General features: G+C 65.0%; 45 protein-coding genes (1 of these 45 cut by a window edge). 25 read left to right on the forward strand and 20 right to left on the reverse strand.

Translation table 11 applies throughout. From position 1 onward, the window contains the following. Window positions 1–280, forward strand: the 3' portion of a protein-coding gene (cyoD, locus tag AC13FW_RS14980; RefSeq protein WP_282271076.1) for a cytochrome o ubiquinol oxidase subunit IV. The gene continues 59 nt to the left of window position 1, outside the view; the window shows 280 of its 339 coding nt (coding positions 60–339); its start codon lies beyond the left edge, outside the window; its stop codon occupies window positions 278–280. 541 nt (window positions 281–821) lie between these two features. Here the strand turns inward: cyoD and AC13FW_RS14985 are convergent. Then, a complete protein-coding gene (locus AC13FW_RS14985; protein ID WP_482989604.1) occupies window positions 822–2,882 on the reverse strand; it encodes a putative bifunctional diguanylate cyclase/phosphodiesterase in 2,061 nt (686 codons plus the stop codon). Window positions 2,883–3,016: 134 nt separating this feature from the next. On the opposite strand from AC13FW_RS14985, the gene radA reads away from it, so the two are divergent. Continuing rightward, window positions 3,017–4,399, forward strand: coding sequence for a DNA repair protein RadA (gene radA / locus AC13FW_RS14990; RefSeq protein ID WP_482989605.1), 1,383 nt, complete (start codon window positions 3,017–3,019; stop codon window positions 4,397–4,399). 343 nt (window positions 4,400–4,742) lie between these two features. Here the strand turns inward: radA and AC13FW_RS14995 are convergent, their stop codons facing one another. Further along, window positions 4,743–5,534, reverse strand: coding sequence for a cytochrome C assembly family protein (locus AC13FW_RS14995; RefSeq protein ID WP_282266645.1), 792 nt, complete (start codon window positions 5,532–5,534; stop codon window positions 4,743–4,745). A 110-nt stretch (window positions 5,535–5,644) separates the two neighbouring features. On the opposite strand from AC13FW_RS14995, the gene ffh reads away from it, so the two are divergent. The 5 genes from ffh (at window position 5,645) to cls (ending at window position 11,018) form a co-directional block, all read left to right on the forward strand. Continuing rightward, on the forward strand, window positions 5,645–7,024 hold the full coding sequence (gene ffh / locus AC13FW_RS15000) for a signal recognition particle protein (RefSeq protein WP_282266648.1): 1,380 nt from the start codon (window positions 5,645–5,647) through the stop codon (window positions 7,022–7,024). 38 nt (window positions 7,025–7,062) lie between these two features. Further along, the gene (locus AC13FW_RS15005; protein ID WP_282266650.1) at window positions 7,063–7,497 is read left to right on the forward strand and encodes a hypothetical protein; all 435 of its coding nucleotides are present in this window, start codon (window positions 7,063–7,065) and stop codon (window positions 7,495–7,497) included. A 32-nt stretch (window positions 7,498–7,529) separates the two neighbouring features. Continuing rightward, on the forward strand, window positions 7,530–8,603 hold the full coding sequence (locus tag AC13FW_RS15010; protein WP_482989606.1) for an NAD(P)H-dependent flavin oxidoreductase: 1,074 nt from the start codon (window positions 7,530–7,532) through the stop codon (window positions 8,601–8,603). Next, window positions 8,600–9,394, forward strand: coding sequence for an aminotransferase class IV (locus tag AC13FW_RS15015; protein WP_482989607.1), 795 nt, complete (start codon window positions 8,600–8,602; stop codon window positions 9,392–9,394). The genes AC13FW_RS15010 and AC13FW_RS15015 overlap by 4 nt, the downstream gene beginning before the upstream one ends. Before the next feature lie 124 nt (window positions 9,395–9,518). Beyond that, window positions 9,519–11,018, forward strand: coding sequence for a cardiolipin synthase (gene cls / locus AC13FW_RS15020; RefSeq protein WP_482989608.1), 1,500 nt, complete (start codon window positions 9,519–9,521; stop codon window positions 11,016–11,018). A gap of 9 nt (window positions 11,019–11,027) precedes the next feature. On the opposite strand, the gene AC13FW_RS15025 is transcribed toward cls, so the two are convergent. From AC13FW_RS15025 to AC13FW_RS15040, 4 genes are all read right to left on the reverse strand, one after another. After that, window positions 11,028–11,648 (reverse strand): HD-GYP domain-containing protein, encoded by a 621-nt coding sequence (locus AC13FW_RS15025; protein WP_482989609.1) that lies wholly within the window; start codon window positions 11,646–11,648, stop codon window positions 11,028–11,030. Between the two features lie 97 nt (window positions 11,649–11,745). Beyond that, window positions 11,746–15,330, reverse strand: coding sequence for a transcription-repair coupling factor (gene mfd, locus AC13FW_RS15030; protein WP_482989610.1), 3,585 nt, complete (start codon window positions 15,328–15,330; stop codon window positions 11,746–11,748). Window positions 15,331–15,466: 136 nt separating this feature from the next. Next, on the reverse strand, window positions 15,467–16,012 hold the full coding sequence (locus AC13FW_RS15035; RefSeq protein ID WP_282266665.1) for a GNAT family N-acetyltransferase: 546 nt from the start codon (window positions 16,010–16,012) through the stop codon (window positions 15,467–15,469). Between the two features lie 96 nt (window positions 16,013–16,108). Beyond that, window positions 16,109–16,966 carry a 23S rRNA (adenine(2030)-N(6))-methyltransferase RlmJ gene (locus AC13FW_RS15040; RefSeq protein WP_296252797.1) on the reverse strand — a complete coding sequence of 286 codons (858 nt, stop codon included), beginning with the start codon at window positions 16,964–16,966 and terminating at the stop codon, window positions 16,109–16,111. A gap of 164 nt (window positions 16,967–17,130) precedes the next feature. Here AC13FW_RS15040 and creB point away from each other — a divergent pair, with 164 nt between their 5' ends. The 7 genes from creB (at window position 17,131) to AC13FW_RS15075 (ending at window position 25,879) form a co-directional block, all read left to right on the forward strand. Continuing rightward, window positions 17,131–17,832, forward strand: a complete 702-nt coding sequence (gene creB / locus AC13FW_RS15045) for a two-component system response regulator CreB (protein WP_482989611.1) — start codon at window positions 17,131–17,133, stop codon at window positions 17,830–17,832. 3 nt (window positions 17,833–17,835) lie between these two features. Next, window positions 17,836–19,272: a two-component system sensor histidine kinase CreC gene (gene creC, locus AC13FW_RS15050; RefSeq protein WP_482989612.1), complete on the forward strand. Its 1,437-nt coding sequence runs from the start codon at window positions 17,836–17,838 to the stop codon at window positions 19,270–19,272. 82 nt (window positions 19,273–19,354) lie between these two features. Further along, complete coding sequence (gene creD, locus AC13FW_RS15055; RefSeq protein ID WP_482989613.1) at window positions 19,355–20,701, forward strand: cell envelope integrity protein CreD; 1,347 nt, start codon at window positions 19,355–19,357, stop codon at window positions 20,699–20,701. Between the two features lie 67 nt (window positions 20,702–20,768). Continuing rightward, the gene (locus AC13FW_RS15060; protein ID WP_482989614.1) at window positions 20,769–21,152 is read left to right on the forward strand and encodes a hypothetical protein; all 384 of its coding nucleotides are present in this window, start codon (window positions 20,769–20,771) and stop codon (window positions 21,150–21,152) included. A gap of 600 nt (window positions 21,153–21,752) precedes the next feature. Next, entirely contained in the window at window positions 21,753–23,345 is a 1,593-nt protein-coding gene (locus tag AC13FW_RS15065; protein ID WP_482989615.1) for a M20/M25/M40 family metallo-hydrolase, read from the forward strand. A 634-nt stretch (window positions 23,346–23,979) separates the two neighbouring features. Next, complete coding sequence (gene gltX / locus AC13FW_RS15070) at window positions 23,980–25,380, forward strand: glutamate--tRNA ligase (RefSeq protein WP_303747007.1); 1,401 nt, start codon at window positions 23,980–23,982, stop codon at window positions 25,378–25,380. Between the two features lie 13 nt (window positions 25,381–25,393). After that, window positions 25,394–25,879 carry a Fur family transcriptional regulator gene (locus tag AC13FW_RS15075; RefSeq protein ID WP_282266682.1) on the forward strand — a complete coding sequence of 162 codons (486 nt, stop codon included), beginning with the start codon at window positions 25,394–25,396 and terminating at the stop codon, window positions 25,877–25,879. Window positions 25,880–26,159: 280 nt separating this feature from the next. Here the strand turns inward: AC13FW_RS15075 and AC13FW_RS15080 are convergent, their stop codons facing one another. The 7 genes from AC13FW_RS15080 to AC13FW_RS15110 all read right to left on the reverse strand — a co-directional run bounded on the left by AC13FW_RS15080 (window position 26,160) and on the right by AC13FW_RS15110 (window position 36,218). Continuing rightward, entirely contained in the window at window positions 26,160–27,854 is a 1,695-nt protein-coding gene (locus AC13FW_RS15080) for an amidohydrolase (RefSeq protein WP_482989616.1), read from the reverse strand. Window positions 27,855–28,329: 475 nt separating this feature from the next. Next, the gene (locus AC13FW_RS15085) at window positions 28,330–29,487 is read right to left on the reverse strand and encodes an HlyD family secretion protein (protein ID WP_482989617.1); all 1,158 of its coding nucleotides are present in this window, start codon (window positions 29,485–29,487) and stop codon (window positions 28,330–28,332) included. Further along, window positions 29,484–31,148 (reverse strand): MFS transporter, encoded by a 1,665-nt coding sequence (locus tag AC13FW_RS15090; RefSeq protein WP_482989618.1) that lies wholly within the window; start codon window positions 31,146–31,148, stop codon window positions 29,484–29,486. Before AC13FW_RS15090 ends, AC13FW_RS15085 begins: the two co-directional genes overlap by 4 nt. Continuing rightward, window positions 31,145–31,714 (reverse strand): TetR/AcrR family transcriptional regulator, encoded by a 570-nt coding sequence (locus tag AC13FW_RS15095; protein WP_482989619.1) that lies wholly within the window; start codon window positions 31,712–31,714, stop codon window positions 31,145–31,147. Before AC13FW_RS15095 ends, AC13FW_RS15090 begins: the two co-directional genes overlap by 4 nt. A 76-nt stretch (window positions 31,715–31,790) precedes the next feature. Beyond that, on the reverse strand, window positions 31,791–33,002 hold the full coding sequence (locus AC13FW_RS15100) for an MFS transporter (protein WP_482989620.1): 1,212 nt from the start codon (window positions 33,000–33,002) through the stop codon (window positions 31,791–31,793). After that, on the reverse strand, window positions 32,999–33,427 hold the full coding sequence (locus tag AC13FW_RS15105; RefSeq protein ID WP_482989621.1) for a MarR family winged helix-turn-helix transcriptional regulator: 429 nt from the start codon (window positions 33,425–33,427) through the stop codon (window positions 32,999–33,001). The genes AC13FW_RS15100 and AC13FW_RS15105 overlap by 4 nt, the downstream gene beginning before the upstream one ends. Before the next feature lie 592 nt (window positions 33,428–34,019). Beyond that, window positions 34,020–36,218, reverse strand: a complete 2,199-nt coding sequence (locus AC13FW_RS15110) for a TonB-dependent receptor (RefSeq protein WP_482989622.1) — start codon at window positions 36,216–36,218, stop codon at window positions 34,020–34,022. Window positions 36,219–36,355: 137 nt separating this feature from the next. Here AC13FW_RS15110 and AC13FW_RS15115 point away from each other — a divergent pair, with 137 nt between their 5' ends. Both AC13FW_RS15115 and AC13FW_RS15120 read left to right on the forward strand, forming a co-directional pair. Then, window positions 36,356–36,772: a MerC domain-containing protein gene (locus AC13FW_RS15115; RefSeq protein ID WP_282266698.1), complete on the forward strand. Its 417-nt coding sequence runs from the start codon at window positions 36,356–36,358 to the stop codon at window positions 36,770–36,772. Window positions 36,773–36,878: 106 nt separating this feature from the next. Then, entirely contained in the window at window positions 36,879–37,058 is a 180-nt protein-coding gene (locus AC13FW_RS15120; protein ID WP_296251805.1) for a 30S ribosomal protein THX, read from the forward strand. Between the two features lie 95 nt (window positions 37,059–37,153). Here AC13FW_RS15120 and AC13FW_RS15125 read toward each other — a convergent pair whose 3' ends face one another. The 3 genes from AC13FW_RS15125 to AC13FW_RS15135 all read right to left on the reverse strand — a co-directional run bounded on the left by AC13FW_RS15125 (window position 37,154) and on the right by AC13FW_RS15135 (window position 40,510). Next, the gene (locus AC13FW_RS15125; RefSeq protein ID WP_482989623.1) at window positions 37,154–38,404 is read right to left on the reverse strand and encodes an alkaline phosphatase family protein; all 1,251 of its coding nucleotides are present in this window, start codon (window positions 38,402–38,404) and stop codon (window positions 37,154–37,156) included. Window positions 38,405–38,510: 106 nt separating this feature from the next. Further along, window positions 38,511–39,023 (reverse strand): methylated-DNA--[protein]-cysteine S-methyltransferase, encoded by a 513-nt coding sequence (locus AC13FW_RS15130; RefSeq protein WP_482989624.1) that lies wholly within the window; start codon window positions 39,021–39,023, stop codon window positions 38,511–38,513. Further along, window positions 39,020–40,510, reverse strand: coding sequence for a DNA-3-methyladenine glycosylase 2 family protein (locus tag AC13FW_RS15135; protein ID WP_482989625.1), 1,491 nt, complete (start codon window positions 40,508–40,510; stop codon window positions 39,020–39,022). Before AC13FW_RS15135 ends, AC13FW_RS15130 begins: the two co-directional genes overlap by 4 nt. A 165-nt stretch (window positions 40,511–40,675) precedes the next feature. Here AC13FW_RS15135 and AC13FW_RS15140 point away from each other — a divergent pair, with 165 nt between their 5' ends. The 3 genes from AC13FW_RS15140 to ubiM all read left to right on the forward strand — a co-directional run bounded on the left by AC13FW_RS15140 (window position 40,676) and on the right by ubiM (window position 43,797). Beyond that, window positions 40,676–41,833 carry a COG3904 family protein gene (locus AC13FW_RS15140; RefSeq protein WP_296251791.1) on the forward strand — a complete coding sequence of 386 codons (1,158 nt, stop codon included), beginning with the start codon at window positions 40,676–40,678 and terminating at the stop codon, window positions 41,831–41,833. A 79-nt stretch (window positions 41,834–41,912) separates the two neighbouring features. Continuing rightward, complete coding sequence (locus AC13FW_RS15145; RefSeq protein ID WP_482989626.1) at window positions 41,913–42,473, forward strand: DUF4019 domain-containing protein; 561 nt, start codon at window positions 41,913–41,915, stop codon at window positions 42,471–42,473. A gap of 145 nt (window positions 42,474–42,618) precedes the next feature. After that, window positions 42,619–43,797 carry a 5-demethoxyubiquinol-8 5-hydroxylase UbiM gene (gene ubiM / locus AC13FW_RS15150; protein WP_482989646.1) on the forward strand — a complete coding sequence of 393 codons (1,179 nt, stop codon included), beginning with the start codon at window positions 42,619–42,621 and terminating at the stop codon, window positions 43,795–43,797. Between the two features lie 236 nt (window positions 43,798–44,033). On the opposite strand, the gene AC13FW_RS15155 is transcribed toward ubiM, so the two are convergent. Continuing rightward, a complete protein-coding gene (locus AC13FW_RS15155; RefSeq protein WP_296251787.1) occupies window positions 44,034–44,291 on the reverse strand; it encodes an RNA-binding S4 domain-containing protein in 258 nt (85 codons plus the stop codon). A gap of 195 nt (window positions 44,292–44,486) precedes the next feature. Between AC13FW_RS15155 and AC13FW_RS15160 the strand changes: the two genes are divergently transcribed. The 4 genes from AC13FW_RS15160 to AC13FW_RS15175 all read left to right on the forward strand — a co-directional run bounded on the left by AC13FW_RS15160 (window position 44,487) and on the right by AC13FW_RS15175 (window position 50,235). Continuing rightward, window positions 44,487–46,448 carry a DEAD/DEAH box helicase gene (locus tag AC13FW_RS15160; protein ID WP_482989627.1) on the forward strand — a complete coding sequence of 654 codons (1,962 nt, stop codon included), beginning with the start codon at window positions 44,487–44,489 and terminating at the stop codon, window positions 46,446–46,448. Between the two features lie 239 nt (window positions 46,449–46,687). Beyond that, entirely contained in the window at window positions 46,688–48,313 is a 1,626-nt protein-coding gene (locus AC13FW_RS15165; protein WP_343229786.1) for a sensor domain-containing diguanylate cyclase, read from the forward strand. Between the two features lie 54 nt (window positions 48,314–48,367). Beyond that, on the forward strand, window positions 48,368–49,090 hold the full coding sequence (locus AC13FW_RS15170; protein ID WP_282266718.1) for a pseudouridine synthase: 723 nt from the start codon (window positions 48,368–48,370) through the stop codon (window positions 49,088–49,090). A gap of 80 nt (window positions 49,091–49,170) precedes the next feature. Further along, window positions 49,171–50,235, forward strand: a complete 1,065-nt coding sequence (locus AC13FW_RS15175; RefSeq protein WP_482989628.1) for a GGDEF domain-containing protein — start codon at window positions 49,171–49,173, stop codon at window positions 50,233–50,235. A 163-nt stretch (window positions 50,236–50,398) separates the two neighbouring features. Here the strand turns inward: AC13FW_RS15175 and AC13FW_RS15180 are convergent, their stop codons facing one another. The 3 genes from AC13FW_RS15180 to AC13FW_RS15190 form a co-directional block, all read right to left on the reverse strand. Continuing rightward, complete coding sequence (locus AC13FW_RS15180) at window positions 50,399–51,319, reverse strand: DMT family transporter (RefSeq protein WP_482989629.1); 921 nt, start codon at window positions 51,317–51,319, stop codon at window positions 50,399–50,401. Window positions 51,320–51,365: 46 nt separating this feature from the next. Then, entirely contained in the window at window positions 51,366–52,193 is an 828-nt protein-coding gene (locus AC13FW_RS15185) for a DUF72 domain-containing protein (RefSeq protein WP_482989630.1), read from the reverse strand. 223 nt (window positions 52,194–52,416) lie between these two features. After that, entirely contained in the window at window positions 52,417–52,845 is a 429-nt protein-coding gene (locus AC13FW_RS15190; protein WP_482989631.1) for a VOC family protein, read from the reverse strand. Between the two features lie 139 nt (window positions 52,846–52,984). Between AC13FW_RS15190 and AC13FW_RS15195 the strand changes: the two genes are divergently transcribed. Together AC13FW_RS15195 and AC13FW_RS15200 are read left to right on the forward strand one after the other, a co-directional pair. Beyond that, on the forward strand, window positions 52,985–54,526 hold the full coding sequence (locus tag AC13FW_RS15195; RefSeq protein WP_482989647.1) for a serine hydrolase: 1,542 nt from the start codon (window positions 52,985–52,987) through the stop codon (window positions 54,524–54,526). Between the two features lie 208 nt (window positions 54,527–54,734). After that, window positions 54,735–56,567, forward strand: a complete 1,833-nt coding sequence (locus AC13FW_RS15200) for an ABC transporter ATP-binding protein (protein ID WP_482989632.1) — start codon at window positions 54,735–54,737, stop codon at window positions 56,565–56,567. Window positions 56,568–56,685: the final 118 nt, after the last annotated feature.

A 56,685-nucleotide genomic window follows, 5' to 3' on the forward strand; every position in this document is an offset into this window, starting at 1 on the left:
GTCTTACCTGATCGGCTTCGTGCTGGCAGCCGTGCTCACCATCATCCCGTTCTGGGTGGTGATGAGCGGTGGCATGTCGAGCTTCGCCACCGGCGCGGTGATCGTGGTTGCAGGCATCCTGCAGCTGCTGGTGCACCTGGTGTTCTTCCTGCACCTTGATCGTTCCTCGGCTGCCCGCTGGAACGTCAATGCCGGCATGTTCACCCTGGTGGTGATCGGCATCATCGTGCTGGGCACGCTGTGGGTCATGTGGAACATGAATCACCACATGATGCACTGAGCGGCTTGATCGCTTGATGTTGAGCAAAGGCCGCCGCAAGGCGGCCTTTGTTTTTGCTTTTTGTAGTGCCGAGCCATGCTCGGCAGAAGCCTTCCAGGCAACGCATCAGCCGCAGTTGTAGGAGCGGCGTAAGCCGCGAAGCAGATGGTCCTTCAGATCGCCGACAGCAGGCTGGTTTCGCCCAGCCCAGCTTCGCGGCTTACGCCGCTCCTACAAGCCGGATGGCATTGCCGGTGAAGCCCTGCCGAGCATGGCTCGGCACTACGCCGTTGCGCCCTCCCTTTGGCGCAGCCAAGGGGAGGGTTGGGGAGGGGTTGGCTTTTGGGGCCTTTCAGGCATTGCCAGCTTCGCGGCTTACGCCGCTCCTACAAGCTGGATGGCATTGCCGGTGAAGCCCCTGCCGAGCATGGCTCGGCACTACGCCGTTGCTCCCTCCCTTTGGCGAAGCCAAGGGGAGGGCTGGGGGAGGGGTTGGCCTTTGGGCTTTTCAGGCGTTGCCAGCTTCGCGGCTTGCGCCGCTCCTATAAACGGCGGGCTGGCTTCAGCTGTTGCGGCTTACGAAATCGGCGGCCGCCATGGGCCGGCCCAGGTGGTAGCCCTGCAATACGTCACAACCCAGTTCACGGAGGAAGTTGCGCTGCGCCTCGGTTTCCACGCCTTCGGCGACCACCTGCAGCTGCAGTGTGCGGCCCAGTGCGATGATCGAGGAGACGATGGCTGCATCCTCGCTGTTGTGTTCCAGGTCGCGGACGAAGGCACGGTCGATCTTGAGCTCCGTGGCCGGCATGCGCTTGAGGTAGAGCAGGCTGGAATAACCGGTACCGAAATCGTCGATGGCGATACGCACGCCCATCGCGGTCAGTGCCTCCAGCATCTGCAGGCTGGCTTCCACGTCCTTCATCGCGGTGCTTTCGGTCACCTCCAGGGTCAGTTGGCGCGGGTCTAGCGCATGGCGCTCAAGCGCGCCACGCACGGTTTCCACCAGCGTCGGCGAGGCGAACTGCAGCGGTGACAGGTTCACCGCCATCGACCAATCGGTGTTGCCTGCGTCATGCCAGGCACGCAGCTGGGCGCAGGCTGCATCCAGCACCCATTCGCCGATCTGGATGATCAAGCCGCTGCGCTCGGCAACGGGAATGAACACGTCGGGCGACAGCAGGCCTAGCTCCGGGTGATTCCAGCGCAGCAGCGCCTCAGCACCGTTGGCGCGGCTGCCGCCGGCCGGGAACTTGGGCTGGTAATGCAGCACCAGCTCATTGCGCGCGGTTGCGTGGCGCAGGTCCTGCAGCAGGCGCAGGCGCTGGCGGGTGCCGGCCTGCATGGTCGAGGTGAAGAACGCGTGGCCGTTCCGGCCGCTGTGCTTGACGTGATACATCGCTGCATCGGCATGCATCATCAACTCGCGCTCGTTGCTGGCGTCTTCCGGGTACAGCGCGATGCCGATGCTGGCGCTGACCAGTAGCTCGGCGTTGTCGATCAGGAAGGGCGCGCTGATGGCGGCGCTGATCTGCTCGGCCATCAGGGCTGCGTCATCGGGTGAATCAATGGCCATCACGATGACGAATTCATCCCCGCCGAGGCGGGCAAAGGTGTCCTGGCTGCGCAGCAGTGCGCTGACCTTCTTGCTGAATTGCACCAGCAGGCGGTCGCCAAGCTGGTGGCCGTAGGCATCGTTGACGTTCTTGAAGCCGTCGAGGTCGCAGAACATCAGGGCCAGGCCAAACTCGCGCCGGTTGGCTTTCTCGATGGCGCGCTCGATGCGGTCCTGCAGGAGTACCCGGTTGGGCAGTTGGGTCAGGGGGTCGTGCAATGCGGCCTGTACCAGTTTTTCATTGGCATTGGCCAGGGAATGGGCGAGCACGCCGGTGCGCAACCGCATCTGCCCGTCGAACACCGAGGCCAGCAGTGCGACCGACAAGGTAGCAATCGTGGTGACGATGACCAGCCCTGCGAGCAGGTGTATATCCAGCCCACCGTCGCTGATGGCGCCGCAGATGGCATCGACGGGGAAGCGGGCGGCGGCCATGCCGGTGTAATGCATGCCGACGATGGCGACGCCCATCACCAAGGATGCCAGTAGGCGCATCGGCATCAGGCGGGGCTGTTCATGACGCAGGCGTTGCGCGATCCACAATGCCGCCGCCGACGCGCCAATGGCGATAAGGATCGAGGCGGTGAACCAGATCGGGTCATAGTCGATGCCCGGTTGCATCTGCATCGCGGCCATGCCGATGTAGTGCATGGCTGCGATGCCCAGCCCCATCAGTACCGCGCCGGACAGCAGGCGGCCGATTGGTAGACGCTGGCGTGACACCAGCCACAGCGCGTACATCGATGCGCCAACGGACGCCGCCAGTGAGCAGGTGGTGAGGAAGAGGTCATAGCCGACCGGGATCGGCAGCTTGAAGGCCAGCATGCCGATGAAGTGCATCGACCAGATACCCAGGCCCATGGCCACAGCGCCGCCCACCAGCCAGATGCGCGCGGCTCTGCGACTTTGGCTGCTGGCGACACGCGCTGACATGTCCAGCGCGGTGTAGGAGGCGAGTATCGCCACCAGTAACGAGACGACAACGAGGCTCTGGTTGTAACTGCCAATCATTGGGGGGTTCCTGAAGCACTGATGCGGGGCGCAGCCCTGCTTACATAGCGGCGGTGGCGGCGCGGACTTTAGCTGTCGCAGCCCTTGCGACCTTGGTGGGCTATCCTGCGGCGCTGACGCAAATAGGAATTTCCATGGCCAAGACCCGCAGTGCATACGTCTGCAGCGAATGTGGCGCCGAGTACAGCAAATGGCAGGGCCAGTGCACCGAATGCGGTGTATGGAACGTGCTGAGCGAGATCGTGCTCGAGACCGCCGCGGCGGCAAAGGCGCCGGCGGCACGCCGCAGCGGTTGGGCCGGCAAGGTAGAGGCGCCCAAGATCACCGCCTTGAAGGATGTGCAGCAGACCGAGCATCTGCGGGTTTCCACCGGCATCAGCGAGTTCGACCGGGTGCTGGGTGGCGGCCTGGTGGAGGGTGCCGTGGTGCTGGTCGGCGGCGACCCCGGTATTGGCAAGTCCACCTTGCTGCTGCAGGCGGTGGCGAAGATGGCCGGTACCTTGCCGGTGCTGTACGTCACCGGTGAAGAGTCGCTGTCGCAGGTGGCCGGCCGGGCGGTGCGCCTGGACCTGCCGCTGGAGGGCATCAACGCACTCTCCGAAACAGGTGTCGAGAACATCCTGCAGCACGCAGTGAAGGCGCGGCCCAAGCTGATCGTCGCCGACTCGGTGCAGACGCTGTGGACCGAGGCGCTGACGGCCGCGCCGGGTTCGGTCAGCCAGGTGCGCGAGAGTGCGGCGCGGCTGGTCCGCTTTGCCAAGGAAACCGGTACGGCAGTGTTTCTGGTTGGCCATGTCACCAAGGAGGGCGGCATTGCCGGCCCGCGTGTGCTGGAGCACATGGTGGATGCGGTACTGTATTTCGAAGGTGAAAGCGGCAGCCGCTTCCGCATCCTGCGCGCGTTCAAGAACCGCTTCGGCGCGGTCAATGAGCTGGGCGTGTTCGCGATGGGCGAAAAGGGATTGAAGGAGGTACCCAATCCATCGGCGATCTTCCTGTCCGGCGGCAGCACCCGCCAGCCTGGCAGTTGCGTGATGGTGACCCGCGAAGGCACGCGCCCATTGCTGGTGGAAGTGCAGGCGTTGGTGGACTCTTCACCGCTGTCCAACCCGCGCCGGGTGGCGGTGGGTCTGGAGCAGAACCGCTTGGCGATGTTGCTGGCAGTGCTGCACCGTCATGGCGGCGTGCTGGTCGGCGACCAGGACGTATTCGTGAATGTGGTCGGTGGCATCCGCGTGCAGGAAACCGCCGTCGATCTGCCGGTGCTGTTGGCGGTGCTGTCCTCGCTGCAGGACCGGCCGCTGGCGGAGAAGACCATCGCCTTCGGCGAAGTGGGTTTGTCCGGCGAGATCCGCCCGGTGCCGAACGGTGAGGATCGCCTGCGCGAAGCGGCCACGCATGGCTTCAAGCGCGCGATCGTGCCCAAGGCCAACGCACCCAAGGCCGGCACGGTGAAGGGCATGGAAGTCATTGCGGTGGAGCGGCTGTCGCAGGCACTCGAAGCAGCGATGGAATAAGCGACGACTGTAGTGCCGAGCCATGCTCGGCAGAGGCTTTCCCGGCAATGCCCAGCGTAGTGCCGAGCCATGCTCGGCAGATGCCTTACCAACGATCCAGCGTGTGGGAGCGGCGTAAGCCGCGAAGCTGATGACCGACCCGATCCAAAGATGCCTGCAATTTCATTGCCGCCAGCTTCGCGGCTTACGCCGCTCCTACAAGATGGCGGTGGGCTGATGTATTGCGGGGCAGGCCCTTGCCGAGCATGGCTCGGCACTACAGTTTGGGTTTGCCAGTAATGCCCCTGCCGAGCATGGCTCGGCACTACGGGGCGCAACGCAGTGCCCATTGCCAGGAAATGGCTCAACCGCGGCCCAGCACCAGCTCGATCACGAAGCGGCTGCCGAAGAACGCCAGCAGCAGCAGCGCCATCGCGGTCAGGGTCCAGTGCACGGCCTTGCTGCCGCGCCAGCCGTAGCGGCGGCGGCCGATCAGCAAGGTGCCGAAGACGATCCACGACAGCACGCTGAGCACGGTCTTGTGCACCAGCTTCTGCTCCAGCAGGTTGTCGACGAACAGCACGCCGGTCAGCAGGGTCAGGGTCAGCAGGCAGAAGCCGACCGTGATCGTGCGGAACAGCAGGGTTTCCAGGTCGGCCAGCGGCGGCAGGGCGCGCAACCACGGGCGGAAGTCGCGGCGGCGCAGGGCCCGCTCCTGCAGCCACAGCATGATCGCCAACAGCGCGGCCACGCTCAGCGTGGCGTAGGCCAGCAGCGCGAGCCAGGCATGGGTGGCCAGGCGCCAGCCCAGCAACTTGCTCGGTTCATGGCCGTAGCCGTGGTAGGCCAGCAGCAGGATCGCTGCCATCGGGAACACCACCACGCCCAGCGCCGACATGCGTCCGCGCGCGCCAACCACGGCGGTCAATGCCGCCATGCCCAGGCCCACCAGCGACAGCGCCGCGAAGAAGTGCATGTCCGGCCCGCCAGCGGTCTTCATCGCCACCATCAGGTGGTAACCGGCGTGCAGCAGCACGGCGGCGATCGTCGGCAGCAGCCAGCTGCGTGGGGGCGGACTGCGTTCGCCGGCCAGCCCGCGTACCAGCAGGGCGGTGGACACCAGATAGAGTGCGGCGGCGATGAGAACGATTGTCATCGCTGCAGTTTCGCATACAGGCCCGTCGCTGGCGATCTGAACCGGCGGTGGCGGCGGCTGGCCGTTATACTGACTGCCTCTGTTTCCACGATTTCCGCAGGTTCCGTCGCATGTTCGAGTCACTGACCCAGCGCCTTTCCGGCACCATCGAGCGCCTGCGTGGGCGCGGCCGCCTGACTGAAGAAAACATCCGCGAGGCCACCCGCGAGGTGCGCATCGCCCTGCTGGAGGCCGATGTGGCCCTGCCGGTGGTGCAGGCCCTGATCGAGAAGATCAAGGTTCGCGCGGTTGGCCAGGAGGTTCTCAAGTCGCTTACCCCGGGCCAGGCCCTGATCAAGGTCGTGCGCGACGAGTTGACCGCCGTCATGGGCGCCCAGGCCACCGACCTGAACCTCAACGTGCCTGCGCCAGCCATCATCCTGATGGCGGGCCTGCAGGGTGCCGGCAAGACCACCACGGTGGGCAAGCTGGCCAAGCACCTGAAGGAAAAGCGCAAGAAGAAGGTGATGGTGGTGTCTGCCGACGTTTACCGTCCGGCCGCCATCGAGCAGTTGAAGACCCTGGCCGAACAGGTCGGCGTGCTGTTCTTCCCGTCCGCGCCCGACCAGAAGCCGGTGGACATCGTCCGCGCCGCCATCGATGACGCGCGCAAGTCGTTCGCCGACGTGCTGCTGGTCGATACCGCCGGCCGCCTGGCCATCGACGAAGCGATGATGGCCGAGATCAAGGCCCTGCACGCCGCGGTCAACCCGGCCGAAACCCTGTTCGTGGTCGATGCCATGACCGGCCAGGACGCCGCCAACACTGCCAAGGCCTTCGGCGAAGCGCTGCCGTTGACCGGCGTGGTGCTGACCAAGACTGACGGTGACGCCCGTGGCGGTGCCGCGCTGAGCGTGCGTTACATCACCGGCAAGCCGATCAAGTTCACCGGTACCGGTGAAAAGGTCGACGGCCTGGATGTGTTCCACCCGGAACGTGTGGCCAGCCGCATCCTCGACATGGGCGACGTGCTGTCGCTGGTGGAGCAGGTCGAGCAGCAGGTCGACAAGGACAAGGCCCAGAAGCTGGCCGAGAAGGTCGCCAAGGGCAAGAAGTTCGATCTGAACGACATGCGCGACCAGCTGGAGCAGATGCAGAACATGGGCGGCATCGGCGGCCTGATGGACAAGTTGCCGGGCCTGGGCCAGATCCCCGAGCACCTCAAGGCGCAGGTCAGCCAGAGCAAGGAAGTGCCGCGCATGATCGCCATCATCGGCTCGATGACCAAGAAGGAGCGCCGCAACCCGGGCCTGCTCAATGGCTCGCGCCGTGCCCGCATCGCGCGTGGCTCCGGCACCCAGCCGGCCGACGTCAACAAGCTGATGAAGCAGTACATGCAGATGGAAAAGATGATGGGCAAGCTGGCCGGTGGCGGCATGAAGGGCATGATGCGCAACATGAAGGGCATGCTCGGCGCCATGGGTGGCAAGGGCGGCCTGCCGTTCCGTTGATAACATTTGATTCCAACCGGTTGAACAGGGAGTGGTGCATGAAAAACAGGATGTATCTGGTTTTGGCGGTGCTGGCGCTGGGCGCATGTGGCGAGGACCGCTCGCTGTCGCAGAAGGCGGGCAGCGCGATCAGCGGCACCGCCACCGATTTCGTTGCCGGCCTGGGTGAGGGCGTCGACAAGCGCATGTCGCTCAAGCTCGACGTCGCGCCGGAAGTGGTCAGCAACGGCATGACCGTGACCTTGGGCAAGAGCCGCGGCATGGGCTCCAAGGATGCGTCTGTGTATGTGGTGGCAACCAAGCCGTACAAGGGTGCATTCCTTGCGCGCGCACTGGACGAGTCCGGCGCTGAAATCGGCCGCTCGCGGGTGGACGTGGATTTCGCTGCCGATGATGCGCAGTATGTGAACTTCACTTTCAACGAAGAGATGGACAGCCAGCTGGTGCGTTCCTACGCACTTTCGCTGCGCTGAGCAGCGCGGGCATCGGCGGTATGATCACCGCCATGCACAACGCCCTCATCTCAGCCCGGACCGAAGCGTTCTGCCAGCGCTTCGGTCTTGAACTTCCGATCCTGCTGGCGCCGATGGCCGGCGCCTGCCCGGTGCCGCTGTCTGCAGCGCTTGCCAATGCCGGCAGCATGGGCGCGATGGGCGCAGTGTTGTCCACGCCGGAACAGATCACACAATGGATGCACGTGTTCGGCCAGCAGTCGCAGGGGTCGGCGCAGGTCAATCTATGGGTGCCGGACGCTGCTCCGCAGCGCGATCCTTCCGCCGAAGCGGCTATACGCGAGTTTCTGGCGCAATGGGGGCCGCAGGTCGCGGCGGAAGCCGGTGATGCAGGTCCTGCCGATTTTGACGCCCAGTTCGATGCGCTGATTGCCGCCCGGCCGGCGGTGGCATCAACCATCATGGGGGTATTTTCCGCCGCACAGGTGGCACGACTGCAGGCTGCCGGCATTGCCTGGTTTGCCTGCGCGACCACCTTGAGTGAAGCACTGCAGGCGCAGGCTGCTGGTGCCGATGCGGTGGTTGCGCAGGGCATGGAGGCGGGCGGCCATCGTGGTGCGTTTGACCCAGCACTCGCCGAACGGCAGATGGTCGGTCTGTTCGCCTTGCTGCCGCGTCTGGTCGATCACCTGAGCGTGCCGGTGATCGCCGCTGGTGGCATTGCCGATGGTCGTGGTGTCGCGGCGGCCCTGATGTTGGGTGCCAGCGCGGTGCAGGTGGGCACGGCATTCCTGGCTGCCGATGAATCCGATATTCCCGCGGCGTGGAAGCAGGCGTTGGCCGTTGCCGAGCCCGAAGCCACGCGTGCGACGCGGGTCTTCAGTGGCCGACTTGGACGCGCCCTCGATACCGCCTATGTGCGAGCTGCCGAGGCGGCCGACGCGCCAGTACCTCGTCCCTATCCGGTGCAGCGCGGACTGACCGCCGGCATGCGCAAGCAGGCCAGTGCCACCAACCAGCTCGATGCGATGCAGGCGTGGGCAGGGCAGTCGGCATGGATGGCCAGGCGCGCACCGGCGGTGCAGATCCTGCGTGCGATGTGGGCACAGGCGCAGGCGCTGCCGTGACGGTGCTGTTCTGCAACGGGCATCTGGCCGATGCCGGTGCGTTGAGCGCGGCGCTGGTCAATTACGGACACTTCACCTCGTTGCAGGTGCGCGCTGGCGCGGTGCAGGGCTGGGCGCTGCACCTGCAGCGGCTGCAGGTGGGCACGCGTGAGCTGTTCGGTGTTGAGCTGGATGGCACGCAGCTGGTGGCATGGCTGCGGCAGGCATTGCAGCAGCTCGACGCGGCGGATGCATCGGTAAGGATCACGGTGTTCTCGCGTCAGTTCGATTTCCGCCAGCCGCTGCGTACGGTGCCGGTGGATGTATTGATCGCCATCGCCGCGCCGGCATCGATTCCAGCGCTCGCACGTTCAGTGCTGCCGCTGCCGTATCAACGCGAGTTGGCGCATATCAAGCACGTGGGGACGTTCCCGCTGTTCCACCTGCGCAGGCAAGCCTTGCAGCGCGGATTCGATGACGCCCTGTTTGTCGATGCGCAAGGCCGCATCAGCGAAGGCACCACCTGGAACCTGGCGTTCTGGGACGGCGCGCAGGTGTGCTGGCCACAGGCATCGGCGCTGCGTGGTTGCACCGAGCGTCTGCTGATGGAAGGTTTGACCCAGCTTGGTCAGGCGCAGACCCACGTCGAGGTGCACTTGCCGTCGTTGTCCCGGTTCAGTGGCGCGGCGGCATTCAATGCCTCCGGCATCTGGCCCTTGGCAGCCATTGGTGAGCAGCACCTGGAGCAGTCCGACGTGTTGCTGGCCCACCTGCAGGCCGCATTGGCGCAGGCACCTTGGCTGGCGTTGTAACACGGGCAGTAGCTGTGCGTTTGGGCCACGGGTGGGCCTGGCTTGATCAGCTGTGCACCGCGCGCATGTCATGTCGTTCGCGTTGCGTCGGCTGCACTCGATCGGGCTGCTGTCAGGAGATCGCATGATGCTGGACCTGAGTGACCCGCATGCGACGCTGCATTGGCTGATGAGCATGTTGCTGTTCGTGCTGCATCTGGTGATCGCAGCGCGGGCGCTTACCCGCGCCAACCGGACACCTGCATCCCGCGCAGCCTGGGTACTGGTGATCATGCTGGCACCGGTCATCGGCATGCTGGCCTATCTACTGCTCGGTGAAACCAATGTTGGCCGGGCGCGCCTGCGTCGGCTGCAGCAGACAGCGCGGATGCTCGCGGACTTGAATGAGGCGGCCCACAGTGACGTCGCGCTGGCATCGCTGCCTGCGCCAGCGTCATCATTGTTTGCCTTGGCGACATCGATCAACGGCGCCCAGCCTCAACGCGGCAACCGCATTGTTCTGCTCGGCGCCACCGGCAGCCATCCGACAGCGCCCATGGACGATTGCAGGGCTGCCATCGATGCCCTGGTGCGCGATATCGCGCAGGCCCAGCAGAGTGTGCACATCGCCTTCTACATCTGGCTGGATGACGATGCTGGCGGTCGCGTTGCTGACGCGGTTGCCGGCGCGGCAGGTCGTGGCGTGGCGTGCAGGGTGATGGTGGATGCGCTGGGTTCGCGCGGCTTCATCGGCGGCCCGCGTTGGGCGCAGCTGACGCAAGCCGGGGTCAAGCTGCTACGGACCCTGGACGATCTCAATCGTCTGCAGCACATGGCCTTCAGTCGCATGGACCTGCGTGATCACCGCAAGATCGTGGTCATCGACAACCGCATTGCCTACTGCGGTAGCCAGAATTGCGCGGATCCGGAATTCCGCGTCAAGCCGCGTTTTGCACCGTGGATTGACCTGCTGCTGCGCTGCGAAGGTCCGGTGGTGGCGCAGACGCAGCGCTTGTTCCTGAGCGGTTGGATTCCGGAAAGCGGTGAGCAGGGTCTGGACGGATACGCGGCCGACGTGGCGCAGCCCTTTGCCGATGGGTGCATGGCGCTGGCGTTTGAAACCGGTCCGGTTACCCGTCACAACGTGATGGCCGATATGTTTGCCGCCTGTGTCTATGCGGCGCAGCGCGAACTGGTGATCAGTACGCCATATTTCGTGCCGGACGAAGCGCTGCTGCGTGCGATCTGCGCGGCGCCGCGCCGCGGCGTACGCACGCGGCTGATCCTGCCCAGGCACAATGACTCCTGGCTGGTTGGGCAAAGCAGCCGTAGCACCTATGCCGATCTGCTGCAGTGTGGCGTGGAGGTCTATGAATACCCGCTGGGCCTGCTGCATGCAAAGTCGCTGACCATCGACGGCGAGATTGCCCTGGTCGGCTCGGCCAACATGGACCGCCGCAGTCTTGAATTGAACTTCGAGAACAACCTGCTGATCGCCGACAGTGCGGTCACCGCCAGCATCGTGCGGCGACAGGAGGGCTATCTGTCGGTATCCGAGCCGGTGCGGTTGTCACAGGTGATGGCGTGGCCGCTGCCCATCCGCCTGCTGCAGAACGCCGTGGCGATGATGTCGCCGGTGTTGTGAAGCGATGGCTCAGGCGGCGGGTGCACCATCACCGCGCAGCAGGCCCATGAACTCGCCGAACAGGCGCCGGTCGATCAAACGCCCGCGGTCGTTGGCCAGGATCTCGATGGCCCGCTGTATCGGCATCGGGCCACGGTAGGGGCGCTGCGAGGTTAGTGCGTCGAAGCCATCGACGATGGTCAGGATGCGTGATTCCAACGGAATGTCTTCGCCCTGCAGGCCGTGCGGGTAGCCGCTGCCATCCCAGGCTTCGTGGTGATGGCGAATCAGCGTGGCAACGGCTTTGGCGTCACTGCGGCCGGTGCTGGCGAACAGACGCGCGCCGCGCTCCGGATGGGTGCGCATCACCGAAATCTTGTCCTCGTCGAGCTTGCCGGGGTGCAACAGGACGTCATCACGGATGCCGATCTTGCCGACATCATGGAAGCGCGCGGCCAGCACGAGATGGCCGATACGCTCTTCGGACAGATCGCAGCGGCGGCCCATGGCCTGGGCAAGTTGCGAGACGCGATCGCAGTGGTGGTCGGTATAGCTGTCGCGCTGGTCCAGCGCGGCAGCCAGTACATCGATGGCGCAGGAGCTGTCATCCGGTGGATGCGACAGGCCCACGGGCGTGGTGATGGTCAACATGATGACGGAGCCGCGTGGGGGGCGGCTGCGAGGGTAAGAGAGGGGGCGTCATTTTCGACGCCCTTTCATCTTCACGCAATGTTGACAGCTGGCTTTTTCAGGCGCGGCCGGGATGCAACGTGGTCAACAACGCGCGTGCGGCGTTGAAGCGGTCGGCGCTTTCCGGCAGAGGATGCTTGATGCGCAGCTTGTCCGGGCCGTCCATCTGGTAGAGCTTGGGTTGCTTCTGGATCAGCTGGATCACCACCATCGGATCGATGTTGGGCTTGCTGTCGAAGACGATGCGGCCACCGTTTTCGCCCAGCTCCAGTTTGCGGATGCCCAGTTCGTTGGCCTGCAGCTTGAGTTCGGCGATGGCGAACAGATGCTTGACCGGATCCGGCAGCAGGCCGAAGCGATCGATCATTTCCACCTGCAGTTCGCGCAGACGCTCGTTGTCGCGCGCCGAGCTGATGCGCTTGTACAAGGTCAGGCGGGTATGCACATCTGGCAGGTAGTCTTCCGGAATCAAGGCCGGTACATGCAGCTCGACCTCGGCGCCGCGTGCTTCTTCACCGGCATCCAGGTCAGGCAGCTTGCCGGACTTGATCGAGCGGACCGCGCGTTCCAGCAGTTCGGTGTACAGGCTGAAGCCGATCTCGGCCATCTGCCCGCTCTGGTCTTCGCCGAGCAATTCACCGGCACCACGGATTTCAAGATCGTGGGTGGCCAGGGTGAAGCCGGCGCCCAGCTCGTCCATCGAGGCGATGGCATCCAGGCGTTTCTGCGCGTCTGGCGTGATCGAACGCTTGTCCGGCACCAGCAGGTAGGCATACGCACGGTGATGCGAGCGGCCAACGCGGCCACGCAGCTGATGCAACTGTGCAAGACCAAAGCGGTCGGCTCGGTTGATGATGATGGTGTTGGCGTTGGGGATGTCGATGCCCGACTCGATGATGGTACTGGCCAGCAGCACATTGAAGCGCTGCTTCTGGAAATCCAGCATCACCCGTTCCAGCTCGCGCTCGGGCATCTGCCCGTGGGCCATGCCGATGCGTGCTTCGGGCACCAGTTCGGACAGCTCGCGCTGCATCCGTCCCATGCTTTCCACATCGTTGTGCAGGAAGTACAGCTGGCCGCCACGCGACAATTCGCGCTGGAAGGCTTCGCGCAGCTGTGCGTTGTCCCATGCGGTGACAAAGGTCTTCACCGCCAGGCGGTTCGGCGGCGGGGTGGCGATGATCGACAGGTCGCGCAGGCCGGCCATGGCCATGTTCAAGGTACGCGGGATAGGCGTCGCGGTCAGGGTCAGCAGGTGCACGTTGGCGCGCATCGCCTTCAGCGCTTCCTTCTGGCGCACGCCAAAGCGCTGTTCTTCGTCGACGATGACCAGGCCCAGGTCCTTGAACTTCACGTCCGGCTGCAGCAGGCGGTGCGTTCCGATGATCACATCGATGGTGCCTTCGGCGACCTTGTCGAGCTCGGCCTTGATCTCCTTGCTGGTCTTGAAGCGCGACAGCACTTCCACCCGCAGCGGGTAATCGGCGAAGCGGTCGCGGAAGTTGCGGTAGTGCTGTTCGGCCAGCAGCGTGGTCGGCACCAGTACCGCAACCTGCTTGCCGCCGCTTGCCGCGGCGAACGCAGCACGTACGGCGACCTCGGTCTTGCCGAAGCCGACGTCACCGCAGACCACGCGGTCCATCGGCTGGCTGGATTGCAGGTCACGCAGGGTGGCCTCGATGGCCGCCTGCTGATCGGGGGTTTCCTCGAACGGGAAGCCTGCCGCGAACGGCTCGTACATCGAACGGTCGACATCCAGTGCCAAGCCGGCGCGGGCGCGACGACGGGCCTGGATTTCCAGCAGCTCGGCGGCAACGTCGCGGACTTTCTCCGCAGCCTTGCGCTTGGCCTTGGCCCACTGTTCGCCACCGAGCGAATGCAGCGGCGCGGTTTCCGGCGACGCGCCGGAGTAGCGGCTGATCAGGTGCAACTGTGCGACCGGCACGTACAGGCGGTCGCCCTTGGCGTATTCGATCTCGAGGAATTCGCCGGGCATGCCGCCGACATCCATAGCGATCAGACCGCGGTAGCGGCCGACACCATGATCTTCATGGACGATGGGCGCGCCTTCGGTCAGCTCGCCAAGGTCACGGATGATGGATTCGGGCTCACGCCCGGCACGCCGCGTACGCCGCGCCTGGCCGGCGCGCTCGGGGAACAGCTGGCGCTCGGTAAGCACCGCCAAGGCCGGTTCGCTGAGCGCAAAGCCGTCATCCAGCGGCGCCACGGTAATGGCGAACTTGAGCCCCGCTTTGCTCTCAAGCCCCTCTCCCGCCAGCGGGAGAGGGGTTGGGGTGAGGGCGCTCTTGTTCTTGCTTTGTTTCTCGCCATCCGACCCTTCGAGCCACCTTCCCCCGATGGGGGAAGGAAGAAAGTCGTTGAAGCTCGCAACAACCTCAGGCCGCAATTCAGCAGCCTGCAACACCTCCAACAAAGCCTCACGCCGTCCCGGCGAATCCGCCGCGATCAGCACCCGGCCCGGGTAGTGCTCGATGAAAGACTTCAGTGCCTGTCCCGCCGGCGCATCCTTGGCTGCGACCGGCAACGGCGGCAGCGGCTGGTCACCCAGCGGCTGCGCCTCGGCGGCGCGTGGATGATCGGCCGCGCAGACTTCCACGCGCGGCAGTTTGTTGAACTGCTCGCGTAGCTTGTCCGGTGACTGGTAGATCTCGTCCGGCGGCAGCAGCGGCCGTTCGATATCGTGGCGACGCTGCTCGTAACGGCTGTTGGTCTGCAGCCAGAACGCGTCGGAGGCTTCGCTGACGCCGCTGCCGAGCACGGTCATGAAACCGTCCGGCAGGTAGTCGAACAGGGTCGCGGTCTGGTTGAAGAACAGCGGCAGCATGTATTCGATGCCCGAAGGTGCCAGACCTGCCTTCAGGTCCTGGTACAGCGGACTGCGTCGGGTATCCACGTCGAAGCGTTCGCGCAGCGATGCCAGCACCTTGTTGAGGCTGGCCTCATCCATCGGCACTTCGCGGCCGGGCAGCATCTTCACTGCCGTCACCTTGTCCAGCGAACGCTGCGATTCCGGGTCGAACTCGCGGATGGAATCGATGTCCTCGTCCAGCAGCTCGATGCGCAGCGGCGCGTCGGCGCCCATTGGATAGACATCGAGCAGACCGCCGCGCACGGCGAAATCACCCGGGTCCATCACCTGCACGACATTGCGGTAACCGGCGCTTTCCAGCCGGCGCTTCTCCGCGTCCATGTCCAGGCGCTGGCCGACCTTCAGGTCGAAGCTGCCGCCAACGATGTAGCTCAGCGGCGCCAGCCGCTGCAGCAGGGTCTGCACCGGCACCACGACGATGCCTTGCTTCAGCGTCGGCAGGCGGTGCAATGCGGCCAGACGCTGCGAAATGATGTCCGGGTGCGGGCTGAACTGGTCGTAGGGCAGGGTTTCCCAATCCGGGAACGGCACCACCGGCAACGGGCTGTTCGCACCCAACAGGGTCTGCAGGTCAGCGACCAGCTGATGCGCGCTGTGGTTGTCGCGGGTGATCAGCAGCAGCGGTTTGGCGTGCGCCTGCGCGGCGCAGGCGACATGCCAGGCCAGCGCACTGCAGGAAGCCGGAGCGCGCCACCAGGCGCGGAGCTGGCCCGAACGGGGCAGCGGCGGAATGGGGTAGGTAATAGGCGACATGAGCCGCGAATTTTACCAGATGCGTCCCGGTCGCCCGTTTGGGCCTGATCCGGGTTGCAGGTGCGGGCGTTGCAGGGCCGATAACGTGACAGGCGCCTTGCCGGCGCCTGTCGTGGGCTGAATGGAGAACCGGCGCTTAGTTGGCCAGTTCCAGCACCATCCGCACCAGCCCGGGCGCGGCGGAAGGGTGCGGCACCTGCTTGAAGCCCAGCGAAGCGGCCAGCTGCAGCATTGGCTCGTTGTCCTGGGCGATATCGCCGTACAGGCGATCCAGGTATTTGCCGCGCGCCCATTTGACCAGTTTGCGCATCAACTGCCGGCCCAGACCCTGACCGGCAAGGAAGCCGCTGACCAGGATGGCGTACTCGGCATCGCGGGTACCCGGGATGATGGAGGCACGCGCGACCGCGCCGACAACCGCTTCGCCGGGTGGCAGCGGCTCGGCTGCGACCAGTGCGATCTCGGTTTTCGGGTTCGGGTGGGTCAGGCGCTGGGCGGTCTCATCCGACAGTGATTCAACCGACTGCAGGAACTTGTCGCGCACTTCTTCCGGCCCGAACAGGGCAAATGCGCCCTGCAGCGGGGCACCGTCTTCAGGGCGGATGGGTCGTATCAGCAGCTCACGGCCGCTGGGAGCCTTGAAATTTTCATGCCACGGGGGCATGCGGTTGCGTGTGGCCATGACTACGTTTCCTCCAAAGTCGCCTGATTCTGTCACCGCGGCTGCTACGTTCTGTGAACGCGGTCCAAAGCGGCTGCAGATTGCCGGCGCCGCCCGTCATTCGGGCGTCTTCAGCCACTCCAGCCGGGTCGAGGTGCCGGTTTCACCCAGATACTGCTTCAGGACCGGCAAGGCCGGAGCCAATACCTGCTCGAACTGCCATGGCGGGTTCAGCAACAGCATGCCGCTACCATTCAGACGCAGCGGAGAGTCGTCGGCCCTCACCATGAATTCGGCAACCAGGATGGACTTGGCCGGCAGCGCGGCCGCCTTGCGGAAGAACGGCTGCAGGGTGCGTCGCTGCTTGATCGGGTACCAGACCGCGCATTGCGCCTGCGGCATCCGGGTAAGAATCTCGCGCAGGGTTGAGATGATCAGCGGGTATTCGGCGTCCTGCACTTCATACGGCGGATCGATCAGCACCAGCGCCCGCCCGATCTTGATCGCGCCGCTCTTGGGCGGCAGGAAGGCGCGGATGGCTTCATAGCCGTTGCCGGCGTGCACCTGTACCCGGCGGTCGTGGGCAAACAGCTCCTTGAGCGCGGTGACCTCGTCCTTCTGCAGCTCGCAGGCGGCCATGCGGTCCTGTTCGCGCAGGGCGCGTGCGGCCAGCAGCGGCGAGCCGGGGTAGGAGATCAAGGCACCGACCGGGTTGTCGGCCTGCACCGCGCGCAGGTACTGCTCGACCACTTCGGGCAGCGACGGGGTGGTCATCAGCCGCAGCACGCCTTCGTCGATCTCGGCGGTTTTGCGGCTTTCCTCGGCGGACAGCAGGTAACGGCCGCGGCCGGCATGCGTGTCCAGCACGAAGAAGGGCGAGTCTTTGCGCTTGAGCGCGTCGATCATCGCCAGCATGACGATGTGCTTGAGGACGTCGGCGTGGTTACCGGCGTGGAAGGCGTGGCGATAATTCATCGGCGAAGTTTACGGCTTGCGGCGTAGTGTGGGCGTTTTCATTGGAGGGAGCCGGCTGGGTGCCTGTGTACGCGGCGGTGCTGGGGGCCGATCCGAAGGGGTCCAATACGTCCCGATTGCTGCCGGCCGCTGGCGTCTGCAGCAAGGCCAGCTATCCTGATGCAATGTCCAGCCAACCTGCCCGGGTACTCGTCGTCGAAGACGAGGCCGCCATCGCCGACACCCTTCTTTATGCGCTGCGCAGCGAAGGCTATGCCGCCAGTCACTGCACGCTGGGCCGCGAAGCGCTGGCCTTGCTGCGCCAGCATGGCGCCGACGTGGTGGTGCTGGACGTCGGCCTGCCCGACCTGGGCGGCTTCGAGGTCTGCCGTGAACTGCGCACCTTCAGCCAGGTGCCGGTGATCTTCCTGACCGCCCGCAACGACGAGTTCGACCGAGTGTTGGGGCTGGAGCTGGGCGCCGACGACTATGTGACCAAGCCGTTCTCGCCGCGCGAGATGGTGGCCCGGGTGCGCGCGCGCCTGCGCCGGACCGCGCCTGCTGCACCAGTTGCGGCGGAGGAGGGGGGCTGGAAGCAGCTGGGGCGGTTCGCAATTGACCACGACGGCCGCCGCATCCGTTACGACGAGGCGCTGCTGGACCTGACCCGCTACGAATACGCCTTGCTGGCGGCACTGCTGCAGCGGCCCGGGGCGATCCTGAGCCGGGCGCAGTTGATGGAGCGTGGCTGGGACCACGCCAGCGACAGCACCGACCGTACCGTCGATACCCACGTCAAAACCCTGCGTGCAAAGCTGCGTGCGGCCGGCGCGCAGGGCGAACCGATCCGTACCCACCGTGGCGTCGGCTACGCCCTGGATATCTGACCGATGCGGATCGGGCTGAAGCTGTTCCTGGGGTTCTTCCTGATTGTCGGCATCGCCGCCTTCTTCGTGATGCGTGTGTTCGTCAACGAAGTGAAGCCCGGCGTGCGCCAGGCGATGGAGTCGACCCTGGTGGACGCGGCCAATGTGCTGGCGGTGATGGCTGCGCCGGATCTGAAGGCCGGCCACATCGGCGACGGTGACTTCGCCGCGCGCCTGGCCACCGCCCAGCGCCGCGATCCCAAGGCGATGGTGTGGCGTTTCCCCAAGCGCAGCATCGATTACCGGGTGACGGTGACCAATGCGCAGGGCATCGTGGTCTACGACTCACGCGGACAGGACGTGGGCCGCGACAACTCGCGCTGGAATGATGTCTACAGGACGCTGCGCGGTGAGTACGGCGCGCGTTCCAGTCCGGAGATTCCGGGCGACGAAACCAACACCGTGATGCACGTGGCCGCGCCGATGTACGACCCGGCTGACGGACGCACCCTGATCGGCGTGCTGACCCTTTCGCAGCCCAACGACACCATCGATCCCTTCATCGTTGCCAGCCAGCGCGCCATCATCGCGCGCGGTGCCTGGTTGATCGGGCTGTCGGCGTTGATTGGCCTGCTGATGACGTGGTGGCTGTCGCGCGGCATCAGCGGGCTGAGTCGTTATGCCAAGGCCGTCAGCGCCGGTGAGCCGGTGCCGCCGCCGAAGCGGCGCCGCGACGAGATCGGCGACCTCGGCCAGGCGCTGGAAACCATGCGCCGCAAGCTCGAAGGCAAGGCCTATGTCGAACAGTACGTGCAGTCGCTGACCCACGAGATGAAGAGCCCGCTGGCGGCGATACGCGGCGCTGCCGAACTCCTGCAGGAGCCCTTGCCGGAAGCTGACCGGCAGCGTTTCGCCGCCAACATCGTGCAGCAGGAGCGGCGCCTGACCGAAACCATCGACCAGTTGCTGCGGCTTGCCGAGGTTGAACAGCACGGTTGGCTGCAGCGGCGCACCGAGGTGGATCTGGTCGCGGTCTGCCGCGCGCTGGCCGAGGATGCGGCGCCACGCCTGCAGGCCGGGCAGATCCAACTGGATGTGGAACTGCTGGAGCGCGCAGCGGTGCAGGGCGATGCCTTCCTGCTGCGGCAGGCGCTTTCGAACCTGCTGGACAACGCGATCGCGTTTTCCGCGCCGGGCGGTCGCATCGTGCTGAGCGTGCAACGCCAGCAGCAGAACTGGCGCATCGCTGTGCGCGACAACGGCCCTGGTGTGCCGGAGTACGCGCAGGAGCGGGTGTTCGAGCGCTTCTACTCGCTGGCGCGGCCGGGCACGGGACAGCGCAGTTCCGGCCTGGGCCTGCCATTCGTGGCCGAAGTGGCGCGCCTGCATGGTGGCGTCGCGGAACTGGGCAATCATCCTGAAGGTGGCGCCGAAGCACGCCTGCTGCTGCCGGTCGGCTGACTTCACATTCGCTTCAAACTCGGCACAAACCCTGCTCACCGGTCGCGTTCAACCTGTCCCTGTTTCCACACGAGGACGGGACATGACTTCCCTGAAACTGCTGTTGCGCTTCGCCATTGTCGGCGGGCTGGTGTTGTTGCTGCTGATTCCCCTGCTGCTGATCCGCAGCACCATCAATGAGCGTGAGCGTTACCGCGACGAGGCGGTCGAACGGGTATCGCAGAGCTGGGCCGGCGAGCAGTCGCTGATCGGCCCGGTGCGGGTGCTGCCGTGGACCCAGCAGCGCGAAGTCGAGATTCCGGCCGAAGGCAACAATCCGCGCAAGACCGAAATGCGCGTTGAAAGCGGCTACGACCTGCAGATGCCGACGCGCTTGAATGTGCAGGGCAATATGCGCACCGACGAGCGCACAGTGGGCCTGTTCAAGGTGCCGGTCTACAACTGGCAGGCCAAACTGCAGGCCGAATTCGCCGAGAGCAGCTATGTGGCGGTGCCGGGGCGCACCTACGGCCGTCCCTATCTGGCGATGGGCGTGTCCGATGTGCGCGGTCTGGTAGGCACGCCGAACCTGCGCGTCGACGGCCGTGCGATCCAGCTGCAACCGGGCTCCGGCGCTCTGGAGGGGACCTCCAAGGGCTTGCATGCGCCGCTGTCGGTATTGCCGGATTCGGTGCAGGGCGTGCTGCGCGAGGGGGGCAAGGTCGAGCTGGAGTTCGTGCTGGGCGGCACCCGTTCGCTGGCGGTTGCGCCGGTGGGTGACGACACCCGCGTCTCGCTCTCATCAACCTGGCAGCATCCGCTGTTCGGCGGCAGCTTCCTGCCCAACGAGCGCAGCATCGATGCCAGCGGCTTCAAGGCGGAGTGGGCGGTGTCATCGCTGGCCTCGGCGGCACAGGCGCAGCTGGTCAGGGCCATCCGCAGCGACGGTGGCAGTGTGGAGGCATTGAACGTGGCCTTGGTGGACCCGGTGGACACCTATACGCAGGTGGACCGTGCCAGCAAGTACGGCATCCTGTTCGTGCTGCTGACCTTCGTTGGCTTTGCATTGTTCGAGCTGATCAAGCAGCTGAAGATCCACCCGCTGCAGTACCTGCTGGTTGGCCTGGCATTGGCGATCTTCTTCCTGCTGTTGCTGAGCCTGTCCGAGCAGATTGCCTTCTGGAAGGCGTATCTGATCGCGGCGGCGGCGTGTATCGGCTTGCAGGGTTTCTATCTGAGCGGGGTACTGCACAGCTGGAAGCGCGGTGTCGGTTTCGCAACGATGCTGACCATGTTGTACGGCGTGCTGTATGTGCTGCTGGTCTCGGAGAACAACGCGTTGCTGATGGGTTCGCTGCTGCTGTTCGGCATCCTTGCCGCGATCATGTGGATCACCCGCAAGGTCGATTGGTACGAGCTGAGCAGTCGCGCGGTGAGCAAGCAGGCTTGATCTGGCAGTTGCGATGACGGGGCGGGGTGGCAGTGGCCATCCCGCCTCTTTCGTAAGGAGGAATGACATGAATCGTGCATTGATCCATCGCCGTGCGCAGCGCTTGTTGCCGGCGGGTATCGAGACCTGCGGCTTGTTGCACTTCGGCTTGGCGCCGGGGCAGGTGGAGCGGGCGTTACTTGGCAGTGTGTTTGCTGGTGGGCAGGCGCAAGGGGTTGTGGCGCTGCGCTTGTCGTTGTCGACGGCGTTGGCGATCCGGCGCAAGGGACTGCGGTACTTCGAGTCAGGGGATTGGGTGTATTCGGCGTTTGCGGCTGCGAGTGCTTCATTCGTTGCTGAGGTGTTGCCGCCTGGGCATGGCGCGGGGTATTCGGCGGTGGCATTGGATGGGCACGCGTGGTTTGTGGTGCTGCCGGTGGAGCGTTTGGTGATTTACGGGTGGTGGGAGTGAGTTGGCCGTTGGCGGCAGACGAGCGTCATGCGGCGTAGCACTCCCTTCTCCCGCTTGCGGGGGAAGGTGCCCGGAGGGCGGATGGGGGGAGCTTTGGGTTTGGCTGTTGCTCTGTTTTTGTGAAAGGCCAATGCGGCAGCAACAACCAAAAACAGAGCTTTCACTCCCCTGCGGGGAGCGAGTTACTTCTCTTTGCTTGTGCAAAGAGAAGATAACCAAGAGAAACACACCCTGCCTCCGCGCCCACGCCGCTGCGCGACGCGGGTTCACTCCGCTGGCAGGATTTTTCGACGATACATCCTTGTATCGTCGAAAAACGACGTGCGTCCTGCACGTCGCCCCGTGCGGGGTCTTGTCTGCCAGCTCCGTCGCTGCGGAAGGGGCCCGGTAAGTCAAACGCTTGAGCAACAGCAACAGCAACAGCATCGGCAAGAGCAACGACAGCAAGGGCAATGGCCGTGATCGGCAAATTCAGCTGCAGCCCGCGCGGGCTGAATCACCCCGTCGTTGCCAAACCATGACCATTGGCCGACTCGGCAGCTGCTGTTCACTGGCTAGACTCGGTGGTTTGTCGTCATTGGGCCTTGGGCCGGGGAAAGCATGATCAAGCGGGGTTTGTTGGCGTTGTGCATGGGCTTGGCGGTGAGCGCTACGGCGCAGGCGGCCGAGCAGGTGGATCTGGACATGGTCAGCAAGATCCGCCAGGAGGCGTTCCACCGTTCGCAGGTGATGGATACCTTCAGCCATCTGACCGAAACCATCGGCCCGCGCCTGACCAATTCGCCGGCGATGACCCAGGCCAATGCCTGGAGCCGCAGCAAGTTCAACGAGTGGGGCCTGGTCAATGTGCACGACGAGGCCTTCGAGGACTTCGGCCGTGGCTGGGAGTTCAGCTCGGCCAGTGTCGAGATGCTGGGCCAGCGCGTACAGCCGCTGCACGCCCTGCCCAAGGCCTGGACGCCGGGCACCAATGGCGCGGTGGAAGGCGAGCTGATCCAGGTCGATATCAAGAAGCTGGCCGACCTTGAGAAGTACAAGGGCAAGCTGCGCGGCAAGATCCTGCTGCTGGGTGACGCGCGCGAGTACAAGCGCGGCACCGAGTCCGATTCACACCGCCACGACGCGACCTCGCTGGAAGGCCTGCAGGCCTTCACCATCCCCAAGACCGCGGAAGAAGACCGCGCAAAGCGGGTGAAGGAATACAACGAGCGCCAGGAGCTGGGCAAGGCGGTCAATGCTTTCTTCGTCGAGGAAGGCGCGCTGGCCGCGATCAGCATCAGCGGCTGGGACAACGGCATCATCCGTGTCGCCGGTGGTGGTTCGCGCAAGGCCGGTGAGTCGGTGGGCATCCCCGAGCTGGCGATGATTGCCGAGCACTTCAATCCGCTGGTGCGCGCGCTCAAGGACAAGCAGACGGTGACGCTGCGGGTCAATGTGGATGCGCGCTTCACCGATGAGACCAACCAGCCGGGCCACAACACGCTGGCCGAGATCCGTGGCAGCAGCAAGGCTGACGAGATCGTAATGCTGGGTGCGCACATGGACTCCTGGCACACCGGCACTGGTGCGGCCGACAACGCCGCCGGCGTGGCGGTGATGATGGAGGCGATGCGCATCCTCAAGGCGGTGGGCGCCAAGCCCAAGCGCACCATCCGCGTGGGTCTGTGGAGTGGTGAGGAGCAGGGCCTGATCGGTTCGCAGGCCTATGTGGCGCAGCACTTCGCGCGTTATCCGGAGCCGACCGATGCGGCGCAGAAGGCGTTGCCGGCGTCGTTGCGTGAGCCGACCGGTCCGCTGCAGAAGCTGCGTGATTACGACAAGTTCCAAGTCTACTTCAACATGGACAACGGTTCGGGTCGGTTCCGTGGCATCTATGCGCAGGAGAACATGGCTGCGATGCCGATCTTCGAGGCGTGGTTGAAGCCGTTCAACGATGTGGGTGCGACCACGGTGGCCACGCGCAATACCGGCAGCACCGATCACATCAGCTATGACCGGGTGGGCCTGCCGGGCTTCCAGTTCATCCAGGACCGTCTGGATTACTTTAGCAATGTGCATCACAGCCATCTGGATACCTGGGATCACGCTGAGGCTGAGGATTTGAAGCAGGCGGCGGCGATTGTGGCGTCGTTTGTCTATAACGCTGCCATGCGTGAGGAGCGCTTCCCGCGCAAGCCGTTGTTGGAGAAGTGAGCTAGCCGCGTTTGCTTGAAGGAAGGGCCGCATTGCGGCCCTTCTGCTTTTGGGAAAGAGCAAGCAAGCTCGATGCTTCCCTTCTCCCGCGCGCGGGGGAAGGTGCCCGGAGGGCGGATGGGGGGAGCTTTTGGCTTTGGCTTCGGTTGTTGCTGTAAGCAACAGCAAGATCAAGATCAAGAGCTTTCACCCCCCTTCGGGGAGCGAGCCACCTTTCTTTGCTTGTGCAAAGAAACCTGGCGCAAAGAAAGCACACCCTGCCTCCGCGCCCACGCCGCTGTGCGGCGCGGGTCCACTCCGCTGGCAGGATTTTTCGACGACACATCCCTGTCTCGTCGAAAAACGACGCACATCCCTGTGCGTCGCCCCGTGCGGGGTCTTGTCTGCCAGCTCCGTCGCTGCGGAAGGGGCCCGGTAGGTCAAAGGCTGGAGCAACGGCAGAAGCCGAAGCAAGAGCCAGAGCCAGAGCTGCCCTCACCCCAACCCCTCTCCCGTGAACGGGAGAGGGGCTTATAGCTGCAGGTCGCTGGCTCTTGTTGCGTCTTTCGGTCCGTGCGCGAAGGGCTGGAGCGGGTTCGAAGCACCGGCAGGGGGGAAAAGGTAAAATGCCCCGATTCCAACTTCTGCGCCCGTCATGACCGTCCGTACCCGCTTTGCCCCCAGTCCCACCGGCTACCTGCATATTGGTGGCGCCCGCACCGCGCTCTACTGCTGGCTGGAAGCGCGCCACCGTGGCGGTGAGTTCGTGCTGCGCATTGAAGATACCGACCGCGAGCGCTCCACCCAGGCTGCCATCGACGCCATCCTCGAGGCGATGGACTGGCTGGGCCTGGGCTATGACGAAGGCCCGATCTACCAGACCGCGCGCGTTGCCCGCTACCAGGAAGTGGCCGAGCAGCTGATCGCCTCGGGCAAGGCGTATTACGCCTACGAGACCAAGGAAGAGCTGGACGCCATGCGTGAAGCCGCCATGGCCAAGCAGGAGAAGCCGCGCTACAACGGTGCCGCCCGCGAGCTCAACCTGCCGTACAAGGACGACCCGAACCGCGTCATCCGCTTCAAGAACCCGCTTGAAGGCACGGTGCTGTTCGATGACCTGATCAAGGGCAATATCGAAATCGCCAACAGCGAGCTGGATGACATGGTCATCTTCCGCCCGGACGGCTACCCGACCTACAACTTCGCGGTGGTGGTCGACGATTGGGACATGAACATCAACGAGGTCATCCGCGGTGATGACCACATCAACAACACCCCGCGCCAGATCAACCTGTACGAGGCCATCGGCGCGCCGGTGCCGAAGTTCGGCCATATGCCGATGATCCTGGACGAGCAGGGCGCCAAGCTGTCCAAGCGCACCGGCGCGGCCGACGTGATGCAGTACAAGGACGCCGGCTACCTGCCCGAGGCGCTGTTGAGCTACCTGGCCCGTCTGGGCTGGTCGCACGGTGACCAGGAGATCTTCACCCGCCAGGAACTGATTGACCTGTTCGACGTCACCAACTGCAATTCCAAGGCCGCGCGCCTGGACATGGCCAAGCTGGGCTGGGTCAACCAGCACTTCCTGAAGACGGAGACGCCGGAGTCCATCGTTCCGCACCTGGTCTACCAGCTGGAAAAGCTCGGTCTGGACATCAGCAAGGGCCCGGCCCCGGTCGATGTGGTCATCGCCCTGCGTGAACGCGTGCAGACCCTGAAGGAAATGGCCGAGAAGGCCGTGGTCTGGTACACCCCGCTGAACGAATACGACGAAGCAGCCGTGGCCAAGCACTTCAAGGCCGGCGCCGAGGTGCCGCTGGCCAAGGCCCGCGAGCTGCTGGCAGCAGCTGAATGGACCGCCGAAGGCGTGTCGGTCGCGTTGCATGATGTGGCTGCCCAGCTGGAAATCGGCATGGGCAAGGTTGCCCAGCCGCTGCGCGTAGCCATCACCGGCACCCAGGTGAGCCCTGACATTTCCCATACCGTGTATCTGGCTGGGCGCGACGAGGCCTTGAAACGCATCGACGCCGCACTCATCAAGATCCCAACGGCCTGACCCCGAGGTAGACATGACCGACGCACACTCCTGCACCGCCCCGCACCACCACGTCGAAGACGCGGCCGGTTTTGTCGCGGTGGTCGAACGGGTGTGCCGCGAGCGCGGATTGCGGTTGACCCCGATCCGCGCCAACGTGCTGCGGCTGATCGCCGAGGCCGGCAAGCCGGTCAAGGCTTATGAACTGCTGGAGTGGGTGCGTGAAGGCAAGGGTGTGGGCGCCGATGCCCCACCCACGGTCTATCGCGCGCTGGACTTCCTGATGGCCAACGGTTTCGTGCACAAGCTGTCGTCGGTCAACTCCTTCGTCGCCTGCCATCACCCGAGCAGCAACCAGCATTCCGTGCCGTTCCTGATCTGCGACCGCTGCCATAGCGCAGTGGAGCTTGAAGACCGCGACATCGTCCGCCAGCTCGAAGCCCGCGCCAAGGAGCTGGGCTTCAAGCCGCAGGCACAGACGCTGGAAGTACACGGCCTGTGCGCGAACTGCGCAGGCTGAAACTCTAGCCCCTCTCCCTGCGGGGAGAGAGGGGCAGCGTGCGAACCATTGGTTCGCTGCCCATCGAACGCCCTTGCGCCAGCGCAAGGGCCGGGGTGCGGAGCAGGGGTTGGGGAGAGGGTGAAGCGCCCCGCGGAAATGATTTTTGTAGGAGCGGCGTAAGCCGCGAAGCCGATAGGCCTCGGCCGCCCCGGTCACGTCGGTGCGGGCAATGCGCTATCGGCTTCGGATGTTGCGGTGGTTTCGCGGCTTACGCCGCTCCTACAACAGCCCACTGTGCTTATGGCTTTGCCTCGTAGACCACTTCGCCATCCTTGATGGTCTGCAGCACCTTGATGGTGTGCAGCTGGCTGCGTTCGATGGTCATTGGGTTGTCCGACAGCAGCACCAGGTCTGCGCGCTTGCCGACTTCGATCGAACCCTTGCTGCTCTCCTCGCCGTACTGGCGCGCGGCCCACAAGGTGATCGCCTTCAGCGCGATCGCCGGTGATACGCGCTGCTCCGGTCCGAGCACGCGACCGCTACGGGTTACACGGTTGACCGTCGCATCCAATACCCGCATCGAATCCGGAAACACCACCGGCGCATCGTGGTGGGAGGTGAACACCATGCCCGCGTCCAGCACCCATTGCGTGGGCGAGATGTTCTCGGCGCGCTCCGGACCCAGCACCGAGTCGCGGTGCCAATCACCCCAGTAATAGGTATGCATCGGGAACAGCGAGGGGAAGATGCCAAGACGGCGCAGCTCACCGACCTGGTCCTTGCGCAGGGTCTGGCCGTGGATCAGTACCGGCAGCAGGTGTTTGTCCGGGTACTTGGCTTCTGCGACGGCGACGGCGTGGATCAGCTGATCAATCGCGGCATCACCATTGGCATGTGCCTGTACTTGCCAGCCATGGCCCCACGCCTGGGTGATGAGGTCATCGACCTTGGCGGTGGGGAAGGCGGGATAGCCGGCATAGTCCGGCTTCTCGCCCTCGGGGACCTTGTAATAAGGCTTGGTCAGCCACGCGGTTTTGCCCTGTGGCGAACCATCCAAGCTGATCTTCACGCCGGCGATGCGGAAGTGGTCGGTGTAGTTCAGCCCATAGAAGGGACCTTGCATGGCCGGGTTCTGCAAGGCCACTTCGATATCCGGATAGGACGCCACGTCGATCTTGAGCTTGCCGGCCTTGGCCGCCATCGGCAGCAGCTGCAAGGTGCCTGCGTCGGTCTTGGCGTCCTGGGCGGTGGTGTAGCCGTATTTCATATACAGCGCCTGGCCGGCTTCGAGCATGGCCAGGGATTGCTCGACAGTCATCGCCGGCATCAGCTTGGCCAGGGCGATGTTGTGCGCGCTTTCCTCTAGCACACCATCGGGCACATTGCTGCCTGGCTCGCGGCGGATCACGCCGCCGGGCGGGTTGGGGGTGTCGGCGGTGATGCCGGCCAGTTCAAGTGCCTTGCTGTTGTAGGCGCCGAGATGGCCGGACTGGTGCATCAGGATGATCGGGATGTCGGTGGCGATCGCATCCAGATCCTGCCGGGTCGGATGCCGCTGTTCGACCAGCTGCGAGTCGTCGTAGCCGAAACCGATCAGCACCTTGTAGCCTTCGGGTGTGCTCGGATGCGCGCGGAACTCGCGCATGATCTTCTGCAAGGCGGGGATCGAGTTGCCTTCACCATCAGGTGCGGGCAGCAGGTTGGCCGACAGCGCCTGCAGGCCGACGCCTGAAACGTGACCGTGGGCGTCGATGAAGCCCGGCGTCAGCGTATGGCCCTGCAAGTCGATCTGCTGCGCCTGCGGGCTGAAGCGGCGTGCCGCCTTGCGGGGGCCGACAAAGGCGATGCGACCATCGCGCACGACGATGGCTTCCGCTTCGGGGTGGTGGTCGTCCACGGTGACGATGGGCCCACCGGAATACAGCGTGTCTGCTGCGTTGGCGGAGGTGGCCGTGAGTGCGGCCAGGACGGAGAGCGCCAGAATCAGTTTCACCGAGGGTTCTCCCGGCTGTGGGCAGGGCTACAGCCTAGCGCAATCGGGTGAAGGCCTTGCTCCCTCCCTTGCGCAGCAGGGGAGGGCTGGGGAGGGGTTGGCTCTGTGCCGTTCTCGCAATGTCAGCTTCGCGGTTTACGCCGTTCCCACAAGATGGTCGATAACGCCCTTGCCGAGCATGGCTCGGCACTATCGCTGTTGCTCCCTCCCTTGCGCAGCAGGGGGGGGCGGGGAGGGGTTGGCTCTGGGGCTTTCGCGCAATGCCAGCTTCGCGGCTTACGCCGCTCCCACAAGATGATCGGTAACGCCTCTTGCCGAGCATGGCTCGGCACTACCGCTGTTGCTCCCTCCCTTGCGCAGCAGGGGAGGGTTGGGGAGGGGGTGGCTTTCAGGCCTTTCGCGAAATGCCAGCTTCGCGGCTTACGCTGCTCCCACAAGATGGTCGGTAACGCCTCTTGCCGAGCATGGCTCGGCACTACCGCTGTTGCTCCCTCCCTTGCGCAGCAGGGGAGGGTTGGGGAGGGGTTGGGTTTTGCGCGGGTGCTGCGGCTGTGTCCACTTCCACCACCACCGACATGCCGGGGCGCAGGCGCGCGGCCAGTGGCTGGTCGGGGTCGATGGCGATGCGGATCGGCAGCCGCTGCACCACCTTGGTGAAGTTGCCGCTGGCGTTGTCGGGCTTGAGCACCGAGAACTCCGAGCCGGTGGCCGGGGCGATCTGCTCGATGTGGCCGCGCAGCTTCTTGCCCTGGAAGGCATCGACGCTGAACGTCGCGGGCTGGCCGACCGCCATGTTCCAGGTCTGGCCTTCCTTGTAGTTGGCTACTACCCACAGCGTGTCCGGGACCAGGAACAGCAACTGGCTGCCGGCGGTAACGTACTGCCCAAGCCGAACGGTCGCTTCCGATACCTGGCCATCACGCGGCGCCTTGATGACGGTGTTGTCGAGGTCGATCTTCGCCAGTTCCAGGGCGGCTTCAGCCATGGCGACCTTCGCCTCCAGACCCTTGCGCGCCACTTCGGTGGAGGTGAGGGTTTCTTCGGCGATATGGATGGCTGCCTGCGATTGCGCCACGCCGGCAGTCGCCGCCTGCGCCGAGGCGCGCAGCTTGTCGCGGTCGCTGTTGGAAACCAGTCGCTGTGCGGCCAGGGCTTCATAGCGCTGCAACTCGGTGCGGCTGCGTTGCTGCTCGGCCTGTTGCGCCGAATGGTTCGCGCGTGCGGAACTGATCTGGGCGCGGTTCTGCGCCTGGCTCTGGTCGGAGTTGGCCAGCTGCGCGCGTGCATCTTCGAGGGAGGCCTGCGCTTGATCCACCTTCTGCCGGTAGATGCGCTCATCGATGCGCAGCAGCGGTTGGCCTTGTTTGACATGGTCGAAGTCGCTGACCAGCACCTCGGTGACATAGCCGTTGACCTGCGGTGCCAGCACGGTCACCTGGCCGCGCACATAGGCATCGTCGGTGTGCATGAGCGTGCTGTTGAACGGCCACAACTGCCAGGCACGCAGGATCAAGGTCAATCCGACCAGGGCGACGATGATCATCACCACCACCGCACGGCGACTCGGGCGGTTGTACTTGGACACCGGCGTGGGCGCCGGGGGGGGAGTGTTCTTTTCAGTCTTGTTGCTCATGATTCTGCTCGGTTGTCCTGGGCCACGGCGCGGTCACGCCGGATCACCTGTTTCACGCGGGGATTGCGCAGCGTCACTTCCAGCAGCAGCCAGCTCAGGAAGCAGATTGCGACCCAGCCACTGAAGGCGAATACATCATTGAAGGCGCGTACATTGGCTTCGCGTTTGGCCGCTGCTGCCAAGGCGGCACTGGCTTGTGCCTTGAGTTGTACCGGGTCGGTGATGACGCGGGCGTAGGCTTGCTGCTGCAGCTGCAGGCGGCGCGCCACCTGTGGATCGGCGGGATTGAGCTGGCTGACCAGTGCGGTCGAATAGAGGTGTTCGCGGTGCAGCTGGTAGCTGCTCAGGAAAGCCGAGCCGGCGAGACTGCCGAAGCTCTGCGTCAGCGACAGGATCACGATGAAGGACACGATGTGGTCCAGTCCACGCGCCATTGCCTGGCGTATGCCGATCAGCATCAACGGACCCATGAACATGCCGCTGCCCACCGCCGCCAGGAACTGGCTGAGGGCGAAATCCATCGGCCGGTCCATGCTGGTGCGGTGCTGGTCGAGGAAGGCGGCACTGCCGAGCAGGATGATCGACACCAGCAACTGCGGGATCAGCGCCTTCGGCCCGAAGGTCAACGCACCGGCAGCGATGCCGACCAGCACGCCGATCAGGATCACCCGGAACAAGGGCGCCATCTGGTCCGGGCCCATGCCCAGCGTGCGCATCATCGAGATCATCCCGTAGGACTGCTCGTTGGTCAGGAAGCGGATCAGGAACGCGCCGACGATGAAGCGCAGCATCACCGGCCCCATCAGCCAGCGCACCTGCAGCAGCGGGTTGCGACGCTGGTGCTCGATGCACAGACCGGTGGTGATCAGCACCACCGCCGCAGCCAATGCCCAGCCCAGCCATGGGGAGTCGAACCACCAATGCAGGTAGCCCTGGCTCAGCACCACCACCAGCAGCGCCAGACCCGGCGCGAGCAGGGCGAAGGTGAGGAAGTCGGTGCGCTCGAAGACCTTGATCTGGATGCCGGGCGGCAGCTTCAGCACCACCACCGCGGCAAACGAACACAGTGCCAGCCCGGCCTCGAACAGATACAGGTTCTGCCATTCGCCATGGTCGAGCAGGCTGGGTGACAGCAGCCACGCCAATGGCACGGCGAGCTGCGACAGGCCGACGCCTATCACCAGCAGGTTGCCGACGTATTTGCGCGGCAAGGCCTGCAGCATGTACAGCGTGCCCAGCGTGGTGCAGGCGGCACCGGCAAAACCGCTGCCGGCGCGTACCAGCAAGGTAGTCGTATTGTTGCCGACAAACAGATGCAGCACCGCCAATGCGGCATAGGTGCCCAAGCCGATCTCGGCGAACAGGCGGATGCCGTACTCCTGGCGGAACTTGAACACCAGCAGGTTGGCGCTGACATTGACCATCAGGTAGGCGGCGACCAGCCAGTTGGCCTCGCTGGCCTGCAGCCCCATCTGGCCGGTGATCAACGGCAGGTTGGCACTGATCAGGGCATTGCCCAGCCCGCCGGTGATCGCCACCAGCACCGCCACGGCGGCGTAGGCCGCACGCCGGTGCGGGGGATGCCAAGGCATCGAGGCTGAGCCGGGCAGGCTGGGCTTCTCGTGCTCTTCCCAGTCCGGAATGGGCTTGAGGGGCTTCATGTGCGTTCCGTTGCAGCCTGCACGGACAGGCCGGGACGCAGCAATTCAATCGCACGCCGTGCGAGGGTGGCGCGATCTTCGACGGTGCGGCCGCGCAGGGCGGCGCCGAGCATGCCGGAGATCAACGAGATATCCGACAGCTGCAGGTCAAGCCGGCACAGCCCTGCGGCCTTGGCCCGCAGCAGCGCCGGTTCGGACAGGCCGAGAATGCGCTCGCGTGCGGCCTTGATCGTGGGCTCGTCCGGGTCCGCCGCGCGCCAGTAATCGGCCAACGCAGGCGAATGCACGATGCGCCTGGCCATGCCGATGATCAGCTCGAACAGGGCATCGTCGCGCTCGCCCAGTTCCTGCAGGTGCGCTTCGATCTTTTCCACGGTCCGCTGCAGCAGGGCTTCGATCAGCGCGGTGCGGTCGGGGAAGTTGCGATACAGCGTTGCCCGGCCTACGCCGGCGCGAGCCACCACCAGATCAAGTGGGGCGGTGATGCCGTGCTCGCCGAACACGGCGTCGGCCGCATCCAACAGCAAGGCACGACGCACGGCGGCATCGGAGCGAATGGAAGTCATGCCCATATGATCCGGACAAAAGTGTCCGGTTTCAATGGGTGGCATGGAACGGGCCGTTGCGGCGGCCCGTTCCCGTTCAGCTCGCGGCGAGCTGGCGGCGCAGTGGTGCTTCGCGGATCGGCAGGTTGATCAGCGCTGCAGCGGCGGCCAATGCCATGTCCGCGTACCACATCCAGCTGTAGTCGCCGCCGTATTCCAGTGCCACGCCACCCAGCCAGGCACCGAAGAACGCGCCGATCTGGTGCGAGAACAGGGTCAGGCCGAACAGGGTGCCCATGTGACGCGGACCGAACAGCTTGCCGACCAGTCCCGCAGTGGGCGGCACCGTCGCCAGCCAGGTGAAGCCCAGTGCGGCGGCGAACACATAGAAGGTCATCGGTGTCGGCGGTGATGCCAGATAGACCGCGATCAGCACCGCGCGGCTGAGGTACATCCAGAACAGCAGCCATTTCATGCGGAAGCGTTCGCCAAGCGCACCGATGATCAGGCTGCCGGCAACATTGAACAGGCCGATCAGGGCAATCGACACTGAGGCCACGTTCGGCGACAACCCGCAAAGCGCGATTTCGCCGGGCAGGTGGGTGACCAGGAAGGCGATATGCACGCCACAGGTGAAGAAGCCCAGATGCAGGCACCAGTAGCTGCGATCACGCAGGGCGCGTTGCAGTTGCGGACGCAGCGCTTCGCCATCGTCACTGGCTTCGCTGCGTGGCGCACGCTTGCGCAGCGGCCAGGCCAATGGCAATGACAGCAGCACGATGAAGCCCAACGCATACAAGGCCTTGATCCAGCCGAATGCACTGAGCAACAGCTGCACCAACGGTGCGAACAGGAACTGTCCCAACGAACCGCCGGCATTGATGATGCCGGCGGCCATCGAGCGCTTCTGCGCGGGAATGCGCCAGGCGGTTGCGCCGATCAACACCGAGAAACTGCCGGCACCGGCACCGGCTGCCAGCAGCAGGCCGAAGCTGAGGTTCAGCCCCCAGGCGCCGGGCAGCAGGGTTGCCGCGATCAGGCCGACCGCCAGCAGCACGCCGCCGCCGACCAGTACCGGCAGCGGTCCGCGCTGGTCGGCCATGGCACCGAAGAATGGCTGCACTGCACCCCATACGAATTGGCCGATCGCCAGCGAGAAACTGATCTGGGCGATGCCAAGTCCGGTCGAAACATGGATGGGGTCGATCAACAGACCGCTGGTCTGGCGCACGCCCATGGTCACCATCAGGATGCTGGAGGCAGCGAGCAACAACAGCCAGGGAGTACGCGCGGGGGGCTGCGTGGTCATGTTGCTTGCTCCTGTTCCAGTGCCTGGGTGAGTGCTTCCAGCTGGTGGTTGAGATCTTCGATGCGCTTGCCGCCGAATAGCATTTCGATCTCCTGCTGGGCTTGCTGCCAGAGAGGAAAGGCCTTCTGCAGGCGGCGCTTGCCGGCGGCGGTGATGTGCAGCTGGCGCTGGCGGGAGTCCGCGCCGGGGGCGGAACTGAGCAGGCCCGCTTCGAGCAGCGGTTTGAGGTTTCGGGTGAGGGTGGTGCGGTCCATGCCCAGCGCATCGGCGAGCTCGCCCAGTGGCCGCGGCTGACTGGAGCGGCGCAGGATGGAATAGGCGTTGAGGCTTAGGTCAGCGGCGGCAAGATGGCGGTCATAGAGCTGGGAAACGCGGCGCGTGGCGCGGCGCAGCTGGAAGCAGGTGCAGGGGCTGGGGGCGTCCATCGGCTTGTGGGGTAGGGCGATTGGTGGGAGTTTATGTGTATATGCACGCAATTGCGAGGGCTGGCTCCTGGCGACTCTGGTGCCTTGTGCGCTTAGCTTTGGTCGTGGTCGTGGTCGTGGTCGTGGTCGTTGTCGTGGCCGTTGTCGTGGCCGTGGCCGTGGCTGTGGCCGTGGCTCTGGCTCTGGCTTTGGTTTGGCTGTTGCTGTTGCTGTGGCTGTGGCTGTGGCTTTCCCTTCTCCCGCTTGCGGGGGAAGGTGCCCGGAGGGCGGATGGGGGGCTCTTGATTTGGCTCTATCTGAGTGGGTTACCAAAGCGGGGGTTCTGCACAAACATAAAAACCACCTTGCGGTGGTTTTCAGGCTTGCCTAGGTTGCTAAGCAGGAGAGCAAAAAGCAGAAGCAGAACTAAATGCAGGAGCAGAAGCTTGCCCTCACCCCTACCCCTCTCCCGCAAGCGGGAGAGGGGAAAGACAGGAGCAGGGGCCAAGGCTCAAAGCCAAAGCTCAAAGCCAAAGCTCAAAGCCAAAGCCAAAGCTCAGAGCCAAAGCTCAAAGCCAAAGCCAAAGCCAAAGCCAAAGCCAGCATCAAACCCTTAGAACCATGCGCGGATGCCAAACGCCACGCCACGACCCGGCAGTGGCGAGTAATCCCGCAGCAACGAGGTATGTGGGCGTGCCTCACGATCAGTCAGGTTGCTGCCATCGAGGAACACTTCGTAGCTGTTGCTGCCATTGCGATCCCAGCGGTATGCAACGTGTGCATCCACCAGCGTGTAGCCGGCGCTGGCTTCCTCGTTCACTGCAACATCCTTCTGGCTGCCGTAGCGCACTGCACCCAACGAGGCGCGCCAGCCACCCAGCGACCAATGCAGGTCGGCACCAACACGGGCCGGGGCGATGCGCGGCAGGTAGCCGCCATTGGCCAACTCGACGTTGTAGTTGTGTGCGTGGTCACCGTGCGGCACGGCGATGGCGACATTGCGGGAGCCGTTGCCGTCCAATTCCGCCTTCACGTAGTCACCGAACACGCGCAGGTCCCAGTCACCGGCTACGTTCTCCAGCATGTGCCAGGTGGCCTCTGCCTCGGCGCCCTTGAAGGTGGCGTCGTTCTGGGTCCAGGTGCGCACCGGCAGGCCGCCTTCGACCACGCCGGTGTCGGCCAGGTAGATGAAGTCCTTGAACTTGGTCTGGTAGATCGCTGCCTGCAGGTCGAAGCGTTCGTTATGCGCGTGCAGGCCCAGCTCGACGCGACGACCGCGCTCGGTATCCATGTTGGCGTTGCCGATTTCCAGCGAGCGGGTGGCGATGTGGGCGCCGGCGGCGTACAGCTCTTCGTTGGTCGGTGCGCGCTCGGAGGCGTCCACGCCGAAGCGCAGGTCGAAGGTATCGTTCAAGGCCCAGATGCCGGACGCCGACAGGTTGGTCGCGCCAAAGCTGCGGTTGCGCTGGGCATCGTTCGGGTCGAGCTTGACCCGGTCATGGCGTGCACCCAGTTCCAGCTTGAACGGGCCGAACTGCTTTTCCTGCAGCACGAAAGCACCAATGGTGTCGGTGGTGGTGCCCGGTACGAAGGCTTCCTCGCCGGTGGCGCCGAAATCGCTGCTGCCGAACTGCACGCCGAAGGCGCCGTCCCAGCCGGCCAGCGGCTGCTGCACCGCTTCCACGCGGCCTTCAAAGCCCTTGTTGGTGAAGCGGGTGGACGGTGTGCCTGCTTCCAGCTCGGTGTGCTCGTAGTCGGTGTAGCCGCCGCGCACGGTCAGGCTCTTCAGGAACGCGGTCGGGTTGTACAGGCCGCCCTTCAGGTCGAAGCGGTTCTGCACCATGTCGATGCGCACATCATGCTCGCCGCCTTCCTCTTCGTGGTCATGGTCATGGTCGTCGTGGTCATGATCGTGGTCATCGTCGGCGTGCACGTGGGCACCGTTTGGAATGCCGTAGTTGCTGCGGTAGGTGCCCAGCGAGGCGCCGAGGAAACCGTTCTCGCCGAACCAGGTGGCACCGACGCCGCCGGCGCGGGTGCGCGTCGAGCTGTTGTCCAGGCGGCCGCGGGTGCCGGCATCTTCGTCGTGGGCGTCATGATCATCGTGGCCATCGGCATCCAGCGCGTGCGGGTCGATCGCATAGCCGGGGATGCGGTAGTCATCGCCATTGCGGATCAGGCCGTCGACATGCAGGACCAGGTTGTCGCCACTGACGCCGTCCAGACGGAACATGCCGCTACGCTCATTGTTGACCGAGTTGCCGCGGACTTCGGCGCGACCGCTGAGCGGGCGGTCCGGAACGTCGCTGGCGATACGGCCATCGACCACGTTCACGGCGCCACCAATGGCACCGCTACCGAACAGCAGGGTGGCCGGGCCTTTCAATACCTCGATCTGGTCAGCCAGGAAGGGTTCGATGGCGGAGGCGTGGTCGGCGCTGACGGTGGAGGCGTCCATGTTGCCGACGCCATTGGACACCACAGCCACGCGCGGGCCTTCCTGGCCACGGATGATCGGGCGGCCGACGCCGGGGCCGAAGAAGGTGCTCTGCACGCCGGGCAGCTTGGCCACGGTGTCGCCCAAGGTGCCGGATTTGTGTTCATCAAGATCGGCGCCTGCCAGGACGTCGACCGGGCGCGCCAGTGATTCGGCGGAGCCCTGCAACGGCGAGGCGGTGACCTTTACTGCGGTCAATTCGGTAAGGTGATGGCTCTGCCCAGCGTCATCATCGGCGGCACTGGCGACGGCGGGCAGGGCGGCGGCAAGGGCGAGGAACAGCAGATGGTGCCGGGTGTGACGGGGGAAGGGCATGAGAATTCCTTTGTTACTGTGTATCACTGGGGTGGCAATCTGAACCGGAGGCGGCAGGGGCTGGCGCAGGCGGCTAGGGCGGGGAGGACAATAATGTTATATTATTCCATAACGTTCTGCCGCCCCTGCTGGAAGTCATGCCCACCCAACCCAACGGACTACGCAAATTCCTCGATCGCTTTGGCGCAACCGGATCCCTGATCTGTGCAGTGCATTGCGCGTTGTTGCCGGCATTGCTGGCGGTGGCGCCGGCGCTGGGGCTGTCGTTCTGGCTCAGTGACGGCGTCGAGTTCACCATCGTCGTCTTCGTTACCGTGCTGGGTCTGTTCAGCCTGATCTGGGGTTATCTGCGCCACCGCGCGCTGATGGCCTTGTTGCTGCTGGTGCCTGGGCTGCTGTTGTTGTGGGCGGGCCTGTTGCATTCGGAACTGCATCATTCGCAGGTTCCGCATGCGGTGGTGATGACCCTGGGTGGCGTACTGGTGGGCCTGGCACATGTGGTCAACCTGCGCTTGAACCACGTGCATGTACACGACGCCAGCTGCGCACATTGAGGGGCGCATGGTAGGCTTCCTGTCCATGCGCGAGGGCGCTTGATTGTGGCCTCGCTAAACCCGTGCATGCACGGGGTAACTGATTACAAACCAAGGAGTTGACGACATGGGTAAGGGTGACCGTAAGACCGCCAAGGGCAAGCGCTACAACGCCAGCTATGGCAATTCGCGCTCGCACGTGAGCAAGGTGGCCGTGGGCGCTGCTGCGCCGGTCGCCAAGAAGACCGTCACCAAGGCTGCCGCCAAGAAGGCTGTTGCCAAGAAGACCGTCGCCAAGGCCGGCTGATCCAGCCAGGCAGTGGTTACAGAAAAGCGGCGCATTGCGCCGCTTTTTTTGTGTTCGTGATAGTTCCCGGGTGCGCTGCGCTTACCCGGGCTACCTCACTTCGATTGGCGCAGCGCCTGGTCCAGTGCGTGCGGATCGCCATCGTTGGGCTGGGCCGGGATGCCGATCAGGCGGGTAAGCAGCGGATAGACGTCGACGTTGTCGAAGGCGGTGAGCTGCTTGCCCTGCGCGAAGGCCGGGCCGCGGGCAACGAATACCGCCTGCATCGACGGCAGCGCGGGGTCGTAGCCATGCGAACCGCGATCGCCCGGCGGGCGCTTGGCGATGGTGTCACGCGTCACTGCATCCCAGCCCTCCTGCATCTGGCAGACGATGGCCGGCACGCGTGGGTTGCTGCCGTAATGCCAGCGCGTCGGCAGCTGCGCCTTGTTCCAGCACTGGTAATGCGCGTGTTCGCCGAGCAATGCCTTTTCCGCTTCGGCCTGCTTGCCCGGCAGCGGGGCGAAGCCTACCGACTGACCCACCGACACCACCTTGGCGACATCGGCCGGCACCATGTCCTCAATCGCCACCGCATTGCCGAACTTGACCGTTGCCATGCCGTGATCGGACACGACAATCACGTTGGTGTGGTCGAGCAGGCCGTCGCGGCGCATGCCGTCGACCAGCTGGCCGACGGCGGCATCAACCTGCTGCAACGCTGCTTTGTACTCGGGCGAATCCGGGCCGTGCTCATGCCCGGCCTTGTCCACGTGCTCCATGTAGGTGGCAACAAAACGCGGTTTGATCGCGTCCGGCGCGCCATGCAGCCAGGCCAGTACCTGGTTCATGCGCTCGGGCAGCGGCACGCTCTCGTCGTATATGCGCCATTGATTGGCATGCAGGCCGCGCACCGGTGCTTCACTGCCGGGCCAGGACCAGGTGGCACTCTTGAGCCCGGCCTTGCGCACGCTGACCCAGATCGGTTCGCCACCATCCCACCAGGCCGCGTTCTGTACGGCGGTGCGGTCACTGACCTTGAATTCGCCAAGTGCATCGGCGCTCATCGCGTTGTGCACCAGGCCGTGGTGGTCGGGGCGCAGGCCGGTGACCAGGGTGTAGTGGTTGGGGAAGGTGAGGGCCGGATAGGACGGGCGCATGCCGACGCTGCGTACGCCTTCACGGGCCAGACGCATCAGGTTGGGACTGTCTGCTTCGCTGAGCTTGTCCGCGCGCAGGCCGTCGATGGAAATCATCAATACGGTGGGCGGTACTTCCGGAGCGATGGTGGGCGAGGAAGGCGTGGTGGCGCAGGCTGCAAGCAGTGCGCAGGCCAATGCAGTGGCCGGAATGCGTAGAAAAGTCATGCCGCAATGATAGGCCGGGCCGGTGACCGTACAAATACAACCTTAGCCATGTTGCCCGTGGAGGGGCGCTAGCGGCCCGGGTTGGCAAAGCGCATCCGGGGGGCGCTCAGGCAAACAGGTCCGCCACACGCTCCCCTTCGCTGGGCACGCCCTCCAGTTTCAACAAGGCTGCCTTGGTCGGCAGCCCACCACCGAAACCGGTCAGTGCGCCGTTGTTGCCGATTACCCGATGGCAGGGCAGCACGATCGGCAGTGGATTGCGGCCATTGGCAGCGCCGACTGCGCGCGTCGCGGTGGGGCGGCCAATGCGCTCGGCCAGCTGCCGGTAGCTCCAGGTTGCGCCAAAAGGAATCTGCGCCAGGGTGTGCCAGACCTGCAACTGGAATTCGGTGCCCACCGGCGCCAATTCCAGCTGGAATTCCTGGCGTTCACCGCGCAGGTATTGCAGCAACTGCCGGCGTGGCTCGGCGACCGCATCGGGGTCACGCTGCCAGTGTTCGCGGCCCTTGGCGTCGTGGCGGTTTTCGACGAACAGGATGTGGCGTACGCCGACCTGGTCGACGGCGACCGTCAGTGCGCCGATGGGGCTGTCGAAACGGTCGTAATAGAGGGTGTTCATGCGCTGGCCTCCGTAGCTGCCTTGGAATTCTTTCGTTCGGTTGGCACTGCCAGGTGCCACAGATGCAGCACCGCATAGGCGCGCCATGGCCGCCACAGCTGGGAGCGACGTTCGGTTTCGCGCTCGCTCAGGCGTTGGCCTTCGCCCAGTACCTGCTGCAGCACCAGATCACCGGCAGGGAAGGCATCGGGAAGTCCCATCGCCCGCAGTGCCATGTAATGGGCGGTCCACGGGCCGATACCTGGCAGGGCCGTGGCCTTTTGCACGAAGCTTTCCAGCGTTTGTGCGCGGCTGAAATCCAGCCGTTGTTCGGCGCAGGCGCGGGCGATTGCGCGCAGGGTGGCGGCGCGGGTGCGCGGCAGGCCGATGCTCTCCAGCGCCGCGTCGACCAGCGTTGCCGGTGCCGGGAACTGTCGGTCCAGGCCTTCGGGCATGCCGGGCAGGTGCTCGCCGAAGCGATCGACCAGGCGCCGCGCCAGCGTGGTTGCCGCAGCGACGCTGACCTGTTGGCCGAGCACGGCGCGTGCGGCGACTTCAAAGCCGTCCCAGCCGCCGGGAATGCGCAGGCCCGGCCGCTCGGCGATGCCGCGCGCGAGCAGGGGTTCCTGGCCCAGGGCGGCATGGACGGTACGCAGGTCGGCATCCAGGTCGAATACCCTGCGCACCTTGGTGACGATGGCAGGAATGGCGCGTGGATCGGTAGTGCCCAGTTGCAGGCGCAGCTCCGGGCGCTTGGGGTCGGCGGTGACCCGGATCAGGCTGGCAACGCCGTTGGCGACGACCACGCGTTGGTAGCTGCTTTCGTCGATGCATTCGATACCCGGCAGCGAGCGGCGGCGCAGGAACGCCAGCATCAACGGGAAGTCCAGCGGCGGTCGGTAGGCCAGTCGCAATACGGGCTCGCCACCGGCCACCGCGCTATGCTGCTTGCGCAGCGCGCTCGGCGGCATGCCGCAGCCTTCGAGGAAGGCGCTGTTGAAGCGGCGCAGGCTGTTGAAGCCGGCGGCCAGCGCGACTTGGGTTACCGGCAGCGCGGTTTCGGTCAGCAGCTGTTTGGCCAGCAATAGACGACGGGTGGTGTGCAACTGCGCCGGCGTCGCGCCGAGCTTGGCCACGAACAGCCGTTGCAGTTGGCGCGCGCTGATCCCCATCGCTTCGGCCAGCGCGGTCGCTGGCTGCTCCTGCAGGATGCCTTCGTTGAGTAGGGCCAATGCCTGATGCAGGGTCTGGTCCTGTAGCAGATTGGCGTCATCCGGCGACAGCTCGGGGCGACAGCGCAGGCAGGGTCGGTAGCCGGCGGCGCTGGCGGCCGCGGCGCTCGGGTAGTAGCTGACGTTCTCGGGCTTGGGCGGTGGAGCCGGGCAAACCGGCCGGCAATAGATGCCGGTGCTGCGCACGGCGGTGAAGAACAGGCCGTCAAAGCGCGCATCACGCGCCAGGCGGGCTTGTTCGCATTGCACATGGGCGGGCATCAGGAGGTTTTGCATGGGCCCAGTCTAGGCGCGGCCGGCGGCCGGTACTGGCCATTTTCGGACATCAATGCGTGTGACGCTGTGTTGATTCATCGGACGTTGCGGCAGGGTGGGTGTTGCGCACTAGACTGTCCACCTTCCTGGCGCGGCTGCGCCGTCGCGCGGACCTGATTGCTCTCCATGTTGCCCAAGTTCTGGTGGTCGCCGTTGTTGTGCGTCGGGCTGTTGGCCTGCAATCCGCAGACCGGCGAGAAAAAGCCCGTGGCTGATCCTGCTGCCACGCTGGCTGCCGATGGCGACCACATGGTGTCGATCAATGCCGCCGATGCGCCGGCCCCGCCGGCACCGGTGTTGCCCGCCAAGGACAAACCCTGGCCCGAGCTGCTGCTGGAAAACGGCAAGGCCTGGGTCAGCTGTGGCACCGACTATGCGGGCGAGAACGGCGATGGCACCGAACTGGCTGCATTTGACCGCGCCAGCATGGATACGGCGCTTGAGCCCTGCAAGGAGCGCGGCCTGGTGCGGGTGCGCTACGCCGGCAAGATCAATCCTTCGTTCGCGGCGATGATGACGCGGCTGGCGGTAGTGGCCGACGCGATGAAGATCAGCCGGCGCATCCTGGATCTGGATTCCAGCGGCGGCCAGGTGGAAGCAGCCATCGTTGCCGGTGACAGCATCGGCGAGTCTGGCTGGACCATCTGGGTGCGCGAAGGTTCGGTCTGTCACAGTGCCTGCGTGTTCGTGCTGGCGGCGGGCGACAACCGCTTGATCTCCGGCAAGGTTGGCATCCACCGCATGATGCGGATCAGCTCCAGCGCCAGTTCGCGTGCGGAGTTGAACAAGGAGCTGCACGAGGTCTACGACAACGTGAAGGACTACCTGCAGCGCAACGGCGTGGCGGTGGGCGTGGCCGACCTGATGATGACCGTGCCCAACCGCAGCCTGCGGGTGCTGACCAACGAAGAGCTCAAGCAGTACGGGCTGGACGGCACCAATGCGGTGCAGGATGACCTGGAGCGCATCAAGCAGATGCGCAAGTGCGGCGATGACTTCGTGCGCCGCAAGGATTCCTTCCTGATCGCCTTCGACCGCGAGTGCAAGGTGGAAGGTGCTGATCTGGAGGCGGTCAACCGCTGCGGGCAGGCGTTGAAGGAGCAGTTCGGCTTCCCGGATGAGGTCTGCCCGGAGGAAAGTCCGCTGTCGGAAATCGATACCGCCATGCTCGAGCCGATGCCGACCGCCATCCCGACCGGTGCCGCGGAGTCGGTGGTGGCGCCGGCTGCGGCAGCTGCGCCAGCCGTCAGTGCGCAGGTGGGTGCTTCCGGTACACGAAAGTGAACAAATGAAAGGATGCGGAAGCCCGTAAACCGTGATTGGATTGGCATTCCGTTCAACTGAAAGCGTCATGGAGAGAGCTATGCGACCCAGTTGTTTGTTGATGGTGCTGTCCCTGGCCGTACCGGCTGCAGGCGTTTTTGCGCAGACACCCGCTGCGGCCCCAGCGCCAGCGCGGGCTGCTGCCCCGGCCGCCCCCGCGCCCGCAGCGGTATCAGCCGCCGCACGGCCGGCGCCAGCGCTCAGTGCTGCGCAGCAGGCGCAGGTGGCCAAGCAGGATGCGGAGATGACCGCCGCCGCGCAGCGGGTGGCGCAACTGGTGGATGGCCAGCAGGCGGCCACCGTATGGGACGGTGCCTCGGCGGTGGCGCGCAAGGCGGTGACCCGCGATGTGTTCGCCAACAACGTCAATGCCGACCGCGCCAAATTGGGCGCGCTGGTATCGCGTGGCAAGCCATCGATCACCCGCGTGCAATACCCGGCCGGTGCCTCGGTGCCGGAAGGCATCTACTTGAACGTCAGCTTCCCGACCCGCTTTGCCAACAATGCCCAGCCGGTGCGCGAGCTGGTCTCGTTCCGCCTGGATGAAGACAAGGTGTGGCGCACCTCCGGCTATAGCGTGCGCGCGGCCTCGGCCAACTAAGCGCCATCGCTTCGCCGCTATCGCACACGGGCGCCGCTGGGCGCCCGTCGTGTTTGCGTACTGATCGCCGGGAAGCTGATCTGGATCAATGAATCCTTACACCGGCCTGCTTACCCTGCCTGCGGTAGGCATAACGGAGTGGCGCATGCGCAAGGTGGATGTGGTGGTGGTGGGAGCCGGCCCGGCCGGCTTGAGTCTGGCCCGCAGCCTGGCAGGCAGCGGCCTGTCGTTGGCGCTGGTCGAGCAACAAGCGCAGGCTGCGCTGGCCGAGCCGAGCTTCGACGGCCGTGAAATCGCGCTGACCCACGCCTCGCGGCAGATCATGCGCAGCATGGGCCTGTGGCAGCGCATCGATCCGGCCGAGATCTCGCCGTTGCGCAGTGCCAAGGTGATGAATGGCAGCTCGCCGTTCGTGCTGGGTTTCGCCGCGCAGGGCGAGGGCGTCGATGAGCTGGGCTGGCTGATTCCCAATCATCTGATCCGGCGTGCGGCCTGGGAGGCGGTGCAGGGCCAGGCGTGGCTGGAGCTGCTGGATGGGCGCTCGGTCACTGCAATCGATGCCGGCGAGGCGTACAGCACGGTCAGCTTGAGTGACGGCAGTAAGCTGCGCGCGCGACTGGTGGTCGCCGCTGACAGCCGCTTCTCGGCGACCCGGCGGATGATGGGCATCGGCGCGCAGATGCGTGACTTCGGCAAGTCCATGCTGGTCTGCCGGATGCAGTGCGAGCGGCCGCATGAGCACGCCGCCTGGGAGTGGTTCGGCTACGAGCGGACCTTGGCGATGCTGCCCTTGCCGGGCAACCAGGCCTCGGCGGTGATCACCATGCCGCCACAGCAGCTGCAGCAGTTGCTGGCGCTGGATGAGGCTGACTTCGGCCGCACCGTCAGCGGCTTCTTCGAACGTCGCCTGGGGGCGATGACTCCGGTAGGGACGCGCCATGCCTATCCGCTGGTGGGGGTGTATGCGCACCGTTTCGTCGGCAAGCGCTACGCCCTGATCGGCGATGCGGCGGTCGGCATGCATCCGGTCACCGCGCACGGCTTCAATTTTGGCCTGCACAGCCAGCAACGGCTGGCGCGGCTGTTGCTGGAGGCGGTGCGTGGCGGTGGCGATATCGGTGCGGACGGGCTGCTGGCCAGTTACCAGCGCGGCCACCGGTTGGCGACGCGGCCGCTGTACGAAGCCACCAATGCCATTGCCGGGCTCTATAACGACAGCCGGCTGCCGGCGCGTTTGCTGCGCGGCGCGGCCTTGCGGGCCGCGCAGGGCGTGGTTCCGTTCAGGAAGTTGATTGCCGGGCATCTGACCCAGGCGCGCGCGTAGCGGGGGGGCTCGCGGGTTTGTAGGAGCGGCGTAAGCCGCGAAGCCGGTGGAGGTAGCAGGCGAGGGCGCGATGCCGGATCGGGTGTGAGCTTCGCGGCTTACGCCGCTCCTACAAACGCTGCGGCGCCGACGGGTGCCGGGAAAGCCCCTGCCGAGCATGGCTCGGCACTACAGCAGCTCCTGCAGCGCTGATGTGGCGCTGGGACGGCCTCTGCCGAGCATGGCTCGGCACTACATCACTCGTCTTCGTCGTCTTCTTCGGCGCGGTTCGGGTCCGGATCGGCGAGGACGTTGATCAGGACGTCGCCCAGCGCCACCTGCTGGCCGCCGCGGATTTTGCAGGCTTTGCGCAGCTCCACCACGCCATCCACGGTGACCTGGCCGTCGGCAATGATCATTTTTGCCTCGCCGCCGCTGGTGACCAGATCGGCCAGTTTCAGCAGCTGCTTCAGTTCCACGTAATCGCGGTCAAGTTCAAATTCGATGGTCTGCATGGTGTTCACGGATAAAAACGAGTGCTATTGTGCGCCATCGGCGACCCGTGCGGGTGCTCCAACAGGGGCCAAGCGGCGGCCGGTTGTGTTCGTAAGCTGAACGCAAATCAAGCCATGCGCGACAGCTGAGCTGTTTAGAGCGCACAATATGCGTCTTTTCGCCCGCCCGTTCGCGGCGGTGCCCCCGGAGTTACCATGTCCCAAGATACCCCCGCGCCGCTGCTGTTTGCAGATCTCGGCCTATCCGAGCCTGTGATGAAGGCAGTGGCCGAAGTCGGTTACGAGACCCCGTCGCCGATCCAGGCTGCCACCATTCCGGCAATGCTGGAAGGCCGCGACGTGCTCGGCCAGGCGCAGACCGGCACCGGCAAGACCGGCGCCTTCGCGCTGCCGGTGCTGTCCAACATCAATCTTTCCGCCACCAAGCCGCAGGTGCTGGTGCTGGCCCCGACCCGCGAACTGGCCATCCAGGTCGCCGAGGCGTTCCAGACCTATTCGGCGTCGATGCCGGGCTTCCGCGTGCTGCCGGTGTACGGCGGCCAGCCCTACGGTCAGCAGCTGTCGGCCCTGCGCCGCGGCGTGCACGTCGTGGTTGGCACCCCGGGCCGCGTGATCGACCACCTCGATCGCGGCACCCTGGACCTGTCCGAGCTGAAGACGCTGGTGCTCGACGAAGCCGACGAAATGCTGCGCATGGGCTTCATCGACGACGTTGAAGCCGTGCTCAAGAAGCTGCCGGAAACCCGTCAGGTCGCGCTGTTCTCGGCCACCATGCCGCAGCAGATCCGTCGCATCGCGCAGACCTACCTGCGTGAGCCGGTGGAAGTGACCATCGCTTCCAAGACCACCACCTCGGCCAATATCCGCCAGCGTTACTGGTGGGTGGCGGGCATGCACAAGCTGGACGCGCTGACCCGCATCCTGGAAGTGGAACCCTTCGACGCGATGATCATCTTCGCGCGTACCAAGGCCGGTACCGAGGAGCTTGCCACCAAGTTGCAGGCGCGTGGCCTGGCCGCTGCCGCCATCAATGGCGACATGCAGCAGGCCCAGCGTGAGCGCACCATCGCCATGCTGAAGGACGGCAAGCTCGACATCCTGGTGGCCACCGACGTGGCCGCCCGTGGTCTGGACGTGGAGCGCATCAGCCACGTGCTGAACTACGACATCCCGTACGACACCGAAAGCTATGTGCACCGTATCGGTCGTACCGGCCGTGCTGGCCGCAGCGGTGAGGCGATCCTGTTCGTCACCCCGCGCGAGAAGGGCATGCTGCGCCAGATCGAGCGCGCTACCCGCCAGCCGATCGAAGAAATGCAGCTGCCGAGCGTGGACGCAGTCAACGATCACCGCGTGACCAAGTTCATGGAGCGCATCAGCCAGACCCTGGCTGCCGGCGACATGGATTTCTACCGCGACCTGCTGCAGCGCTACGAAGGCGAGCACAACGTGCCGGCCATCGATATTGCCGCTGCGCTGGCCAAGCTGCTGCAGGGCGATTCGCCGTTCCTGCTGACCCCGCCGGTGCGTGAGCGCCGCGAGCAGTCGTTCGAGCGCAGCGAGCGTCCGGCGCGTGACGGCGGCTTCCATCGCCGTGACGAGCGCGGTGACCGTGGTGATCGCCCGGCCCGCTTCGAGCCGCGTTTCGAGCGTGCACCGCGCCATGACGACGGCGAGCGCGCACCGCGTCCGCCGCGTGGCGAGGGTGATTTCGAGTCGCGTCCGCGTCGCGAGATGCCGCCGCGCAGCGCGCCGGAATTCGGCATGGAGACCTACCGCATTGAAGTCGGCCACACCCATGGTGTGAAGCCGGCCAATATCGTCGGCGCGATCGCCAACGAAGCCGGTCTGGAAAGCCGCTTCATCGGCCGCATCGACATCCATGACGGTCACTCGGTGCTGGATCTGCCGGCCGATATGCCGACCGACGTGCTGCAGCACCTGAAGAAGGTGTGGGTGTCGGGCCAGCAGTTGCAGATGCGCAAGGTCGAGGCGGGTGAGGATCACGGCGCCGCTGCGCCGTCGTTCAAGCCGCGCTTCGACAAGGGTGACGGCAAGCCGGGCGGCCGTCCGTCGGGTCCGCGCGGCCCGCGTCCGGGCGGTCCTGGTGGTTCGCGTCCGGGTGGCTTCAAGCCGCGCGGCCCGCGCAACTACTGATCCAGGCCGTCCAAAGCGTGAACAGACAACCCCGGCAATGCCGGGGTTGTCTGTTTTTGACCGTTTGTCGGGCGACCGGGACCGGATGGGACGACAAGTTCAAGCCGCGACCGTCTTCACTTACTGCTCGCGTCGGGTTATTGCGATAATGACCCTTATCCGCGTCGGGGAACGCGAGAGGGAGGCTCATGGCAGTAGGGGGAGGGGCAAATGCTGGCAAGGTCAGGCATAAGTGGGCCGTGCTCCTGCTGCTGTCGGCGTTCTTTGCTTTGTGGCCGTTGCTCGGCGCTGCCCAACCCCTGCAGGTAGACCGTGACTTCCTGATTGCCGGCGGCGCAACCTCCGAACAGGCGCCCTTGCGTGCCTGCAGCGCCGAAGCCTTGGCGCGGATGCGCCCCGCGATTGAAATTGCTGCGCCCGAGGGGGGATGGTCCGGTGCGCCGCAAGGCGTGGGTGTATTCAATGTGTTTGCCGGCGAGGTGATGATTTTCCACGGCGACCGCCAGGTCTGCGGCGATATGCAGGATGCCCGCACCCGCGACTCACGTTTCCGTGCTGGCGTTGGCCTGGTGGTGGTGCCCAAGCAGGGTACTGTGGAGCCGATCCGGGTGGCCTGGGAGTCGCCGCTGAAGCCGCGCTGGATTCCCACCGTGCACCTGGCCGCGCCCAGCCCGCTGCAGCAGCAGGACACCCTGCGGTTGGTGGTACGCACCGCCTGCGTGGCGATTGCGCTGGCCTTGGCCCTGTCCGCATTGATGGGGTTTGCCACCACACGCGGGCGTGATTTCCTGATCTATACCCTGGTCTGCGGTCTGTTGGTGGTGTGGCAGGCGGTGCTGAGTGGACTCAGTGGCTATCCAGAGCCGTGGCTGCCTGTGGATGGCCATGCGCCGGTATGGATGGTCTCGGTATCAGCGCTCAGCTATGCGGTGATGGGCTGGGTGCTGTGGCGGATGTGCGGTGGTCGTCGTGTGCTGCGCGGCTCGCGGCCGTGGATGCGGGGGCTGATGGTCGTGCTGGCGCTGGTCGCGTTGGCCGCGCCGTTCATGCCTTGGCCGTTGTTGGCGTGGATGGCGGTGGCGCTGGACGATTTCTTCACGTTGATCTGCATGACCTCGGTAGGCATTGCCATCGTTGCGTTGCGGCGGCGTAACTTCCAGGCGCTGGATGGGCTGGTGGCTGCGATCCCGCTGTTGGTGATGGCGCTGGCCGACCTGATGGACAACCGCCTGCTGGTGGAATTCCGGGTCGAGGCGATCCAGGTCTCGGTTACCTGGTTCCTGATGATGGCGGCTTACTCCCTCAATCGCAGCCTCAGCCAGTTGCGACAGCAACGCGATGAGATGCGCGAGCTTGCCGATACCGACACCTTGACCGGCCTGCCAAATCGCCGCGCTGGCCTGCGCCAGCTCGACCACTATCTGCGCGAGGCCAAGGCTGGCGGGCTGCCGCTGTCGATTGGCTTCCTGGACATCGATCTGTTCAAGCAGATCAACGACAACTATGGCCATGATGGCGGCGACCAGGTGCTGATATCGGTGGCCAATACCTTGTTGACCGGTGTGCGCAGCCGCAGCGACGTGATCCGCATGGGCGGCGAGGAATTCCTGATCCTGCTGCCGGGAATCGGCGCTGACGCGGCGCGTCCGCGGCTGGAGCAGCTGCGCGAAAAACTCACCGTACAGGCGCGCGGGCTCAAGCATGAAGGCCTGGTGGTCACTGCCAGTATTGGTCTTGCCGAGCTGCAGTACCGCGACAATGACGTGGCCGGGCTGCTGCGGCGGGCCGACAATGCCATGTACCAGGCCAAGCGCAGCGGCCGGGACCAGGTGGTGGATGCGCGCGATATCCGGGAAGTGCCCTGAACAGGCAATCCGGCCGCGCTGTTCCGGCCGCGGGTGATGGCGGATAATTCGCCGATGACAATCCGAATCAACAAGCACATTGCCGAAACCGGCTTCTGTTCGCGCCGTGAGGCCGATCGCCTGCTGTCCGCCCGTCGCGTCACCGTCAATGGCATCGTCGCCGGCACCGGCGCGGTCGTGGGCGAGGGCGACGAGGTCAAGGTGGACGGCCAGCCGCTGCGCGCCCGTGCGGTGCAGAAGAGCACCGGCCGCCGCCATGTCTATATCGTGCTGAACAAGCCGGTAGGCATCACCTGCACCACCGAGAGCGCAGTCAAGGACAATATCGTCGAGTTCGTCGGCCACGAGCAGCGCATCTTCCCGATCGGTCGCCTGGACAAGGATTCGGAAGGGCTGATCCTGATGACCAGCAACGGCGACATCGTCAACCAGATCCTGCGTGCCGAGAACGGCCACCAGAAGGAGTATCTGGTAGCCGTCAACAAGCCGGTCACCGACGAGTTCCTGCGCGGTATGGCGCGCGGTGTGCGCATCCACAACGAGATGACCTTGCCGTGCCGCACCAGCCGCATTGCCAAGTACGGTTTCCGCATCATCCTGGAGCAGGGCTTGAACCGCCAGATCCGTCTGATGGCGGCCGAGTTCGGTTATCGCGTCACCCAGCTGCGCCGTGTGCGCATCGACAACGTCAAGATCGGTGCGCTCAAGCCCGGTCAATGGCGCAACCTGAGCGAGCAGGAGCTGCGCGGGCTGCTGCCGCAACAGCAGCAGTGGTGAAATGTGACACGCTCACCGCGCCTTGCGCGGTGAGCCGCTAGACTCTGCTGCGCCTCCATCCTGCCGCTTTGGACCCGTGCATGATCAAGCCCGCATTGCCTGCCCATGAAGCCGAACGTATTGCCGCGCTGCAGCGCTACCGGGTGCTGGATACCGCACGCGAGCAGGAGTTCGATGACCTGGTGACCATCGCCCGCACCATCTGCGGTACGCCGATGGGCGCGGTGACCCTGATTGATCGCGACCGGCAATGGTTCAAGGCCCTGCAGGGCCTGGACGGTGAACAGACCCCGCGCGACGAGGCGTTCTGCGCCCACACCATCCTCAAGCCGCAGGAACTGACCGTGGTGGCCGATGCGCGCCAGGATCAGCGTTTCAGTGGCAACCCCTCGGTGTTGGGTGATCCACATATCCGCTTCTACGCCGGTGCGCCGCTGCTCAGCAGCGATGGCTATGCACTGGGCTCGCTGTGCGTGTTCGATTCGGTGCCGGCGCAGCTGGGCACCCCACAGGCCGAGGCATTGCGCGCGCTGTCGCGGCAGGTCAGCCGGATGATGGAAATGCGCCTGCTGCGGATCGAGATCGATCATCACCAGGCCGAGCACGATTGGTACGAGGCGCACCTGCTCGAGTACTACCAGCAGCTGGAGCAGCTCAATGTGGAGCTGTCCGAGCAGACCCGTACGGACCCGCTGACGGGGCTGCCCAATCGCCGCGCGCTGTCCGCTGCGCTGACGGAAGCGATCGGACGTGCAGGTGAGGTTGCGCCGGTGGTGGCCATCGTTGATATCGACCACTTCAAGCTGGTCAACGATATCCATGGCCATACCGAAGGTGATCGGGTGCTGGTCGAGCTGTCCAGCGTGCTGAAGTCGCAGTTTGCCGCGCGCGGCATGGCCGCGCGTTATGGTGGCGAGGAGTTCGTCATCCTGATGCCGGATACACCGCTGCAACAAGCCGAGCTGCAATGCGAATACCTGCGTGAGTCGGTGGGCATGCTGCCGATTGGCCCGCCGATCTCGGTGAGTATCGGCCTTGCCGTGCACCGCGCAGGTGACGCCCCAGGCGAAACCCTGCGCCGTGCCGATGCCGCGCTCTATCAGGCCAAGGCCGAGGGCCGTGATCGGGTGGTTGTGGCGGGCTGAGCCGAGTTGCCGTAGCTCGGGTAAGCGCAGCGCACCCGGGAATCAAATGGCCGCGCGGCCAGCATAGTCCGTCCATACGACGTCGTTGGCCCAAGCGCTCGGTAGGTGTCTGAGGCGAGCCCCGGGTGCGCTGCGCTTACCCGGGCTACATGACGGCTAGCGATCAGGCCTGGCCGGTGCTTGCCGTAGCCGGCCGCAGGCGGTTCAACAGCGGATGCAGGAACACAACACCGAGAATGATCGCCACGCCCAGATAGAACTGTGGCGTCAACTCATGCTGCTCGCCGAGGAACAGCATTGCCAGCACGATCGCGTAGACCGGCTCCAGGTTGGTCACCAACTGCGTGGTGTAGGCACTCAAATGCCTTAGTGCGACCAGTGCCAAGGCAAACGGCAGCAGCGTGCACAGGCCGGACAGGGCCAGCAGCAACAGGCCGTCGTGCAGGTTGGGCAGCACCCACAGGTCACTGGCCAGCGCCGGCAGCAACAGCGGCATGACGGGCGCCAGCAGGGTCAGGGTCAAGGTGCCTGCACCCAGCTCCACCGCAGTGACCGTCAGCGGATCGGCGTGGCCGACCATGCGCTTGTTGAGCGAGCCGAACAGCGCCACCAGCAATGCGGACGCGGCACCGACCGCCACGCCCAAGCGCATGCCATCGGGCACGCCGCCAACCACCAATGCGACACCGGGCAGCACCACCACGCCCAGCGCCAATTCGCGCATCTGGAACGGACGGCGCGCGATCCACGGCTCGATGATGGCGGTGAACACCGGCGCCAGCGCGATGCAGGTGGCCGCAACCGAGGCATTGGCCAGCTTCACCGCGCCGTAGAAGGTAAGCCAGTGCAGTGCTACCAGTGCGCCGATGCCGGCATAGCCCAGCACCAGCCGCGGGTTCAAGCCCGACAGCCCGCGCCAGACCCGTGGCAGCAGCGCCAGCATCGCCACCACCAGCAACATCCGCCACCACACCAGTGGCAACGCAGGCAGGGTGATCAGCTTGCCGAGGATGGCGGTGACGCCCCATAGCAGGACGCAGAAGTGGATCTGCAGCAGGGCTTTGCGGGTGTCGTTGGTAGGCATCGCTGTATTGTCGCCGATGCCGGACGCTTGCGCCGCGCCACGGGCTTCAGTTTGCGTCGATCAACCGCTGCAGTTCGCGTGCCGCTGCCGGGTTGCGGTGCTTGGCGGCGCTGATGAAGTACAGGAAGACTTCGCGCGGTGCGGCGGCTGCAGATGACGCGGCCAGATGCGGCAGATCGGCTGCATCTTCGCCGTTGCGCCAACGCCGGACGCGATCGGCCCATGGTGCAAGCTCACTGGCCGGATAGCCGGTAGCGTGCTCGTCGCGGCTGCCCATCAGGCGTGCATAGACGAAGTCGCCGGACAAGTCGGCAGCGTTGGGATAGGCGGCGGAGTCGGTATAGACCAGCGCGATGCCGTGCTGGCGGATCAGCGCCACCAGCTCGGCATCGAAGCAGCCGGGATCGCGAACTTCCAGGGCATGGCGTTGGCGACGGCCGTTGACCTGCTGTGGCAGCAATTGCAGGAATGCCGCGAGATCCTCGCGGTCCAGCGTGCGGCCGGCGTCGAACTGCCACAGCAGCGGCCCAAGCCGATCGCCGAGATGGCTGATGCCATCGATGAAGTCCTCGATCTGCCCGCCGCTGCCGGCGAGTTTGCGCGCAGTGACAATACGCTTGGGCGCCTTGGCCGAGAACACGAAGCCCTCTGGTGTGGCATCGCGCCAGGCGGCATAGATATGCGGCTTCTGCGCGCCGTAATATGTGCCGTTGATCTCGATGCTGGTCAGCTGCTGGCTGGCGTATTCCAGTTCACGCCGCTGCACCAGACCAACCGGATAGAAGGTGCCACCGCGCCACGGCACATAGGTCCAGCCACCGATGCCGATATGCACACCGGGCGCATGCGCTGGGCTGGAAAACAGATCGTTCAAGACAATGCCCCGGTGTTTTGTGGGAGCGGCGCAGGCCGCGAAGCCGACAATGTACCTGCACAAGGTAGTGCCGAGCCATGCTCGGCAGGGGCCTTGCCGGCAATCTCAGGCGCTACGTGTAAGGCCTCTGCCGAGCATGGCTCGGCACGCCCCGGGGGGGGGGGGGCCCGCCCGCTCACGCGCGGCCCCCCGCCGCCCCCCCCCCCCCCCCCGGGCCCCCCCACTACACGCTGGGTGCCCACGGGTCATAGCTGCCAAACCACCACAGGTGACCCTCCGGATCACGGCAGGCATAGCCGCGGCCGCCGTAGTCCTGGTCGGCGATGTCGATGACGATCTCCGCGCCGGCGGCCTTGGCCTGCGCGTAGTGTGCGTCGGCATCGCTGACGATGACGCAGGCACTCTGCGTCTCCATGCCGCCCACTTCGTCGGGTTGGATCATGTTGCTGCCCCATTCGCTGGGCTGCACCGAGCCGAGCATGATCATGCCGTTGCCGAACACCAGCTGCGCGTGATGGACGACATCGCCATCCTGGTACACCGCATGGCGCTGGAAGCCGAAGGCCGTGCACAACCACTCGATGGCGGCTGGCGCATTGCGGTAGCGCAGGCAGGGAATGATGGTGGCGGTGGTGCGGGCGGCGAGGTCCATGGTCGCGTATGGGCAGCTGTGGAAAGGCGAGAGTGGGCGCGCTCGCGTTACCATCGCGAGAAGGCCGGCGCGGCGCTGGCACCGATCCACACAGGAGCGCACTTTGAATAGTTGGTTGGGAAGCGGGCTGGTGCTCGCGATGGGCGTGGTGGCACCGATGGCCTCCGCACAGGAGGCAGTGCCGACGGAACTGCAGCAGCTGGATGCCACGGTCGAGCGCGTGCGCCAGCAGTTCGACGTGCCGGGCGTGGCGGTGGCCGTGGTCAAGGATGGCAAGGTGCTCCTGGAGCGCGGCTGGGGCCTGCGTGAACTGGGCAAGCCCGAGCCGGTGCAGGCCGATACCTTGTTCGCGATCGCTTCCAATACCAAGGCCTTCACCGCCACCTCGCTGAACCTGCTGGCCGAAGAGGGGAAGCTGAAGATGGATGACCGGGTGGTCGATCATCTGCCGTCGTTCCGCATGTCCGACCCCTACGTCACCGGCGAGATGCGCATCCGCGACCTGCTCTCGCACCGCAGCGGGCTGAGCCTGGGCGCAGGCGACCTGTTGTTCTGGCCGACCACCCGTTACAGCAATGCGGAAGTAGTCGCGCGGTTGGCGCAGGTGCCGCTGAAGAATGGTTTCCGTGATCGCTATGCCTACGACAACATCCTGTATGCGGTGGCCCAGCAGGTGATCGAGAAGGTGTCCGGGCAGTCGTTCGCCGATTTCCTGCAGCAGCGCATCTTCAACAAGGTTGGCATGAGCGAAACCCGCTACAACGCCGACCATCTGCTGCCTGGCGACAAGGCCGCCGTCGGTCACGCCAAGTACGACTTCAAGGACCTGCGGCCGGTGCCGCCGCTGACCTGGTCGAACAACGCCGGTGCCGGTGGCATCTATTCCAGCGTGCATGACCTGGCCAAGTGGATGAACGTGCAGCTGGCCGAAGGCAAGCTTGCCGATGGCACGCCGCTGTTCACCGAGAAGACCCAGCAGCAGATGTGGCAGATGCAGATCCCGCAGGTCGTGCCGAAGCCGTCGGTGCCCGAGCTGGCGCCGGCACGGCCGAACTTTGCTGGTTATGGCGAGGGCTGGAGCCTGAGCGACTACCGCGGGCAGAAGCTGGTCTGGCATACCGGCGGCTGGCCGGGCCAGGTGTCGCGGCTGACCCTGGTGCCCGAGCAGAACCTGGGCGTGGTGGTATTGACCAACCAGGAATCCGGCGCCGCCTTCAACGCGATCACCATGAGCGTGCTCGACGCCATGCTCGGCGCGCAGGGTAATGACTGGGTGGCTGCGTATGCTGCTGGCGTGGCCAAGGCGCAGGGCAATGCCGATGAAGGCTGGGACAAGCATGTGGCGGCGCGCGATGCCAAGAGCAAGCCATCGCTGCCGCTGGCGAAGTATGCGGGCACTTATGGCGATACCTGGTACGGCGACGTGTTCGTCGAGCAGCAGGGCGGCAAGCTGCGCCTGCGTTTTGGTGCGACGGCCGATCTGATCGGCACGATGGAGCACTGGCAGCACGACACCTTCATCGTGCGCTGGGACAACCGCTCGCTCAACGCCGATGCTTTCGTCAACTTCAGCCTGGATCCGGACGGCAAGGTGCGTGAGGTGCGGATGCAGGCAGTGTCCTCGCTGACCGATTTCAGCTTCGACTTCCAGGACCTGCTGCTGAAGCCAAAGGCGGATTGACGGGTTTGTGGGAGCGGCATGAGCCGCGAAGCAGATGGATTATCGGCTGGCAGTTGATCAGGGCTGTAAACAGTGTCAGCTTCGCGGCTGACCCCCTCCCGCAATCCGGTGATTCTCGCAGCTGATACAGCCATACATCGCATAGACAGGCACAACACAGGCCGCGATGGGACAATCGCGGCCTGTTCTGGTTTTACAGGCCGTGGCGATGCTGCGCTGGTTCGAATCCCTGATTCCCGTTTTCCCACCGCTGGATACCCGCACGCCGCCGCGCGGCGTGGTCCGTTTCTACCTGCATTACCTGCGCCCGGTGTGGCCGGTGCTGTTGGCGACGCTGATCGCAGGCCTGTTGCTGGCCTTGGTGGAAGTGGCGATGTTCGATTTCCTCGGCCGCATCGTCGACATGCTGGCCGACAGCGCGGGGCCTGGTTTCTTCCAGCGCCATGCGGGTGAACTGCTATGGATGGCCGCCATCACTCTGCTGGCGCGTCCGCTGCTGGTGGCCCTGCACAATCTGCTGGTCAACCAGTCGATCGTGCCGGGGCTGAGCAACCGCTCGCGTTGGCTGATGCACAACCATGTGGTGCGGCAAAGCCTGAGTTTCTTCCAGAATGATTTCGCCGGCAGCGTTGCCAACCGGGTGATGCAGACCGGCACGTCGCTGCGTGAGTCGGCGGTGCAGATGGTGGACTCGCTGTGGTACATCGTGGTCTATACCGGCAGCGCGCTGTATCTGTTCGCGCAGGCTGACTGGCGACTGATGCTGCCGTTGGCGGTCTGGTTGGCGGCCTATGTATGGATTGGCGTGTATTTCGTGCCACGCATGAAGCATCGCGCCTGGATTGCATCGGACGCGCGCTCGCGGGCAATGGGCCGCATCGTCGATGGCTATACCAATATCGCCACGCTGAAATTGTTCGCACACAGCGGACATGAGCAGCGCTATGTCGCCGAGGCCATCCAGGAGCTGGTCGAGAAGCACCGCGCGCAGACCCGGATCACCACCGGGCTGGAGATGGTGATCGCCATCCTCAATGGCTTCCTGATCGTCGGTACCTGTGCACTGGCCTTGTGGCTGTGGCAGGACAGCCTGATCAGCGTTGGTGCAATCACCTTGGCGACTGGCCTGGTGATCCGCATCCACAACATGTCCGGCTGGATCATGTGGACCATCAACGGCATCTTCGAGGATATCGGCACGGTGCAGGACGGCATGGAAACCATCGCCCAACCGCTGAGCGTGCAGGACGCGTCCGATGCCAAGCCGTTGCTGGTCACCGCGGGTGCGGTGGACTTCCAGAACGTGCACTTCCACTACGGCAAGCGCGGTGGGGTGATGGCTGGCTTGAACCTGGCGGTGAAACCGGGTGAGAAGATCGGTCTGGTCGGGCCTTCAGGCGCGGGCAAGTCCACTCTGGTCAATGTGCTGCTGCGGCTGTATGACCTCGAGAGCGGCAAGATCCTGATCGATGGGCAGGACATCGCCAATGTCACCCAGGACAGCCTGCGTGCGCAGATTGGTGTGGTTACCCAGGACACCTCGCTGCTGCATCGCTCGATCCGCGACAATCTGTTGTACGGCCGTCCGGATGCCAGCGAAGCGCAGCTGCGCGCTGCGGTGGCCAAGGCACGCGCCGAAGGTTTCATTGATTCATTGGTCGACGGACAGGGCCGGCAAGGCTACGACGCCCATGTTGGAGAGCGCGGCGTGAAGCTTTCCGGCGGCCAGCGCCAGCGCATCGCCATTGCCCGGGTGTTGTTGAAGGACGCACCGATCCTGATCCTCGATGAGGCAACATCGGCGTTGGATTCAGAGGTTGAGGCGGCGATCCAGGACAGCCTCGATGAACTGATGGGCGACAAGACCGTCATCGCCATCGCCCATCGTCTGTCGACCATCGCGCGCATGGATCGATTGGTGGTGATGGATCAGGGCCGGATCGTTGAGACCGGCACGCACGCGGAGTTGGTTGCCGCAGGCGGGTTGTATGCGCGGCTATGGGCGCGGCAGACCGGCGGCTTTGTGGCCGCCGAGGGCTGATGCCCACGGTAGCGGGTTTCCGGTAGTGGGGGGGGGGGGGGGGGGGGGGGGGGGGGGGGGGGGGGGGGGGCGGGGCGGGCGGGGGGGGGGGGCCCCCCCACACCCCCCCCCCCACGGA

The sequence above is a fragment of the Stenotrophomonas sp. 21LCFQ19 genome (assembly GCF_056861425.1).

Excerpts from the sequence above, each read along its gene's own strand:
- AC13FW_RS14985 (WP_482989604.1), bottom strand. The coding sequence starts at position 2,882 with ATGATTGGCAGTTACAACCAGAGCCTCGTTGTCGTCTCGTTACTGGTG.
- radA (WP_482989605.1), top strand. The coding sequence starts at position 3,017 with ATGGCCAAGACCCGCAGTGCATACGTCTGCAGCGAATGTGGCGCCGAG.
- AC13FW_RS14995 (WP_282266645.1), bottom strand. The coding sequence starts at position 5,534 with ATGACAATCGTTCTCATCGCCGCCGCACTCTATCTGGTGTCCACCGCC.
- ffh (WP_282266648.1), top strand. The coding sequence starts at position 5,645 with ATGTTCGAGTCACTGACCCAGCGCCTTTCCGGCACCATCGAGCGCCTG.
- AC13FW_RS15005 (WP_282266650.1), top strand. The coding sequence starts at position 7,063 with ATGAAAAACAGGATGTATCTGGTTTTGGCGGTGCTGGCGCTGGGCGCA.
- AC13FW_RS15010 (WP_482989606.1), top strand. The coding sequence starts at position 7,530 with ATGCACAACGCCCTCATCTCAGCCCGGACCGAAGCGTTCTGCCAGCGC.
- cls (WP_482989608.1), top strand. The coding sequence starts at position 9,519 with ATGATGCTGGACCTGAGTGACCCGCATGCGACGCTGCATTGGCTGATG.
- AC13FW_RS15025 (WP_482989609.1), bottom strand. The coding sequence starts at position 11,648 with ATGTTGACCATCACCACGCCCGTGGGCCTGTCGCATCCACCGGATGAC.
- mfd (WP_482989610.1), bottom strand. The coding sequence starts at position 15,330 with ATGTCGCCTATTACCTACCCCATTCCGCCGCTGCCCCGTTCGGGCCAG.
- AC13FW_RS15035 (WP_282266665.1), bottom strand. The coding sequence starts at position 16,012 with ATGGCCACACGCAACCGCATGCCCCCGTGGCATGAAAATTTCAAGGCT.
- AC13FW_RS15040 (WP_296252797.1), bottom strand. The coding sequence starts at position 16,966 with ATGAATTATCGCCACGCCTTCCACGCCGGTAACCACGCCGACGTCCTC.
- creB (WP_482989611.1), top strand. The coding sequence starts at position 17,131 with ATGTCCAGCCAACCTGCCCGGGTACTCGTCGTCGAAGACGAGGCCGCC.
- creC (WP_482989612.1), top strand. The coding sequence starts at position 17,836 with ATGCGGATCGGGCTGAAGCTGTTCCTGGGGTTCTTCCTGATTGTCGGC.
- creD (WP_482989613.1), top strand. The coding sequence starts at position 19,355 with ATGACTTCCCTGAAACTGCTGTTGCGCTTCGCCATTGTCGGCGGGCTG.
- AC13FW_RS15060 (WP_482989614.1), top strand. The coding sequence starts at position 20,769 with ATGAATCGTGCATTGATCCATCGCCGTGCGCAGCGCTTGTTGCCGGCG.
- AC13FW_RS15065 (WP_482989615.1), top strand. The coding sequence starts at position 21,753 with ATGATCAAGCGGGGTTTGTTGGCGTTGTGCATGGGCTTGGCGGTGAGC.
- gltX (WP_303747007.1), top strand. The coding sequence starts at position 23,980 with ATGACCGTCCGTACCCGCTTTGCCCCCAGTCCCACCGGCTACCTGCAT.
- AC13FW_RS15075 (WP_282266682.1), top strand. The coding sequence starts at position 25,394 with ATGACCGACGCACACTCCTGCACCGCCCCGCACCACCACGTCGAAGAC.
- AC13FW_RS15085 (WP_482989617.1), bottom strand. The coding sequence starts at position 29,487 with ATGAGCAACAAGACTGAAAAGAACACTCCCCCCCCGGCGCCCACGCCG.
- AC13FW_RS15090 (WP_482989618.1), bottom strand. The coding sequence starts at position 31,148 with ATGAAGCCCCTCAAGCCCATTCCGGACTGGGAAGAGCACGAGAAGCCC.
- AC13FW_RS15095 (WP_482989619.1), bottom strand. The coding sequence starts at position 31,714 with ATGACTTCCATTCGCTCCGATGCCGCCGTGCGTCGTGCCTTGCTGTTG.
- AC13FW_RS15100 (WP_482989620.1), bottom strand. The coding sequence starts at position 33,002 with ATGACCACGCAGCCCCCCGCGCGTACTCCCTGGCTGTTGTTGCTCGCT.
- AC13FW_RS15105 (WP_482989621.1), bottom strand. The coding sequence starts at position 33,427 with ATGGACGCCCCCAGCCCCTGCACCTGCTTCCAGCTGCGCCGCGCCACG.
- AC13FW_RS15110 (WP_482989622.1), bottom strand. The coding sequence starts at position 36,218 with ATGCCCTTCCCCCGTCACACCCGGCACCATCTGCTGTTCCTCGCCCTT.
- AC13FW_RS15115 (WP_282266698.1), top strand. The coding sequence starts at position 36,356 with ATGCCCACCCAACCCAACGGACTACGCAAATTCCTCGATCGCTTTGGC.
- AC13FW_RS15120 (WP_296251805.1), top strand. The coding sequence starts at position 36,879 with ATGGGTAAGGGTGACCGTAAGACCGCCAAGGGCAAGCGCTACAACGCC.
- AC13FW_RS15125 (WP_482989623.1), bottom strand. The coding sequence starts at position 38,404 with ATGACTTTTCTACGCATTCCGGCCACTGCATTGGCCTGCGCACTGCTT.
- AC13FW_RS15130 (WP_482989624.1), bottom strand. The coding sequence starts at position 39,023 with ATGAACACCCTCTATTACGACCGTTTCGACAGCCCCATCGGCGCACTG.
- AC13FW_RS15135 (WP_482989625.1), bottom strand. The coding sequence starts at position 40,510 with ATGCAAAACCTCCTGATGCCCGCCCATGTGCAATGCGAACAAGCCCGC.
- AC13FW_RS15140 (WP_296251791.1), top strand. The coding sequence starts at position 40,676 with ATGTTGCCCAAGTTCTGGTGGTCGCCGTTGTTGTGCGTCGGGCTGTTG.
- AC13FW_RS15145 (WP_482989626.1), top strand. The coding sequence starts at position 41,913 with ATGCGACCCAGTTGTTTGTTGATGGTGCTGTCCCTGGCCGTACCGGCT.
- ubiM (WP_482989646.1), top strand. The coding sequence starts at position 42,619 with ATGCGCAAGGTGGATGTGGTGGTGGTGGGAGCCGGCCCGGCCGGCTTG.
- AC13FW_RS15155 (WP_296251787.1), bottom strand. The coding sequence starts at position 44,291 with ATGCAGACCATCGAATTTGAACTTGACCGCGATTACGTGGAACTGAAG.
- AC13FW_RS15160 (WP_482989627.1), top strand. The coding sequence starts at position 44,487 with ATGTCCCAAGATACCCCCGCGCCGCTGCTGTTTGCAGATCTCGGCCTA.
- AC13FW_RS15170 (WP_282266718.1), top strand. The coding sequence starts at position 48,368 with ATGACAATCCGAATCAACAAGCACATTGCCGAAACCGGCTTCTGTTCG.
- AC13FW_RS15175 (WP_482989628.1), top strand. The coding sequence starts at position 49,171 with ATGATCAAGCCCGCATTGCCTGCCCATGAAGCCGAACGTATTGCCGCG.
- AC13FW_RS15180 (WP_482989629.1), bottom strand. The coding sequence starts at position 51,319 with ATGCCTACCAACGACACCCGCAAAGCCCTGCTGCAGATCCACTTCTGC.
- AC13FW_RS15190 (WP_482989631.1), bottom strand. The coding sequence starts at position 52,845 with ATGGACCTCGCCGCCCGCACCACCGCCACCATCATTCCCTGCCTGCGC.
- AC13FW_RS15195 (WP_482989647.1), top strand. The coding sequence starts at position 52,985 with ATGGGCGTGGTGGCACCGATGGCCTCCGCACAGGAGGCAGTGCCGACG.
- AC13FW_RS15200 (WP_482989632.1), top strand. The coding sequence starts at position 54,735 with ATGCTGCGCTGGTTCGAATCCCTGATTCCCGTTTTCCCACCGCTGGAT.